The organism is Collinsella aerofaciens (assembly GCF_015554145.1).
GTDB lineage: Bacteria > Actinomycetota > Coriobacteriia > Coriobacteriales > Coriobacteriaceae > Collinsella > Collinsella aerofaciens_AA.
The window spans coordinates 114,039-169,697 of sequence record NZ_JADNHZ010000002.1 but is presented as its reverse complement, the minus strand read 5'-3'; the positions used below and the strand labels follow the sequence as shown (position 1 = coordinate 169,697).

Here is a 55,659-nt window from a genome sequence, read left to right as displayed (position 1 = left end):
GGGGCTATTTCCGCGTTGCGCTAGCTGCGGAAACGCGGGGTCCGTTCAGGCTGTTGCGCTGAGATTGAAAATCAACCGGCGGGTTTCCCGCCGGTCAAAAGAGCGGGCTAAGCGGGCGAGGCTGCCATTGCTGCCTTGCCCGCTCAGCTAGGACGTTACTCCTTGTTGCGACGGTAGAGGAAGTAACCACCGGCGGAGATGACGGCAACGCCAGCGATGGCGAATGCAGCCACCATGCGGCCATCAAAACGATCACCGGTGGTGGGCAGGCCGCCCTTGGTGTTCGTTTTGTTGGCGGTTACTGTGGTTGTGGTGTCCGACTTGCCAGGCTTCTCAGGCTTGGTGGTGGGCTGCTCGGGCTTAGCGGGCTGCTCGGGGGTGCCGGGCTGCTCGGGGGTGCCGGGCTGCTCGGGGGTGCCGGGCTGATCCGGGGTGACCGGATCGGTGGCAAGAGCATCCTTGGCGTAAGTGATGGACACCTTGAGGCCGTTGGTCTCGGTGTTCAGGTCGCTCGGGGTGAAGGGCTCGTCAAAGTTTCCGGCCTTCTGATAGGCGCGCATCTCCTGGAGCAGGGCCTTGCACTTGACGTAGGTGTTCTCGGTGGCAGCCTTGCCGGCCTTGTTGGCCAGAGCGGTGCGGCCCTCGGTGGTCGTCTCGGCCAGCATGGCGGCGTCGACTTCCTTGTTCTGTTCGATGAGCTCGTTCTGGAGTGCATCGAGGTAGGAGCGGACGCTGATACCAAGGGTATCGGGATTCTCAAAGCAGAGGGAGCTGATGTCCATGAGGACGTAGTTGATGGAGTTCTCGGGCTCCTCGTTGTTCACGATGTCCGTCTCTTTGCAGTGGTCGAAGGAGACGGTCTGGTCGCTGAAATACGGGCTAACCTCGGTAATCAGCGCGGAGTAGAAGGGGATGGCGACGGAGTACGCGGCGCGGGAGAGCATTTCCCACTGGATTGTTGCAACCTGGGGATCAAGACCGTTGCGAACCTGGAAGACGTGAATCTCGGTGTTGCGCTCGGTGCCGATGGCATAGGCACCGTCAGTGTTGGCGTTAAGGCCCGGGGTATTCTCGCCACGGTTACCGAGAGAGCGAATCATCTCAAAGGTAGTCCAGTCTTTCTTTCCAGGCTGGAAGAACAGCGGCTGCATCTCGTGGACCAAGGCGCCGGTCGTGGCGCGAGCCTCTTCGCGCTCGTCCTTGACGATCTCGTAGTCGGTGCCCTCCTGGAGCTCGTTGCCAAAGTAGTTACGGCCCTGGACGTAGCGGGTCCACTGGTGCATACCGGAATTCTGAATGGTCTCGCCATAGGTTGCGGCGACGTCGAACTTGCCGTCGGTGTACTCGGCAAAGCCCTTCTCCTTAGGCATGGACTCGATGCCCTCGGAGTGCAGGCAGTTCTCGGGGTCGTTGAGGTCGACATCGTAGTTGAGGTTGCCGATGTTGGGGTTGATCGAGGCGACGTCGTCGGCGAGCTTCATGCCGATCCACTGGTGACCGGAAAGCACGGCAAATAGCCAGGTCTCGTTGTTGTCGGCGATGATGATCTGGTCGTTGGAGCAGACGCCCTGCTCGTCAATCAGGCTGCCGAGGAGCTCGACGCCCTCGCGGGCCGTGGCGCTCTCGCCCAGGATGACGCTGGCGTAGTTGTACTCGCCGATGCCGGTTTTAGTCAGGGGGTCTGCTGTCTCGGCATCTGCATTCATACTGGTGCTTAGCGTGGCGGAGCAGGATACGCCCTTCTCGTTGATGCCTGCTTCAGAGTAGGCATCCCAGCGTTCATCCCACTGCGAGGGATGGTCGCGTACATAGGTGTAGCGATACGTGGTCTTGGTCGAGGTGTACATGAACGAAGACTCGTCCGAGCTGTACGTATGTCCCGGGCCGTGAGAGGGCTCAATGCCAAAGTGCTTAAGATAGCGCGGGCCATAGTCCTCGGAACGGCCGTAGTACGTGTTGCCGTCGGCCGTAAGGTTTTTGCCCATGTAGACCTGCGTGCAAGCGAGTGCAGAGGTCGGCATGGACATGATGGTTGCAGCTCCAAATGCAAGGCCTATGCCAAGCTTCTTGAGCGCGTTGACGGGGCGAGTTTTCCTCATTTTCCCTCCCAGCGTGCGAAAGCCCTCTGTCGCCAGAGGGCTTCAGCCAATAAAGACACCTCATTAGCGTAACGAACTGGAAACAATATTCATCTATGAAAGAAACTTACTCGATAAGCGTGATGAAATATGCGATGAGCGGTTAATCGTACTCAGTTTGCAACTTTACTTTAATAAAGACGCCCTGTAATTACTGTAGCCGAATAAAGTAGCTGGGAATGCCCGAAATGAAAATCCCCCGCTATTTGACGAATGCATAAACAGCGGGAGAGGCGATAACTGGATGAATATCATACCAATGTGGATTTACTTCTTTCGGCGGTGAATCACGTTGATGGCGTAACCGACGAGCATGGCCAAGACGATGACAATAAAGCCGATCAGGGGATTGTCGTTCATAGGGTCCTCCTATTTTCCGAGCGGGGAGAATTCGTCGACGATGAGGTCGAGGCATTGCGGAAGCGCGCGGGCTCCAAAGACGCCCGAATTGCTGGAGATAATCTCGCCATCGAACTGCATGCCCAGTGACGGGGTGCAGGTGATCTTGGCTTCCTTGGTCTGGATGATCTTGAACTGTGGGCGCCCGAGTACCTTACCGGCGGGGTCAAGCGCAGCGGTGATCACAGTAGGCAGCAGCTGAACGGTGCGCACGGGTTCGATGACCGCAATATCGACCATGCCATCGTTCATGCGGCAGTCGGGGAACAGGTTGATGTCGTTTTGAATGACCGAGGTATTGCCCGCCATGCAGCAGATGCCGTCGAGCTCCTCGACAATGCCGTCGTGCTCAATGGTAAAGTGCGCCACCGTGGGGTTGGGCGTGGCGAGAGCGGAGAGGAAGTAGGCGATCTCGCCGATGTCGTTTTTGGTGGGAGCGGCCTTCATCATGATCTCGGCGTCGAAGCCCGAGCCGGCGATGATGATAAAGCCGTGGCGCTTCTCTCTGCCGTTCTCGTCGAGCCAAAAGAGCTCGCCCATGTCCACTTTGACCGTGCGACCGGCGCGGCAAGCCTTGGCAAGCGCCGCCGCCTCAGGGGCATTGCCGATGTTGTTGAAGAACAGGCAGGCCGTGCCGGAGGGGAAGACGAGCGTGGGGACGCCGCATCCGCGCATCTGGTCGAGCACGTTGGAGACGGTGCCGTCGCCGCCCGAAATCACCACGCGATCAAACTCGCGCACGTCTGCCACGGCGTCCTCGGGTTCCATGCCATCGCCGATAAAACGCATCACGACCTCGTCGCCGCCCTGCGCGAGGGCGTGCGTGAATGCGTAGATTTCATCTGAGCTGGGGCCCGATGCCGGGTTGTGGATGATAAGGCAGCGCATACTTACGTTCCCGTTCTGTGACTAACCGAGTATAGTTGTAAGACAATGCCGTTATCCTACCCGTGTTTTTCGGGCCTAACCTTATTCGATGGGTTGATATGTACATTTCCACACATCAGGCTCTACTCGACTTTTGCCAGCGCGCCCGTGAGTTTGACGCGATTGCCGTCGATACCGAGTTTTTGCGCGAGCGCACGTTCCATCCGCGCCTGTGTTTGGTTCAGATTGCCACCCCTGCCGAGAGCGTCGCGGTCGACCCTCTGGTGATCGACGACCTGTCGCCGCTGGCCGAGCTTATGGCCGACGAGAGCGTGACCAAAGTCTTCCACGCCTGCTCGCAGGATATGGAGGTTATGCTCCATACCGTGGGCGTGCTGCCGCGTCCGATTTTTGACACGCAGGTGGCCGCCGCCTTTTTGGGCGAACGCCAGCAGATTTCCTACGGCGCGCTCGTGCAGACGTTTTGCGGCGTCTCGCTGCCCAAGACCGAGTCGCTGACCGACTGGTCGCGTCGCCCGCTGACCGACAAACAGATCGAGTACGCGATCGATGACGTCAAGTACCTGATCGTCGCCTATACCGAGATGATGAGCCGCCTGCGCGAGCTGGGCCGCGTGGACTGGGTGCTCGACGAGCTGCGCCCGCTGGCTGACGAGTCGCACTATCGCGCCGATCGCCACGAGGCGTTCCGTAAGGTCAAACGCATCAATTCGTGCAGCCGTCACCAGTTGGGCATCGCGCGCGAGCTCGCCGCCTGGCGCGAGGACCGCGCCGAGCGCCGTAACATCCCGCGCAAGTGGGTCATGTCCGACGACACGCTGCTTGCGCTCGTTAAGCGCAATCCCGTGCGCGTTGAGGAGTTCCGTAGCATTCGTGGTACCGACCAGTTGGGGGAGCGCGATGTGGACGGCGCGCTCATGGCCATCAAGCGCGGCGCGAGCTGCCCGCACGATCGCCTGCCGCTCATGGTGCGCGGGCACCGTCAGATCTCGCCGGAGCTGGAGAGCGTGACGGACCTGATGTATGCGCTCATCCGCCTGGTTGCCGAACGCTCGGGAGTGGCGACCTCGGTTATTGCCTCGCGCGATGACCTGGCCGACTACATTGAGCATCCCGAGCAGAGCCCCCTGCGTGAAGGCTGGCGTTTTGAGCTTGTGGGCTCGCGTCTGGACGATCTGCTTTCCGGCAATATGGGACTCACCGTGAAGGACGGAAAGATTGAGTTGTTATAGGTATATAGTTACGCGGTTTTACCAAACCGCGTAACAGCTCGACGCTGCAAACGGCCGAGAGCGAGCAATCTGACGTTCAATCGTCGCTCGCGTACCAAAGTACGCGTCGCTTCTCTTTCACGTCACCTTGCTCGCTCTCGGCCGTTTTCGCTGACATTGCCAAAACATCGATGTTGATTTGCCTGCTGGGCGAGTGGGTAGAATGCCTCCAACGTGTAACTCGATTTGGAGGAATTCGCATGCCCTATTACTATGGATATGGCTTTGGCATCGACCCGCTGTACCTGCTGGTTGTTCTTGTTTGTACGGTGCTTGGCCTTGCTGCGCAGAGCTATATCAACTCGACGTACAAGACGTGGTCCAAGGTTCGCTCGGACGGCGACACGGGTGCCACGGTCGCTCGCCGCATGCTCGACGCCAACGGCTGCAATGCCGTGGGTATCAAGGGCGTCGCTGGTGAGCTTACCGACCACTACAACCCGCAGGACAACAATCTGTATCTGTCGGATTCCAACCGTTCGGGCGGCTCGGTCGCAAGCGTTGCTGTCGCTTGTCACGAGGCAGGCCATGCCGCGCAGCGTCAAAGCGGCTATGCCATGATGAAGGTACGCACCGCCCTCGTGCCGGTCGTCAACTTTACCCAGAACACTTGGACCATCGTGCTGCTCATGGGCCTGTTTATGAACATCGCGGGACTCACGACCCTCGCACTGATCTTCTTCTCGTTTAGCGTGCTGTTCCAACTGGTTACGCTACCGGTCGAGATTGATGCTAGCCGGCGCGCCGTGGCGTATATTGAGCAGTCGGGTATGAGCTCCAAGCAGGTCAACGGTGCCAAGAAGGTGCTGACGGCCGCCGCGCTTACCTATGTGGCTGCGGCGCTCACCTCGATTATTCAGCTGCTCTATCTTATGGCTCGCTACAACAGAAACTCCAACCGATAACAAATTGGGTCGCTGGGCGCCGCGGGAATTTGTGTCCCCGCGGCGCTGTACTATGTGTTGGACTTGAATTTGCGCAGGGCCGGAGCCCTTGTGCACGATGACGAAAGGAGGCTGCGTGGCAGGCTGGAATCTAACCGGCAATGCCGTTTCCGCCGAGTTCGACGGTTCGGATGAGCAGGAGCGCAAGGAGCTCAGCGTGAGCCAGGCGGTAGAGATCGCCGCCGGTGCGCTCGATGCCATTCCGCAGCTGAGCGTTCTGGGCGAGGTCACGGGTTTTCGTGGCCCAAACGCCCGAAGCGGCCACTGCTATTTCCAGATCAAGGACGATTCGGCCGCCGTTGACTGCATCATCTGGAAGGGCGCCTACCTTAAGCGCACCTTCGACTTGCGTGACGGCATGCAGGTGAGCTTTAAGGGCAGCTTCAATCTCTATAAGGCCACGGGCCGCATGAGCTTTGTCGCTCGCTCGTTTTCGCTGGCGGGGGAGGGTCTGCTGCGTCAACAGGTGGCGCAGTTGGCCGAAAAGCTACGCCGCGAGGGACTGATGGACGAGTCCCGCAAACGCCGCATCCCGGTGTTTTGCTCACGCGTGGCGGTCGTCACCTCGCTTTCCGGTGCGGTAATCGACGACGTCAAGCGTACGCTGCGCCGTCGCAACCCGCTCGTCGAGCTTGTCTGCGTGGGCGCCAAGGTTCAAGGCGAGGGTGCGCCGGCCGAGCTCATTGATGGCTTGCGCCGCGCCGCTTCCATTACGCCGGCGCCCGACTGTATTTTGCTGGTGCGCGGCGGCGGCTCCTTTGAGGACCTCATGACCTTTAATGACGAGGAGCTTGCCCGCGCGGTGGCGGCTTGTCCTGTGCCCGTGGTGACCGGCATTGGCCATGAGCCCGATACCTCGATTTGCGACATGGTGAGCGACCGACGCGCCTCCACGCCCACGGCGGCGGCAGAATCGGTGGCGCCGGCTATGACGGAGTTGGCCGATGTGCTCGAGGCGCGCCATCAGCGTCTGGGTGCCGCGATGGCATCGATGATTGGGTCGGCCCAGGTCGACCTGGAGATGCTCGATCAGCGCGGTCGCCGTGCCTGGGATACCTATACGGCTCGCTTGGGTGATGCGCTCGATGCCGCTGCGTGTCGCCCGTGCCTCAACGACCCCACATTTATGGTCGAGCGTCGCGAATCGGAGCTTGCGCTGACTGCCGATCGCCTGTCGGGCGCCATAGTACGCTCGGTCGGGACATTCCGCTCCAACTTTGAGCGCTTGCCCGAGCGTCTGATTACAAGCACCTCGGGGCTCGATGGTAAGCGCCATGCGCTCACGCTTGCGAGTTCCCGCCTAGAGCATCAAGGGCGCACGATGCTCAGCAAGCCAGCGTCCGACCTGAGCCGTGCGGCAGCGTCGCTCGATGCCCTGTCGCCGCTCAAAGTGCTTGCTCGCGGCTATTCCATCGCGTACAGCGATGATGGTGTGGCTACGAGTGCCAAGACCTTTAAGCCTGGCGACGCCATTCGCGTGCGCATGGCAGACGGCAACGTGGCAGCAACGGTCGATACGGTCGAGTAGACCGCGTTTCGCAGTGATAGACCCTTAGGAAAGGAAACAGATATGGCAGAGAAGACCCCGGTCGAGCAGCTTACGTACAAGCAGGCCTCGCAGGAGCTGGAGCTCATCATCCGCAGCCTGGAGTCGGGCGATATGGAGCTTGAGGAGTCGCTCGAGAGCTACACCCGCGGCGTCGAGCTCCTCAAAAGCCTGCGCACCCGCCTGTCCGATGCCGAGCAGAAGGTCTCGGTGCTCCTTAAGGACGTCGACGGCAACGACGTGCTCGCCGACGGCGAGGCCGCCAACACCGATGATAACCTTTCGTTCTAAGCATCTCGACCAAATATAATTACCTTGGTCTGTAAGAAAGGAACCAGCTATGTGCGATTGCATCTTCTGTAAAATTGCCAACCACGAGATCCCCTCGACCGTTGTCTATGAGGACGACCAGGTCATCGCCTTCGACGACCTCAACCCGCAGGCGCCGGTCCACACGCTCGTGATCCCCAAGAAGCACTACAGCGACATCGCCGACAACGTGCCTGCCGAGACCATGGGCGCCATGGCTCACGCCATCCAGGAGGTCGCCAAGGCCAAGGGACTGGAGGACGGTTTCCGCGTCATTTCCAACAAGGGTGTCAACGCCGGCCAGACCGTCATGCACTTCCATATGCACGTCCTCGGCGGCAAAAACCTGGGCGAGAACCTCATCTGAGGGCGCGTAGCCCGTCGACTTGGCTGCCTTTGGAGTAATCTATGCAGCTTTCTCAACTCGAATACCTTCAAGCGGTAGCGAACTATGGCGGCGTGCGCAAAGCAGCTCGCGCCGTTCATGTGAGTCCGCAGGCTGTTTCGTCGGCAATCAAAAAGTTGGAATCTGAGTATCAGATTGTTTTGCTCAACCGATCGGCGGGGGAGGCTGTTTTGTCTTCGGCGGGCAGAGAATTTGCGCGTCGTGCACGCGTGATCCTGGCACAAGTCGACGATCTCAAAAAGTACGCTCAATCGGGGAGCGACGGCGTTTCGCCCGATGGCCACTTTCGTCTTTACGCCCCCTGCCTTCATGGGCGGGGGCGCCTTTTTGCCGAAAACTGGTATGACTCGTTTGAACGCTCGCATCCTCAGATTCACCTTGATGTGTGGCATCAGCCAACGGCTACATGCTTTGAATCACTTGTGCTTGGTATTTCGGATGCGGCCATCTCATTTGAGGAACCAAGGGACAGTGTCCTTTCTTCGAAATACTTGGGTGAAAAGGAGCTCAAGGTTCTTTCATGCCCAGCGGGTCATCAATCTGTGGGCGCCATGACCATTCGCGAGTTACTGGGCGGCAGGCTCGCTGTTCCCATTAATTTGTCACCCTGTCTCAATGCAATCAATCAATGTCCCGAAGCCCAGCTCGTCAATTTTCGCTTCCGTGATGTTGAATACGGAAACAGGGCGCAGACTGAGTTTCTTCAAGCCGGGGGATTGATATTGAGTTTTTCTGGCTCTTCTCTCGCATCAGATGTATTGGAAGTGAGCGAGTGCTCCATTGAAGGTTCGCGTGACGTAGCCTTGCCCATCTACTTTTGCTATCGACAAAATGCCTGGACTGATCGACGCCAGACGGTTTTTCTGCACCTATTGCGTCATCTTGCTTCGTGAGATTAATTGGCTTCGAGGCATCAAGTGATTATTGACGCCTTGTAACACATAGCTGACAGCTTTGCCCTCATGTTTTTCCAAGATTCCGATTTAGATTGCTGACTCTTGGAGGGTGGAGCATGAAAAACCGTACGGTTTTGCTTTATATGACGTTCGTTTTTCTGTCGAACTTCAGCACCATCTTGTATTTTCTAACTGTCTACCTTGAGTTCGTCGGACTTTCGATGGTATCGATTTCTAGCATGATGATTGCATATCAAGTGAGCAAGTTCATCCTTGAAGTTCCCACTGGCTATATTGCTGATAGGTTTGGACGAAAGACAAGCGGTCTCGTTGGCGTCGTGGGAATGCTTGGATACTACGCCGCCCTGCTTCTCGTCCGTTCTCCCCTGCTTTTAATCGGTGCGTTCGCTCTCAAGGGTTTTGCCGTTGCGTGTGTGAGCGGATCCATCGAAGCGATTTACATTGACAGCGTCTCTCAGGACCAGCTCGTAAGACTTAATGTCGTTGAGCGATTTGTTTTCTGTGCCTCTTATGCCATCTCCGCTTGCGTGGGCGGTTTCATTTCGTCCGCCGGTGCATATCTCATTGGTCTTTCGGCAGATATCATCGCAATGGTGTTGACGTTGGTTGTCGTTGTCTGCATTCCTGAGATGCGAAGAGGGGACACTGCGGCGACACCTGAACATGGGATTAGCCCGAAGATGATCGGTGCCGCTATTGCGGGTAATGGCATTCTTCGTTCAGCGTTCATCATGGACTGTTCTCAGGCATTTGCTTTTGTCGCCCTGGAAGACTTTTTCTCACTGCTGCTTGCGGGTCGCGGAATGAATACCGTCGCTTCGGGTGTGACCATTGCGGTCCAGCTTCTTACCTCCGCCTCCATGGGACTTATTGTGCCCTGTGCGATTGCTCATGTCGACAAGGGCCGCTTTGCGCGTATTTGCGGCATCGTGCGCCTTTTCCTGACAGCTTTGTTTTTGATTCCCCTTACTCCGGCTAATTTGCTGCCCGTGTTCTATGTGCTGCAGACGGTTGCGTACTCGTTATTTGCTCCAATTAAATACTCAATTTTTCAAAAAGCAGCCGATTCTTCGATGCGCTGTTCACTGATTTCGGTTCAAAGCCAGATGGTGGCGGTGGGTGCCGTTCTTTTCTATCTGCTCAACGCTGTGTTGAGTAGCGTTGCGGGCATTCGAGTCGTATTGCTTGTCGCGCTCGGGATTTCTTCCCTTGTGTATATCCCCGCGCTATTTCATCTTACAAGTCAAAGGACATGAGTATTTAGGCACCGATAACTTATATATCAACGCAATAAACCCGAGCGCGAGGGCGTTTGGGTTTATTATTGAAACGTATGTAACCTGGCGGCGCCACACCGCCTGTTAGTAGGGAGACACATGAACGTTCTGGTCGTCAACGCAGGATCTTCGACCCTTAAGTATCAGGTCATCGATACCAAGTCCCATAAGGTGTCCGCAAAGGGCTCCTGCGAGCGCGTCTGCTTTACCGGCGGTACCTTCACCCACGCTGCCAACGGCTCCAAGAAAGTGACCGAGAACATCGAGTTCCCCGACCACAAGGTCGCCATCGAGGTCGTCCTGAAGGACCTCGAGGCCAACGGCGTCAAGATCGAGGGTATCGGCCATCGTATCGTTCAGGGCGGTTGGTACTTCGGCGATTCCTCCCTCGTCGACGAGGACGTCCTCGCCAAGATCCGCGAGGTCGCCCCGCTGGCGCCGCTGCACAACAACCCCGAGGCCAACGTTATCGAGTACTGCCTCGAGCAGTATCCCGACCTGCCCAACGTTACGGTCTATGACACCGCCTTCCACTTCAACATGCCCGAGGTCGCCAAGACTTACGCTCTGCCCAAGGATGTTTGCGACAAGCTGCACATCCGTAAGTACGGCGCCCACGGCACCAGCTACCGTTATATCTCCAAGAAGGTCGCTGAGATGACCAACGGCGAGGCCCGCAAGGTCGTCGTGTGCCATATCGGCTCCGGCGCTTCCCTGTGCGCCATCGAGGACGGCAAGTGCATGGACACCACCATGGGCTTGACCCCGCTCGACGGCGTCATGATGGGCACCCGCTGCGGTTCCATCGACCCGGCTACCGTGTGCTACCTGCAGCGCGAGGGCGGCTACACCTTCGACGAGGTCGACGAGATGATGAACAAGAAGTCCGGCCTTTTGGCTGTGACCGGCGGCAAGACCAACGACTGCCGCAACGTCGAGGAGCTCGCCGCTGCTGGTGACCCCGAGGCTCAGCTCGCCTTCGACATGTTTGTCTACAAGATTGCCGCCAAGGCTGCCGAGATGGCCACTTCTATGTGCGGTATGGACACCCTGGTCTTTACCGCCGGCATCGGCGAGCACGCTCCGGCTGTCCGCGCCGGCGTTGCCGACCGCTTGGCCTTTATGGGCGTCAAGATGGATCATGCCCGCAACGCCCTGCGTGGTGACGGCGCTTGGTGCCTGTCTGCCAAGGATTCCAAGGTCAAGATTTTCGTCATCCCCACGGACGAGGAGTTCATGATCGCTTCCGACGTCGAGCGCATCGTCAACGGCAAGTAATTCCAAGAGGGGAGGGGCTGGACGACCGAGCGCCGTTCAGCCCCTCTTTTGTGCTCGTTGGGCGATATGCCTGATAGCTATTTATCAAGTTGTGATAACTTCTTATTAACATGCGGCCGCCTTAAGGGGTCTGCGCCGACCGTATCGCACTGCAAAGGAGTCTCATGAACGTACTTGTTGTCAACGCCGGTAGCTCAAGCCTTAAATATCAGCTTTTGGATACCGATACCCGCGAGGTTTTCGCCAAGGGCAACTGCGAACGTATCGGTTCGGACATGGGCATCTTTGGCCACTCCGAGAACGGTGGCGCCAAGCAAACCGAGGAGGTCCCCTTCCCGGACCACCGTTCGGCTATCGCACGTGTGCTCGAGGAGCTTGAGAAGACCGACTTTACGATCGATGGCATTGGGCATCGTATTGTTCAGGGTGGCTGGTACTTTGACGATTCCGCGGTCGTCGACGATGAGGTCATGGCTAAGATCCTCGAGGTGGCACCGCTTGCCCCGCTGCACAACTACGGCGAGGCGGCGGCAATCGAGTATTGTCGCGAGAAGTATCCGGAGCTGCCCAACGTGGCCGTCTTCGACACCTCGTTCCACATGACTATGCCCGAGGTCGCCTACACCTACGCCCTGCCCAAGGACGTGTGTGACAAGTATCACGTGCGCAAGTACGGCGCCCACGGCACAAGCCACCGCTATGAGTGGATGATGGCCAAGGAGATCCTGGGTTCGCGCTGCCACCGTCTGCTTTCGTGTCATCTGGGCAACGGCGCTTCGCTCGCCGCCATTGAGGACGGTGTATGCCGCGATACCACGATGGGCCTCACGCCGCTCGACGGCCTGATGATGGGCACCCGTTGTGGTTCCATTGACCCGGCTACCGTGTGCTACCTGCAGCGCGAGGGCGGCTACAGCTACCAGGAAGTCGATGACATGATGAACAAGCAGTCTGGTCTGCTTGCCATCTCGGGCATCTCCAACGACGCCCGTGACATCCGTACGCGCGCCTCCGAGGGCGACGAGCGCTGCCTGCTCGCCTTCGATATGTTCGCCTACAAGGCCATGCAGCAGGCCGGCTCCATGATCGCTTCAATGGCGGGCGTGGACACCATTACCTTTACCGCCGGCATTGGCGAGAATGACTGGTCGATCCGCAAGGCCTTCTGCGACTGCTTCGAGTGGCTGGGCGTGCGCATCGACAACAACAAGAACCGCGAGGCCGTGGGTAACGGCCCGCAGGTCATCAGCGCCGCCGGCTCTTCCGTCACGGTCATGGTCATCCCCACCGACGAGGAATACATGATCGCCCACGACGTCGAGCGTCTGACCAAGAACAACTAACGCATTCGTCTGTAATTGACAAAAAGGCCTCCAGAGCAACAGCCCGGAGGCCTTTTTACTAGCAGGCGGAAATTCCAGTTCCAAAGTGATCATCGCCGGCAACGCCTGCGCTCCCAGCAACGTCACCCATTCGTTCAGATCCTCAGCCCCAGCTCGTAGCCAAGCCGCCGCCCACTCCAGATTCCCTGACTGCTGCGTGACGGCAGGGACCCTGCAGGGCAAAGCTCTGAAAACATTCCGCAGGACGCAAAGAGGCTCCGCCGCGCGAAGCGCGCAGCGGAGCCTCTTTGCATGTCCGAGGACGTTTTCAGAGCTTTGCCCTGCAGGGTCCCGAGGGGATATGTAAGCTATTCAGCCATCTGAGCCTGGACGGCGGTGATGGCCACGACACCCACGATGTCGTCGGCAGAGCAGCCGCGCGACAGGTCGTTGACCGGCTTGGCGATGCCCTGCAGGATGGGGCCGTAGGCGTCGGCACCGGCGAAGCGCTGGACCAGCTTGTAGCCGATGTTGCCGGCCTCGAGGTCGGGGAACACGAGCACGTTGGCCTTGCCGGCGACAGAGGAACCGGGAGCCTTGAGCTGGGCGACGGTGGGGACGATAGCGGCGTCGAGCTGCAGGTCGCCGTCGATGGCGAGCTCGGGAGCCTTCTCCTTGCAGAACTTCACGGCCTCTTGGACCTTCTTGGCGACCTCGCCGCCAGCGGAACCCATGGTGGAGTAGGAGAGCATGGCCACGTGCGGCTCAACGTTGCCCATGAAGGTGGACCAGGAGTGGGCGGAGGCGATGGCGATCTCGGAGAGCTCGTCGGAGGACGGGTTGATGTTGAGGCCACAGTCGGCGAAGATCAGCGTGCCGTCGGTGCCGAACTGCGGGGTGTCGGTGCACATCACGAAGAAGGCCGAGACCAGCTTGGTGCCCGGGGCGGTCTTGAGGATCTGAAGCGCAGGGCGCAGGGTGTCGGCGGTGGAGTGGCAGGCGCCGGAGACCAGGCCGTCGGCGTCGCCCATCTTGACCATCATGGTGCCAAAGTAGGTGGCGTCCATCACCTGGGCGCGAGCCTGCTCGATGGTAACGCCCTTCTTGGCGCGGAGCTCGGCAAACTTCTGCGCGTACTCCTCGTGCTTCTCGGCATTGCGCGGGTCGATGACGGTAGCGCCGGGAACGTTGATCTCGTCGGGGTTGCCCAGGATGACGATCTTTGCCAGGCCCTCCTCGATGATCTTGGTGGCCGCGACGATGGTACGCGGATCCTCGCCCTCGGGCAGGACGATCGTCTTAAGGTCGGCCTTGGCGGCAGACTTCATACGGTTTAGGAAATCGCTCATGTTACTCCTTACAAGCGTTTCGCTAAGCTCCAGGCGCCCGGCTGTTCACGAATAAACCCGCTGCTAGCGGGTTTACCTTTCAATTATGTACGCCGCGGTGCTTGAGCTTTCCTTGTGTGGCAAGCTCATTATAGGACGCATTAGCGCTATAATCGCTCTGATAAATATGTCTCGAAGAATGTTCGAGAAAAGCCCAGCTAACGAGCCCGTGGCTTTTGACAAGGAGTATCGATGCAGATTACCTCAGGCCTGCCTGAAGGCTTTAACGCCGGCGCGTACGACATGATTGTCGTCGGTGCTGGATATGCCGGTGCCGTTTGCGCCCGCCGTCTTGCCGAGACCATCGGCTATCGTGTTGCCGTTTTGGAGCGCCGTAGCCACATTGCGGGCAATGCCTATGACTGCACTGACGAGGCCGGAATCCTGATCCACGAGTACGGTCCGCATATCTATCACACCTTTAACGAGCGCGTGCACAATTTCCTGTCGCGCTTTACCAAGTGGACGGATTATCAGCACAAGGTGCTCGCCAACATCAACGGTACCCTTATGCCCGTGCCCTTCAACCATGCGAGTCTCAAGCTCGCCTTTGGTGACGAGCGCGGCGAGGAGCTGTATCAGAAGCTCGTGGAGACCTTTGGCAAGGATGTCAAGGTGCCCATTATGGAGCTGCGTAAGAAGAACGACCCCGACTTGGCCGAGGTCGCCGATTACGTCTACGAGAACGTCTTTTTGCATTACACCATGAAGCAGTGGGGCCAGACGCCCGATCAGATCGACCCCTCGATCACCGGCCGCGTTCCCGTCTTTGTGGGTGATGATGACCGCTACTTCCCGCAAGCTCCCTTCCAGGGCATGCCGCAGGAGGGCTACACGGCGCTCTTTGAGCACATGCTCGACCACGATCTGATCGACGTGTTCTGCGACGTGGACGCCCGCGATCTCTTTGAGATCGACGAGACCACCGTCAAGATCGATGGCAAGGTCTACGGCGGCGAGATTGTCTATACCGGTCCTCTCGATGAGCTGTTCAGCCTCGACTTGGGTGCGTTGCCGTACCGCACGCTCGATATGAAGTTCGAGACGCTCGATATGGACCAGTTCCAGCCCGTGGGCACCGTCAACTACACCACGAGCGAGGACTACACGCGTATCACCGAGTTCAAGAACATGACCGGTCAGGTCCTGCCCGGCAAGACCACCATCATGAAAGAGTACTCCAAGGCCTATACGCCCGGCTCGGGCGAGACGCCGTACTACGCCATTCTTGAGCCCGAGAACCGTGAGCTCTATGAGCGCTATCTTGAGCGCGTCCAGAACCTGACGAACTTCCACCCGGTGGGTCGTCTGGCCGAGTATCGTTACTACGATATGGACGCCGTGACCAATTCCGCCCTCGATCTTTCGGATGAGATTATCGCCTGCCATGCATAAAGTCATAACATTCGGTATTCCCTCGTATAACGCCGCCAAGGACATGGACCATTGCATCACCTCTATCTTGGAGGGGAGCAATTACGCCACCGATATCGAGATTATCGTGGTGGACGACGGCTCCAAGGACGAGACGGCCGCAAAGGCCCGCGAGTGGGAGGCCCGTTACCCTGGAATCATCCGCGCGGTGCACCAGGAGAATGGCGGTCACGGTATTGCCGTCCTTTCGGGTCTGCGCGAGGCGCAGGGCACCTACTACAAGGTTGTCGACTCGGACGACTGGCTTGACGGCGCTGCCCTTTCGACCATGCTGTCGATTCTGCGTGGCTTTGAGGAGCGCGACCAGCGCGTTGACCTGTTTATCTCGAACTACGTGTACGAGAAGGTTTACGAGGGGACGCATACCGCTATTGGCTACAAATTTGCCCTGCCGCGCAAAAAGATCTTTTCTTGGGATCAGATCGGTCATTTCCGCCTGGACCAGAACCTACTCATGCACAGCCTGTGCTATCGCACGGATGTGCTGCGCGAGTCCAACCTTCCCATGCCGCCGCACACGTTCTATGTGGACAACATCTACGCCTACGTGCCGCTGCCGCGTTGCAAGACCATGTACTACGCCGACATCGACCTCTACCGCTACTTTATCGGTCGCGAAGGCCAGAGCGTCAACGAGGCAACGATGGTCAAGCGTCTGGACCAGCAGTTCCGTGTTACGCGTATCATGATGGAGTCGTACCACCTGTACAGCGATGTCGAGTCGTCGCGTCTGCGTTCGTACATGATGGGCTACTTCACCATGATGATGGCGATCTGCTCGGTGCTTACCAAGCTTTCCGAGGAAGATTGCGCCGACGAGCGCCTAAAGACGCTGTGGAATGATTTGAAGGCCTACGACGAGCGCATGTATCGTCGTGCCCGCTACGGCGTGGTCGGGTTCTTCACCAATCTGCGCGGACGGGCCGGAGACAAAACCACACTCGGCCTATACCGTCTTGCCTCAAAGATCTTCAAATTCAACTAGCTGCTGAGTAATCGCTGCTGATAGGTTGACTGGGCCCCTTGGCCTTTAGTTTGATACTGCGAACAGTCCTGCTCGCACGGAAAGCACATTAAGTGCTTTCCGGCTCGTGCGGAACTTGTATCAAACTAAAGGCCAAGGGGCCTCTGCTATAAGAATCGATTGTCAGATAGGTGAATTTGAAGATCTTCGACGCGCGGTACACAGGGGCCTGGGCTGAAAAAATATTAGTTGGTAGTCGGTCGGAGACGGGCGGGCATTACGTTTGTCGCGAGTTCCGCATGCAAAGAAGGCCACTTAATGTGGCCTTCGTCTTGCATAGGACTGTAGAGCAGCAAACGTAATGCCCGCCCGCCTCCGACCGACGGTCGAGTGGGGTTACTTCGCGGCGCCGGGGATGCCGTGGGAGGTTTTGGCGGTTTTGGCTCCGTTTACGATGGCGGTCTGTAGGGCCCTTACGGCGAGCATGCCCAGTAGGTCTAGGGGAACGGCGGCGCTTGTCTGAGCGTCTAGTTTGCCGCTGGCGAGGGTGTAGATAGTGTCGCCGTCGTTGGTGGTGTGCGTGGGACGGATGGCGTGTGCGTAGGCGTCTGCGGCCATCTGGGAGACCTTGGTGGCTTGTGCCTTAGTGAGTTCCACGTTGGTGACGATGCAGCTGATGGTGGTGTTGGTGCGGTCGAGCGGCATCTGCATGGATCCGGCGGCGGCAAAGGCTGCGAGTTCCATGTCGACGATTTGGTCGCTATCGGCTGCGGCGCGCATACCGGCGACCCACTCGCCGGTGAAGGGGTCGACAACGTTGCCGCAGGCGTTGACCGAGACCACGGCGCCCACCTTGATGGGGCCGAGCGCCACGGCGGCAGCGCCAAGGCCGGCCTTCATGCAGGTAGCGGGGCCCATGAGCTTACCCACGGTAGCGCCCGTGCCGGCGCCTACGTTGCCCTGTTCGAGCTTGGTGGGGGTGTTGTCGAGTGCTTCGCGCACGGCGGCGATGCCGGCCTCAATGTCGGGGCGAACGGTGGGGTTACCAAAGGCGAGGTCGAAGATACAGCTCGAGCACACGATAGGCACCTGCGTGGGGCCGACGGGAAGGCCGATGCCGCGGCTCTCAAGCTCGCGAGCGACGCCGCTTGCAGCCTCGAGGCCAAAGGCCGATCCGCCCGAAAGGCAGACGGCATGGACCTTGTCCACGGTGTTCTCGGGACGCAGCAGGTCGGTCTCGCGCGATGCTGGAGCACCGCCGCGAACGTCAACACCGCCGGTGGCGCCCTCGGGTGCCACGATTACGGTGCAACCGGTGCCGGCCTCCTCGTCCGTATAGTTGCCATAGCAAAAGCCATCGACATCGCAGACGTCAATGGCCTCGAGCAGTGTATCCATGTTTAACTCCTATCGGTTTTCCGCCGCGCCTTGTGCCCGGTCGGGATCCGTACGGTACGCCAAAATTGTAGGCGCTGGGGGACACCCGGCGCCAGATGCAATTACGAGAGTTTTTGAATGGCACGTGCGACGCGGGCGATGGGTAGGCCCACCACGTTATAGAAGTCGCCCGAAATATCGTTCACGAGCATGCGGCCGCCTGTGCCCTGGATGCCGTAGGCGCCTGCCTTATCCATGGGCTCACCCGAGGCAACGTAGTGCTCGATCTGCTCGTCGGTGAGCTCGTAGAACGTCACGTTGGTCACATCGACAAAGGACAGGCTCTCGGCGGCATGCGGGGCGGCCGTATCGCCTGCCTTAACGATGCAGACGCCGGTTGCGACCTGGTGCGTGCGGCCCGAAAGCTCACGGAGCATGGTGCGCGCCTCGTCCTCGGTTGCTGGCTTGCCCAGAATCTTGCCGTCAAAGGTGACGATGGTGTCGGCCGCGACCGTCAGCTCATTGGGTTCGGCATACTCGGCAGCAACGGCAGCCGCCTTGGCGCGTGCCAAGCGCTCGACAAGCGTGAGCGGGGCCTCGCCATCAAAGGGCGTTTCGTCGATATCCGCGGGAATCACGCGAATGTTGTAGCCTGCCTCGCGCATCAACTCGATGCGGCGCGGCGATTGCGAAGCCAAAATCATAGTTGGATGCCCTCGGCGACCTTCTCGACGGCCTTGTCGCCGGCGAGCGTGCGCAGCAGCTCAAGCGCAAAGGGGAGCGACTGGGCCATGCCGCTGGCGGTGATGATGTTGCCGTCTTGCGTAACCTTCTCGCCGGTATAGGCGCCTTCGGGGAAGCTTTTCTCAAAGCCAGGGAAGCACGTGGCATGGCGTCCCTCGAGCAGGTCGAGCTCGCCCAGGATAAACGGGGCGGCGCAGATGGCGGCGACGTACTTGGTCGCGGCGAACTCGCAGACCACGTCGCAGACGCGCTGATCGGCGCGCAGGTTGGTGGCACCGGGCAGGCCGCCGGGCAGCACGACGCAGTCGTACTCGTCAAAGTCGATCTCATCAAAGAGCGCATCGCAGGTCACGGGGATCTGCAGCGAGCTTACGACCTCACGCGTGGGCATGATCGAGGCGAGCGTGGCGCGCACGCCGCCGCGACGCATGACATCGACCATGGTCAAGCATTCAATAGTTTCAAAGCCATCGGCGGCGAGAACGGCAACGCTGGGCATGAGGGTTCCTTTCATAGACGGCATACAATTAGCCGTCTTATACCCCGAAGACCTCCGCTTGCCACGCTCGATTTCCCAATGTTTAAAAAGGGACGGGGATTAAATAATCATTCGGTGCAAATTGATTATTTAAGGCTCTGTTAGACCAGGATTGACATGCCGACCTGCCGGCTATCTCGCCGTCTCCCCGTCGGGCGCCGGCGTCTTGACCCTCATCTCGAACGGCATCCCGCCCTCTCGGACGAGCGCCCTGAGGAACGCGTTGACGGCGGTGGACATGGACAGGCCGAGCTCGTCCAGGATGGCCGTGGCCTCCTTCTTGACCTCCGGGTCGATGCGGATCGTCGTGGCCGGTATGTTCGACGGCATGGCCTCACCCCTCCTCGTGTATCGCGGTGCGACCATTCTACCGCCTCTATGCGGCGGGCGCGGCCCAGTAGTCCATGTAGGGCGGCTCCACGTTGAACATGTCGCGGACGCGGCTCCTGCAGACGCCGTGCGCGAGCTGCCGCGCGACCGTGCGCTCGGCGGCGCCGGAATCGGTCGCCATGAAGGTTCGGCACCACCTGAACCAGGCGAGGTAGGCATCGAGGTGCTTCGTCGACACGCCCTTGAACGGCTCCATGAAGGCGCCGAGGAGCGAGTGGACGGCGTTGATCCGGTTGATGGTTCCCCCGGAGCGGTCCTTGGGGTCGTAGGCCGCGTGCGCGGCGACCTCGAGCTCGGCGAGGACGCCGACGTAGGCGGCCGCCCTGTCGGTCGCGACGACCGAGCCGGCCGCGATGCGGCCCCTCAGCGCGTCCATGGCGCGCTCCCTCGAAAGGGCGCCTCGCCCCGTGACCTCGAGGAACGTCTCGTTCGAGTCGTTCACGCCGGTCATGACGCAGATCCGCTCGCGCGACAGCCCGCGCCTGTGCACCTGCTTGCCGCGTTGCCGGGAAGGGCGCGGCATCGTGAACGACCCCTTCGCGTGGTTGCCCTTGAACGACTCGGGGAAATAGGTCTCGTCGAGCTCGCAGCCGCAGCCCCGCTCGACCCTGAACGAGGGGGAGTAGGCCGAGAGGCACTCGATCAGCCTGTGGCGCATGGTGCAGGCGGTCTTGAGGCAGACGCGGCAGCGCCTCGCGCACTCGCGCAGGGGCAGCATGAGCACGAAGCACTCGGCGTAGGCCATCCAGGTCTCCTTCGGGAGCTTGCTCGTCCCCAGGATGCGCTCGCTGCCCATGCCGAAGGTCCTGCCGCAGCCCCGGCAGAGATAGCGCTGCTCGCCGTTCCCGCCCTTCCCCTTCTTCACGACCGCGGTGGACCCGCAGCGCGGGCAGCATTCGACTTCGTAGGCGGAGTCGGCCGCGTCGTCGAACGCCGCCGCGCGGATCACGTCCCTGACGGATTCAATTGCGCGGCGGCGCTCCGCCCCGCTCAGCTTCGCCATGTTCCGCTTGAAGGTGATTACCAGGTCTTCGGCGTTCATGCTGCCCCCATCGCCGCGCGTCTACAAGGCTAACGATATGGCACCGTGGGGACACATGTATGTCAATCCTGGTCTAACAGAGCCTTATTTAATCCCCGTCCCAGAAAAATCATCGGGCGTGGTCTTGGGCAAACAGTCTAGTTGCGCTTGAGGTGGACGACGGTTTCGCAGTGGAAGGTTTGTGGGAACAGGTCGACTGGCGTGATTTTTACGGGGGAGAAGGTGCCTTCCTCGACAAAGCGTTTGAGATCTCGCGCCAGGGTGGCCGGGTCGCAGCTCACGTAGGCGACGTCGCGGGCACTCGTGCTGGCGATAAGGTCGATCGCCTCGGGGGCGAGGCCTGCGCGCGGCGGGTCGACCACCAAGACGTCGGCATCCTGGTCGGGGAACTCGCGTACCGCGTCTCCGCCAATGACGTCGACGTTATCAAGCTTGTTGATCTCCAGGTTACGGCGCAGGTCGCGCACGGCGGGGCCGTAGGCCTCGACGGCGGCGACAAAGTCGCAGCGGCGGGCGAGCGGCAGGGTAAAGGTGCCGGCACCGCAGTACAGGTCCACGGCAAGCTCGTCTTCCTGCGGGTCGAGCGCTTCCATGACAAGCTCGATCAAAATCTCGGCACCCTTGGTGTTGACCTGGAAAAAAGACGGGGCAGACAAGCGCATCTGACCCTCGGCGATATTCTCGGTCCATGAGCCCTCTCCGGCGAGCATTTCGACCTTGGAGACACGGCGGGCCTTCTTTTCGCCCTTGCTCATCACGCGCACGACACTTGTGGGGTGCGCGGCGTCTGCCAACACGCGCGAGACTTGCGAGCGCGGGAAAGAGCCCGTAGGCGTCCAGAGCGCCACCTCGAGTGCCTTGGTGCGACGCGAGGCGCGAATGCCCACGCGCTCAAGGCCCAGGTCGTGGCTGCCGCTCAGATAATTGAGCGCGCCGACGACCGATTTGAGTGCCTTGGGGAAGCGTTTGTCGAACAACGGGCACGAATCGACGGTCACGATCTTGCGAGGATCGACACCGTGCATGCCAAGGCGCACGCGACCGTTGACGACGGTCGGTTCGAGCTCGATTTTATTGCGGTAGCCCCAGTCGTCCTTGGTGTGGCAGATGGGCTGTACCAACTCATCGACCTGCTCAGGAGCGAACTTGCCGATGCGCTCGAGCGTGGAGCGCAGGTTTTGCTCCTTGGCGGCGAGCTGTGCCGTGCGTGAGAGATTGCCCCACGAGCAGCCGCCGCAGATGCCCACGAAGGGGCAGGGAGGCTGAATGCGATCGGGGCTTGGCTCCAGAATCTCGGTGGTGCGGCCACGCATGAACGACTTGCCGTCCTGTACGACCTCGGCCTCGACGGTGTCGCCTGCCACGGCGCCCTGCACAAAGACGGCCTTGCCGTTGTCGGCGTGTGCCAGCCCGTCGGCGCCGTAGGTCATCGATTCTATAGTGAGCTTCATATTCCTGCCTGTCATTCGCGTTGTTGTTCGCACCATGGTAGCAGGGAAAAGCGCCCCGCATCCGAGGCTTTCCTCAAATGCGGGGCGCTTCTACAAACTGCTTCTACAAACGACTATTTCGTCTTGCCGGTAATGAGCGTCTTAAGACGCAGGCCGATTAGACCCAGGCCCATGCGCACGCGGCCGGGGCGATGGCGCTCGATGGCCTTGGTCTTGCCGGCGGGCTTATCGCGACGGGCGCTCGTCTCGGGTGCGGGCTTGGTGACCTGCGGATCGGGCTGAGGTGCAGGTGCAGGCTCGGGCTCAATGACGGTCGCCTGGACCTCTTGGACCTTGGGTGCTACTGGCTGCGGCTCGGCCTCGGGGGCAGGTTCCGCCTCAATGACGGGCTCGGGCGCGGCCTCGGCGTTGCGATAGGCGCGCTCCAGCAGAGCCTCCTGCGAGTTGAAGGGTTTCTCACCCTCTGCACGCTCCACGGGGACCCAGGTGCCGTCACTTGTCAGGCTGCGGGCTTTCACGTTGTCGCGCAGCTGCATGCCCATGTACTCGTGCACCAGGGCGCGGCAGGTGGGGTCGAGCACGGGGAAGGCGATCTCCACGCGGTGCTCGGTGTTGCGCGTCATCATGTCGGCCGAGCTCAGGTAGATCATGTCCGAGTCCACGCCAAAGGCGTAAACGCGCGCATGCTCCAAAAAGCGTCCGACGATAGAACGGACATGCACGTTTTCGGTCTTGCCAGGAACGCCCGGCTTGAGGCACGAGATGCCGCGGATGATCATGTCCACGCGGACTCCTGCGCACGATGCCTCGGCGATCTTGTCGATGACCTCGCGGTCGGTGAGCGAGTTGAGTTTAAAGAACACGCGGGCGGGCTCGCCAGCGAGAGCGCGCTGAATCTCGCGATCCAGACCGCGCATGATGAGCGGCTTGAGGCCTACGGGCGCCACACCCAGGAAGCGGTAATCGCCGCGCAGATTGCCCAGCGACAGGTTGCGGAAGAACAGGTTGGCGTCCTCGCCGATGCCGGGGTGGGCGGTCATGAGCATAAAGTCGCTGTAGAGTTTGGCCGTCTTCTCGTTAAAGTTGCCGGTGCCCAGCAGCGTCAGACGCGTTAGCGCCATGCCTTCGCGATAGGTGAGCTGGCAGATCTTGGAGTGGCACTTAAAGCCCTCGGAGCCGTAGATGACGGTGCAGCCGGCCTCTTCCAGGCGCTCGGCCCACTCGATGTTGTTCTGCTCGTCAAAGCGCGCGCGGAGCTCCATGAGCACCGTGACTTCTTTGCCGTTCTCGGCGGCATCGATCAGTGACTCGCACAGGCGGCTCTGCTTGGCCACGCGGTAGAGCGTGATGCGCAGCGAGATGCACTCGGGGTCGTAGGCGGCCTCGTGCACCAGGTCCAAGAACGGATTCATGGCCTCGTAAGGGTAAAAGGGCAGCTTGTCGTGCTGCAGCACCTGCTCGCGGATGGAGCGGGTCATATCGATGGTGGGGTTGGGCTGCGGCTTAAACGGCGTAAAGAGCAGCTCGTTGCGCAGGTGCTCGGGAATCTTGCCCTCAATGCCGAAGACGTAGCCCAGGTCGAGCGGGATATCGCAGGTAAAGACCGAGCGGCGAGAAAGCTCGAGCGCCTTGCGGATGGTCTTGAGCGTCGCCTTCTCGAGCGACCCCGAGACCGCGAGCACTACCGGCTGCAGACGCAGGCGCTTCTTGAGGATGCGCTTCATGTGCTGGCGGTAGTCCTCTTCCTCCTCGACGCCCTCGCCATCCGGATCGATGTCGGCGTTGCGGGTGACGCGGATGAGCGCGCGGTCGAGCGGCTTATAGGAGCCAAAGCAGCTGTCCAGGCAGGCGAGGATGACGTCCTCGAGCAGAATGTAGGAGTAGGTGCCGGTGGGCGAGGGGATCTCGACCACGCGGTTCATCGAGGCGGGGATCTCGATAAGGCCCAGCAGGCTCTCCTCGTCGGTGACGCCGTCCAGGCCACAAGCCAGATAGAGTGCACCGTTGCGCAGGTTGGGGAAGGGATGGCGCGGGTCAATGACCAACGGCGAGATGACCGGCGACACGTAGGCCTGGAAGTAGCGGGTTACAAAGGTGCGCTCCTCGGGCGTAAGCGAATCAACACGCGCGCGGTGAACGCCCAGGGTGTCGAGCTTGCCCTCGATGCTCTTAAAGATGGACTCCCATCGGGTAAGGAGCCCGGGCATTTCGGCCATGACAGCATCGACCTGTTCGGAGGCGGTCATATTGCTCTTGTTGTCGACAGGTTGTTTTTTGAGCTCCGCCAGATCGGACAGGCCGCCCACGCGCACCATGAGAAACTCGTCGAGGTTAGACTCGAAAATCGATACGAACTTTAGACGCTCGAACAGCGGAACAGTCTCATCGAAGGCTTCGTCAAGCACGCGGTTGTCAAAGCGCAACCAGCTAAGCTCTCGGTTCTGCGTGTACGAGAAGTCGCGAGGCGGTTTGCGCAGCTTTGCGGCGGCTTGCTTCTTTTCGATTTTGCTCGGCATATGCATCTGTCCGTTCAGTCCCCACAGGGGACGGTAGCCTAACACTATTCACTATTGTCTCAATTTAGTCGACCTGTGGCACGGACGTATCGCGTGAACGGTATCTTTACCTACTTCTTACGCTGCCAAGTCATGCAACTAACTGCCCAACTCGTTTAGAAACAATCTATATCCATACTCAATTGGTGAGGATGTATGAATAAGAATGATTGCGAGCTGAATATAATCGAATCCAAATTGAATCATGAACAAACGACATATATATGCAGAAAACCGTTTTAGCTATGCAATTCCTAAACATGAAAATATTTGTGCAATCTAGCTTAATTCCTTAGAAAAAAGAACATTTACCTTTGAAAACCTGCTTTAGAGAACCGAAGTGCATCATGGGGGAATCATATGAGATATACCGTTCATCGCACTTTGCTGACCGTTCGGGGGCGAGGTGGAATTGCAGGTGGTTTTTGGATATAACTAGAGCTGTCAGCAAGCAGCGTCCCATACGGAGGGGCGCTAACGAATCGGCCCTGACAAGGGCCCGAAAGAAAGGTAGGAGGCCATGACGAAAGGTCTGCACGTGCCTTCCGAGATCGGCAAGCTCAGGAAGGTCTGCCTGCACCGTCCCGGCGACGAGCTCCTCAACCTGCCGCCCGACGAGCTCGAGCGACTCCTGTTCGACGACGTCCCGTTCCTAGAGGTCGCGCAGCAGGAGCACGACACCTTCGCCCAGATCCTGAGGGACCAGGGCGTGGAGGTCCTCTATCTCGAGAACCTCGTCGCCGAGGTGTTCGACCAGGTCCCCGGCGCCCGCGCCGAGTTCACCGACCAGTACATCGCCGAGGCAGGCATCCGCGGCCAGCACATGCCGCAGATCGTCCGCGAGAAGCTGGACTCCATCGAGGACAACCTCGAGTTCGTCAAGAAGACCATGGCCGGCATGACCAAGGCCGAGATCGACATGCCCCTCACGGCGTCCACGACCCTCGACTCCCTGGTCAACTCCGAGTCCGAGTCCGACCTGATCATCGACCCGATGCCCAACCTCTACTTCACCCGCGACCCGTTCGCGGTCGTCGGCGAGGGCGTCAACCTCAACCGCATGTACTCGGTCACCCGCAACCGCGAGACCCTGTACGGCAAGTACGTCTTCAAGTACCACCCCGACTACAAGGACGTCTCGCTGTACTTCCGCCGCGACTGCCAGTTCCACACCGAGGGCGGCGACGTGCTGAACATCAACGAGAAGACCCTCGCCGTCGGCATCTCCCAGCGCACCCAGGCCGCCGCGATCGACATCATGGCCCAGAACATCTTCTGGAACTCCGACTCCAAGGTCGAGCGCATCCTGGCCTTCGACATCCCGGTCTCGCGCGCCTTCATGCACCTCGACACGGTCTTCACCCAGATCGACGTCGATAAGTTCACGATCCACCCCGCCATCATGGGCACCCTGCGCGTCTACGAGCTGACCGCCGGCAAGAACCCGGGCGACGTGAACATCCGCCTGATCGAGGACACCCTCGAGCACGTCCTGGAGGACGCCACCGGCGTCGACCAGGTCAAGCTGATCCCCTGCGGCGGCGGCGACCCGATCGCGGCCTCCCGCGAGCAGTGGAACGACGGCTCCAACACCCTGTGCGTCGAGCCCGGCAAGATCTGCGTCTACGCCCGCAACACCGTCACCAACGACGTGCTGTACAAGGAGGGCCTGGACCTTCTCGTCGTGCCCTCCGCCGAGCTCTCCCGCGGCCGCGGCGGCCCGCGCTGCATGAGCATGCCCTTCTGGCGCGAGGACCTCTAAGTCTTTCCGTTTCCGGTGCGGTCTCCCTACAACCGCACCGGTTTCGCCCGTCAAACGGGCAACACTGATACTTATGTAATTCATTTCTTCGAAAGGATTCGAACCATGGGTGTTAACCTCTCCGGCCGTAGCTTCCTCAAGCTCCTCGACCTCACCACCGAGGAGATCGAGTACCTGCTCAAGCTTTCCAAGAACTTCAAGGACATGAAGCGCGCTGGCGTTCCGCACCGCTATCTCGAGGGCAAGAACATCGTTCTGCTCTTCCAGAAGACCTCCACTCGTACCCGCTGCGCCTTCGAGGTCGGCGGCATGGATCTGGGCATGGGCGTCACCTACCTCGATCCCGGTTCGTCGCAGATGGGCAAGAAGGAGTCCATCGAGGACACCGCCCGCGTTCTCGGCCGTATGTATGACGGCATCGAGTTCCGTGGCTTTGCCCAGGACGACGTCGAGGAGCTCGCTGCCAAGTCCGGCGTGCCCGTGTGGAACGGCCTGACCACCGAGTGGCACCCCACCCAGATGCTCGCCGACATCCTGACCGTCCAGGAGAACTTCAACTACGACATCAAGGGCAAGACCCTCGTCTTCATGGGCGACTGCAAGAACAATGTCGCTCGCTCCCTCATGGTTGTCTGCTCCAAGCTCGGCATGAACTTCGTGGCCTGCGGCCCCGAGGAGTGCATGCCCGCCGACGACGTCATCGAGGCCTGCAAGCCCATCGCCGAGGCCAACGGCTGCACCATCAAGCTGACCACCGACGTCAAGGACGGCGTCACCGGTGCCGACGTTATCTACACCGATGTGTGGGTCTCCATGGGCGAGCCCGACGAGGTCTGGGCCGAGCGCATCGCTCAGCTCACCCCGTATCGCGTTACCTCCGAGGTCATGGCTATGGCCAACCCGGGTGCCATCTTCCTGCACTGCCTGCCCAGCTTCCACGACACCAACACCACGATTGGCGCCGAGAAGTGCGAGCAGTTCGGCATCACCGAGCAGGAGGTCACCGACGAGGTCTTCGAGAGCCCCGCTTCCAAGGTCTTCGACGAGGCCGAGAACCGCATGCACACCATTAAGGCTGTCATGTACGCCACGCTCAAGTAAGAGCATCTAGCATCTCGCTCGGGGTGTATTACTGCGCACCCCGAGCGGTTTTATCTGGTAATAATCTCGCATCAAGCGGCAGGCACGGCACGGAAGAGCCGCTTCTGGCGAGATCAGTAAATGATTTATGAAGGGGGGATGACTATGACTGAGACCGCTAAGAAAAAGCGCGGTATGCCTTCATCGTTCACCATTCTTCTTGCTCTGCTGGCAATTGTCGCAGTGATTACCGTTATCGTCTCCGGCACGTCCGGTGGCGCGGTTACTGCCGCCCGTCTGAGCGATTTCTGCACCGCCCCGATCCTGGGCTTCGCTGACGCTCTGCCCGTCTGCCTCTTCGTTATGATCCTGGGCGGCTTCCTCGGCATGATGACCGAGACCGGCGCCCTGGACAACGGCATCGCCGTCCTGGTGCAGAAGCTTAAGGGCAACGAGATTATGCTCATTCCCGTGCTGATGCTCATCTTCTCCCTCGGTGGTACCACCTATGGTATGTGCGAGGAGACCGTTCCCTTCTACGCCCTGCTCGCCGCTACCATGATGGCCGCTGGCTTCGACCCCATGGTCGGTGCCGCTACCGTCCTGCTCGGCGCTGGCTGCGGCTGCCTGGGCTCCACGGTTAACCCGTTCGCCGTCGGCGCTGCCGTCGACGCTCTGACCGGCGTTGGCATTGAGGTCAACCAGTCCATCATCATCGGCCTCGGTGCCGTCCTGTGGATTGTCACTACCGCTATGTCCATCTTCTTCGTGATGAGCTACGCCAAGAAGGTCAAGGCTGACAAGGGTTCCACCATCCTGTCGATGCAGGAGCTCAAGGACGCCGAAGAGGCTCACGGCAAGGCTGCTTCCGAGGTCCACAAGGAGGTCAAGCTCACCGGTCGTCAGAAGGGTGTTCTGATCGCCTTCGCCTTCACCTTCGTCGTCATGATCGTCGGCTTCATTCCGCTGGCCGACCTCAACGAGGGCGTCGCCAACTTCTTCGACGCCGGCGCTGTCTACGACGCCGACGGTAACGCCGTCGTCCAGGGCTGGTCTGCCCTGATCACCGGCCTGCCCATTGGCCAGTGGTACTTCGACGAGGCTTCCACCTGGTTCTTCCTCATGGCCGTCCTGATCGGTATCATCGGTGGCCTGTCCGAGAAGCAGATCGTCAACACCTTCATCACCGGCGCTGCCGACATGATGTCCGTTGTTCTCGTCATCGCCCTCGCCCGTGGTATCTCCGTCCTCATGGCTAACACCGGCCTCGATGTCTTCGTCCTCGACGCTGCCGCCAATGCCCTGGCTGGCCTGTCCGGCGTGATCTTCGCTCCCATGAGCTTCCTGGTCTACTTCGGCCTGTCCTTCCTGATCCCTTCGACCTCTGGTATGGCCACCGTCTCCATGCCCATCATGGGACCGCTGGCTGTTAAGCTCGGCTTCTCGCCCGAGGTCATGGTCATGATCTTCTCCGCCGCCATCGGTGTCGTGAACCTGTTCACCCCGACCTCCGGCGCCATCATGGGCGGTCTCGCCCTGGCCAAGATCGAGTGGACGACCTGGCTCAAGTTTGCCCTTAAGCTCATCGTCGCTCTCTCCGTCGTCTGCGCCGTCATCCTGACCGTCGCCTGCGTGCTGCTCTAAGTACCCAACGGGTACCCCACGGAAACCTTGACGATCCTGTAGAGGATCACCTGGTCATCGTCTGTCCGGTGGGGTCAACCCACCGGTAGACTCCTACCTTTAGCCCCCTCCCGTTCCGTGCGCGGGAGGGGGCGCTCTTGTGTTCCGGCGTTTTACCAAACGCCGGAACCGCTCGACGCTGCAAGCCCGCCAGAGCGGCAATCTGACGTTCAATCGTCGGGCATGGCCAAAAGGCCTATGCCCTCCTCTTTCACGTCACCTTGCTCGCTCTGGCGGGCTTTCGCTGACTTATGCTCCACCTGCGACGTTTCCATTATTGATACAAAGGCCAGGTTTGTTTGAACCAAAAAGGGGAAGTTGCGGTGGAATCGTTCCTGTTTGGCCGTCTTGAGGGGTTAAACGGGAACTATTCCACCGCAACTTATCGATGACGTGTTTGGTTGGTGCCAGTTGATTGCTTGGGCGTTGGGGAGGGTCTGCTCCGTTATAATCGCCTAGAACATTAATTGGAAACGGGACGGGAGCCATACATGCGCCAGGGTTTCGACAACGCGAAGTATATCGAGCTGCAGGCTGCTCACATTAAGGAGCGCATCTCGCAGTTTGGCGGCAAGCTGTATTTGGAGTTTGGCGGCAAGCTGTTCGATGACTATCATGCCAGCCGCGTGCTACCGGGTTTTGAGCCGGACAGCAAGTTCCGCATGCTCAAAAGCATCGCCGACGATGTCGAGGTTATCATCGCGATCAACGCGAACCACATCGAGAAAAACAAGGCTCGTGGTGACCTTGGCATTACCTATGACGAGGATGTGCTGCGCCTGGTTGACCTGTTCCGCGGCAACGGCTTTGCTGTCGCGGCCGTGGTCATCACCCAGTACGCTGGACAGCCCGCTGCCGATGTGTTCCGCAACCGCCTGAACGCGCTCGGTATTCCCGCCAAGCTGCACTATCCCATCGAGGGGTATCCGCACGATGTCGATCTGATCGTGTCCGACGACGGCTATGGCAAGAACGAGTTTGTCGAGACCACCCGACCGCTCGTTGTCGTGACGGCGCCCGGCCCTGGCTCGGGCAAGCTCGCCACTTGCCTGTCTCAGCTCTATCACGAGCACAAGCATGGCACGGCCGCCGGCTATGCCAAATTCGAGACCTTCCCGGTTTGGAATCTGCCCCTTACGCATCCGGTCAATATTGCCTACGAGGCCGCCACGGCAGACCTCGATGACGCCAACATCATCGACTCCTTCCACCTGGAGGCCTACAACAAGACCACGGTCAACTACAACCGCGACGTCGAGGCCTTCCCGGTAGTCCGTGCCCTGATGGAAAAGATCCTGGGCAAGAGCCCCTACCAGAGCCCTACGGACATGGGCGTCAATATGGTCGGTTTTGCCATCACCGATGACGATGCCTGCCGCGACGCTTCCAAGATGGAGATCGTCCGCCGCTACTTTACCGCGGTCGAAAATGTGCGCCGTACCGGCGTGGGCGATGAGCAAGTCGACCGTCTCAAGATTATTATGAAGAAAGCCGGCATCGATAAGAACTACTCACCGGCGCGCTCGGCGGCCCTCACCAGGGAGCAGCTGACGGGTGGTCCCGTGGGTGCCATGGTCATGCCCGATGGCTCCGTGGTGACCGGTAAGACCTCCACGCGCCTGGGCGCCGCAAGTTCGCTCATTATGAACGCCCTCAAGCATGTCTCGGGCGTCGACCTTGAGCTCGAGGTCATTAGCGATGAGGCGATCGAGCCCATCAGCAAGCTCAAGACGCATTTCCTGGGCAGCAAAAACCCGCGCCTCCACACCGACGAGACGCTTATGGCGCTGTCGATCACCTCGGCCACGAGTGAGACGGCCGCTCGCGTCCTTTCGGGCCTGGAGCAGCTGCGCGGTTGCGATGCCTTCTTTAGCGTGATTATCTCGCCGACGGACGAGACGGTACTGCGCAAGTTGGGCATCAACGTGTGCTGCGAGCCCAAGTTTGAGCGCCGCGGTTTCTTCCATCGCTAAGTTTGAAGCACCGCGGTAATTGCATTACATTTTGGCCGTATCGGGTTAGCGCCCGGTACGGCTTTTTGATCAATAAAGCGTCTATTTCGGCGAAAAATAGCTGTTTACCTGCCTAGAAACAATTTGAGCGGTATACAATAACCGTAACTGTTTCATCCTTAGCGGGATGCCGCATGATGGATATTACCTGCCATCGTGAGGTGTGTCGGTCGCGCACGGCGCGTTAGATGCTCGTGCTCGGTTTGAGGAGGCTGCTATGGCGGGCAAGGGTCGTGCGAGTGTCAACGATATGAAGCGTGTCGAGGTGCTGGTGTTGATGGAGATCGACCAGCAAACCGAAGACAATGGCGGGCCGTATGGTTTCTCGCGCAAAACGCTTGCCGAGCGCGTGGGGGTTTCGCCGTATCGTGCCCGCGCCGCAATCGATCGCTTGGATTCCGAAGGTATGATTGATGTCGTCTCGCGTTATAGCGACGACGGCGGTCAGCTTGCAAATGGCATTTGCCTCACCGAACGTGGTGAGTGGTATCTTGAGGGCGTCCGTACCGGCATGCTCGTTCAAGAAATGCTTGAGGACGAGGTTGCTGATCGATAGCAGCATGTAACCCTTGCCATAGTGACGCCGCCTGGGAAACCGGGCGGCGTTTTGTTTCAAGATTGAGAAATGCTATTGCGCGTAAGAAAAATTGCGTGCGGCGTGCGTCGCGAGTATTACAATGAAGACCCGTAAGATGTGTATGGACAACTTCTACGGGAAGCGCAGGTAACTCAATATGACCAAGCATGTGTTCGTGACCGGCGGCGTGGTTTCGTCTCTGGGCAAGGGTATTACCGCGGCCTCGCTGGGCCGTCTGCTCAAGTCGCGTGGCTACAAAGTAACGATGCAGAAGGCCGACCCGTATCTGAACGTCGACCCCGGTACCATGAGCCCGTTCCAGCATGGTGAGGTCTTTGTAACCGAGGATGGTTACGAGTCCGACCTGGACCTGGGTCATTACGAGCGCTTTATTGATGAGAACCTGACCCGCGATTCCAACTTTACGACCGGTGCCATCTACAAAAGCCTAATCGCCCGCGAGCGTCGCGGCGACTTTTTGGGCGGTACCGTGCAGGTGATTCCTCACGTCACCAATGCCATTAAGGACAAGTTTCGCCGCATCGAGGAGCAGACCGGCTCCGATGTAGTCATCACCGAGCTGGGCGGCACGATCGGCGACATCGAGTCCCAACCGTTTGTCGAGGCCATCCGTCAGTACCGCAAGGAGGCCGGCTCCGAGAACGTCTGCTACATCCACGTGTCGCTCGTTCCCTATATTGCCGCCGCCCACGAGGTCAAGACCAAGCCCACGCAGCATTCCGTCAAGGAGCTCCGCAGCTTTGGCATCCAGCCCGATATCATCGTGCTGCGCTCCGACCACCATATCGATGACGCTATCCGCGGAAAGATCGCAAGCTTCTGCGACGTCGACACCGATTGCGTCTTTACCAATGAGGACTGCGCGAGCATCTACGACGTGCCGCAGCTGCTTGCCGAGCAGGACTTTGACCTGCGTATTTGCGAGCGCCTGGGCCTGGACCCGCGTGAGCGCGACATGAGCGAGTGGAATGAGTTCCTGCGTAAGCAGAACCATGCCAACCATCACGCCGATAAGGTTAAGATTGCCGTCGTGGGTAAGTACACGCAGCTGCCCGATGCGTACCTGTCGGTTATCGAGGCCCTGCACCATGCGGGCGTCTTCTACGATCGCCATGTGGACGTCCAGCTGGTCGACGGCGAGAGCCTCGACGAGCAGAATGTCTCCGAGGTTCTGGGCGACGCCTCGGGCATCCTGGTCCCCGGCGGCTTTGGCAAGCGCGCCCTGGAGGGCAAGATCCTCGCGGCCGAGTTTGCCCGTGAGCACAAGATTCCGTATCTGGGCATTTGCCTGGGTATGCAGGTCGCCGTGTGCGAGTTCGCCCGCAACGTCGTCGGCCTTGCCGGCGCCAGCTCCTCTGAGTTCGATCCGGACGGCCCGTTTAGCGTCATCGATCTGATGAGCTCGCAGGAGGACGTGACCGAGAAGGGCGGCACCATGCGCCTGGGCGCCTATCCGTGCAAGCTCGCCGCCGATACCCTTGCTCGCGAGGCATATGGCGAGGAACTCGTCTACGAGCGTCACCGTCACCGCTTTGAGTTCAACAACGCCTTCCGCGACCAGCTCGAGGATGCCGGCTTGGTTATCTCTGGCCTCTCGCCCGACGAGCGCCTGGTCGAGATGGTCGAGCTGCCGCGCGACGTGCATCCGTGGTATGTGGCAACCCAGGCTCACCCCGAGTTCAAGAGCCGTCCGACCAACCCGCAGCCGCTGTTCCGAGAGTTCGTGCGTGCCTCGATCGGTCAGCACGAGGGTGTCGATCGCCTACAGGTGACGCCCATGAACCTCGCTACGGACTAAGGGTGCCGGCGAACAAAGAACATACCGAAGCTACTCCCTCGTCGCTCGCCGTGGCGGCGGGGGAGTATCTCGATTACCTCGCGGTCGAGCGGGGTTTGGCGCGCAACACGATTGCGGCCTACCGTCGTGACCTGACGACGTACTGCGCCTATCTGGAGCGGGCGGGCATCATGTCTTTTGATGAGGCGACTCGTCAGGTCGTGGAGGGCTTTGTCGCCGACCGTCGCGATGGGGGCTATTCCGATGCCTCGGTGGAGCGTGCGCTTGCGGCCGTGAAGGGCCTGCATGCCTTTTTGGTGCGCGATGGGATTGTGGCCCAAAATCCAACGGCGGCGTTGCGCCTGCCTAAAAAGGCTGAGCGTTTGCCGGAGTATCTATCGGTGGAGGATGTCTCGGCGCTGCTCGATCAAGACTTCCCCGAGGGCGAGATGGGCTTGCGCGACCATGCCATCTTGGAAGTGCTCTACGGATGCGGCTTGCGTGTGAGCGAGTTGGTGGGGCTCGATGTGGGCGATATCCATATCGACGATGGCTTTGTGCTCGTTCGCGGTAAGGGCTCAAAGGAACGCCTGTCCCCGCTGGTGGGAAGCGCGGCGCGAGCTCTGACGCTCTATTTAACTGAGGGGCGTTCTCGCTTGGCGGCCCATGCCCACGGAACCGAGACCTCGGCGGTCTTTTTAAATAAGAACGGCCGCCGTCTGTCGCGCCAGGGCATCCATGCCATCTGTGAGCGCTACGGGCGCCAGGTGGGGCTGGTGGGACTCCATCCCCATACGCTGCGTCACTCCTTTGCCACCCATATGCTTGCGGGCGGTGCAGACCTCCGTGTGCTACAGGAGATCTTGGGACATGCCGATATATCGACCACGCAGGTCTACACGCATGTCGATCGTACGCAACTGACCGAGGTCTATCTGGCGGCGCACCCGCTGGCACATCGTTAACACATCGCTGGCCTGCATATCTATAGGTATTTGGGGACGGGCCCCAGATTGCCGCGGCGTGCTTTTGCGCGCGCATGGGCAATCTGGGGTCCGTCCCATTTTTTGCCACTTGTCGTCGCGGTGGCGGGCCGCATGTGCCTTGGGTGGGGGAGTTTGGGGGCGATGTGAACGGCATGTAAAGGGACGCAAAAATCGCCTCAAGGTCAACTTGAAGGTTGAGGTTGAAAGGCGGGGTGCCACAGGTGGCATCCCGCCGTTGCTGTAAACACAACATATTGTGTTTTCGAACATATGATTGGGGGTGTTTTGCAATATATGGTGGGTGGAGTGGTGGGGCGGGGTGGGGAAAGGTGTTGAAAAATGGGGCGGTTCCCCATATTATTAATGACGTCGACAGGCGGGGTGGTTCCCCGCGTACGTGCCATCTGAGTAACCGAGGGGAGGGCGCACATGGGAATGACTGGTGCATACGAGCGCAATCTCGATGCAAAAGGTCGTCTGTCCCTGCCTGCACCCCTTCGCGAGGAGCTTGGAGAGCACGTTCGCGTGTTCAAAGCCCTGGATGTCGATGCTCTGTACGTGTTCTCTGCCGAGGCCTTCGATAAGTGGGTCGAAGGACTCTTCGCGGGTCGTGAGGGCCACGAGGGTTTTAACCCGCGTGACATTAATGACCAGAAGCTCATGAGGGCGATCAACAAGCGCACCACGTCGATGGACGTGGACAGCGCCGGTCGTATCGGTCTTTCCGAGTCTCTCCGCAAGCAGGCGAACCTCGACCGCGAGGTCACGGTTGTGGGCAACTACGACCACCTTGAGGTTTGGGATCGCGCCGCGGCCGATGAGGACGATGACGATGAGGCCCTGCTGGACCTCTTCTTCTCGTAAGGGCAAGGCACGGGTAACGGATGGAGCGTGGGATCTTGACACAAGAATATCGGCATGAACCTGTCATGCTCGGCGAAGTGCTTGAGTCGCTGCGGCTAAAGAGCGGCTCCGTTGTCTGCGATTGCACCCTTGGCGGTGCCGGCCATTCGGTAAAGATGGCTGCGCAGGTGGGGGAGACGGGTCTTTTGCTCGGCGTCGATCAGGACGACATGGCCCTCGAGGCCGCTGGCGCCCGTCTGGACCGCGAGGTTCCCGGCGTTCCGCACCAGCTGCTGAAGGGCAACTTCGGCGACTTGGACGAGCTGCTTTGCTCGGCCGAGGTGCCCGGGGTCGATGGCTTCCTGTTCGATTTGGGCGTTTCGTCACCGCAACTCGATATCCCTGGAAGGGGCTTTTCGTATAACGAGGACGCCCCATTGGACATGCGGATGGATCCGGGTAATAACACCTTAAACGCAGCTGAGGTCATCAACACCTATAACGAACACGACCTCGCTCGGATTCTACGCGTCTACGGCGAAGAGAAGTTCGCCTCGCAGATCGCGCGCGAGATCGTGCGCCGCCGCGAGCAAGAACCGATCGAAACCACCGGCCAATTTGTCGAGATCATCAAGGCGGGTATCCCGGCTGCCGCTCGTCGGCATGGCGGACACCCGGCCAAGAAAAGTTTCCAGGCCATTCGCATCGAGGTCAATCACGAGCTCGATGTGCTCGAACGAGGGCTTGATGCCGCCACCAGGTGGCTCAACCCGGGCGGACGTATCTGCGTCATCTCATATCACTCGCTCGAGGACCGTATCGTAAAGAACCACTTTAAGGAGATGAGCCAGGGGTGCACGTGTCCGCCGGAGATTCCGGTGTGCGTGTGCGGCAACGTGCCGATACTCAAGGTCATCACCCGCAAACCCTTGGTTGCACAGCCTGATGAGGTTGAGCGCAACCCTCGGGCGAGATCAGCCAAAATCCGCGTGGCGCAGCGTCTGTAGGCGCGACCGCGTGATATTGGACCTCCCGCTCGCACCATAAACGAAGCTTAAACACACTACCAACGTACTCGGGATGGGAGGCGGCATATCATGGGCTACAACACTTCAAGCGCAGCACTCGCCTATGATATGAACGCCATGCCCGCCTATCGTGAGACGCCGCAGGCCCCCGTTGCTCCCCGTGAGCAGCGCACGCCGCGCTTTGATGTCTACACGGGCGCGGGCCGTCAGGCAAACCAGGCGGTAAGCCCGGTTTTCATGAGCGTTCTTAAAACGTTTTGCATCATTGCGGCTATCTTCATGACGATCGGCGTCGCCCGCGTGGCGCTCGCCGGTGTTACGGCCCAGGTGCTCAACAGCAACGCCGAGCTTACCAATACGCTCGAAAAGGCGACCGATGAGAGCTCCGACCTGGAGGTCATGCATTCGGTCTATGGCGCCGACACGCGCATTCGCGACCTTGCGGGCGCTTATGGCATGGTGGAGCCCAGCGAGAGCGTTACACTTGACTTTTCGCAGGATGCAGCCGCGGGCGCCAACGCGACCGCGACCGCTCAGTAGCAAGACGGTAGCTGAGTATGACAAATGACTATCGCCGCGGTTCCGATGGGGGCCGCGGTTCTGGACGTCCCTCGTCGCGGGGACGTTCTGGTTATCAAGGAACGGGTCGGCAATCTTACAACGCCGGGCGGTCCCGTGGCAACGACCCGGCGTCGCGACTTCGCGGCTCGGGTGGCCCTCAAGTGCATAACACCAGGTCGCGCAAGAGTTCGTCGACCGAATGGCTCACGGGCACGCCGCTGCCTCGCCGCAAAGCCGTCATGGGATTCATCGGGCTTGGCTTGGGCTTGGGCGTCTTTCGCCTTGCCGACTATCAAATTGTCGAAGCCGATAAACTGCGCGAGCGTGCCGATGCGCGTCGCCTGCTTGCGCAGACCCTCTATGCCAAACGCGGCACCATCTACGACCGCAACGGTAACGTGCTGGCGTCGTCGGTCGAATGTCGCAACATCGCCGTGAACCCGCAGCTTGTCGAGGACGTTGACAAGACGGTGTCGGCGCTGGTCAAGGCAACTGGAATCGATAAAAAGACCTGCCGCAAGCTCGTCGAGTCCGATGGAACCTGGGTGTATATCAAGCGCCAGGTGGACGAAGACGATGCTGTGGCGCTGGAGAAGAAGAGCCTGCCCGGCGTGCATTTTGAGCAGGCCATGAAGCGCGTATATCCATACGGCAATCTGGCATCGCAGGTGCTGGGTGTAGTGAATGTAGACAACGACGGCTTGACTGGTCTCGAAAAGCAATACAACAAGCTTCTGACCGGCACGAACGGTTCTCTCGTACGCGAGCGCGCGAGGGACGGCAGCTATATCGCGGGCGGTGCCTATAAAAAGGTGGCTGCGGTCGACGGCGTTGATATCGTGACGACGCTCGACGTCAATATCCAGCGTGCGGCCGAGGATGCCCTGGCAGAGGCAGTTGAGAAGACTAAGGCCAAGAACGGCTCGGCGCTGGTCACCGATCCTACGACAGGAGAGATCTTGGCAGCCTGCTCGTATCCGACCTACGACCAGACCGATTTGGAAAATGCCAAGACCGAGGATATGAACCTGCGCCTGGTTACCGACGCCTACGAGCCCGGCTCGGTCTTTAAGACACTCGTGGCGGGCGCCGGCTTCGACTTGGGCGTCGTGCGATCGAGTACGTCGTTTGAGGTGCCGGCGAGCATCAAGGTGGGCGACGATACCGTCACCGATGCCGACAAGCGCGACTATGCCATGACCATGGATGTGCGCGAGATGATGCGCCGTTCGTCCAACGTGGGCTTTGTCCTGGTGGGGCGCAAGATCGGTGCCGACGACTTTGCCGCCTATGTGGACAAGTGGGGCATCGGTCACAGCTCTGGTGTAGATTTTCCGGGCGAGAGCCTGGGCATCGTCAAGGAGCGTGACCAGTATGACGGCGCCACGCTGGGCTCAATGAGCTTTGGACAGGCGCTGTCTGTCTCGCCGATTGAGATCGCACGTGCCGTGGGCGGCATCGCTAACGGCGGCGTGATGATGACCCCGCACTTCTATAAGTCCAGCAAAGGCGACGAGAAGGACTGGGGCGAAGGCGAGCGTGCGATTTCTGAGGATGCAGCATCCCAGGTGACATCGTGCATGCAGACGGTCGTGTCTGAAGGCACGGGCGTTGGCGGCGCAGTTGACGGCTATGACGTGGCGGGCAAGACCGGCACGGCCGAACGTGCCGACGAGAACGGCGGCTACCTCAAGGAGAACTACATGTCGTCCTTTATGGGCTTTGCGCCGGCACAATCACCCAAGGTGCTGTGCTATATCACGCTCGACGGAACGCCGAGCGGCTCAGATGCCGCTGCGGTGCCGTTCCAGTCCATTATGGCCAACGCGCTCGACGTGCTGGGCATCCCGCGCACGAAGTAGGGGGTTACAATCTTTGGGGCGTGGTTTGTTGTCCCATATGAGGGGTGTTCACATGCCCTGCACCACGCATGCGCGGCGCTGGGATACAATACGCCGATAGCATTATTAGGTTTACAGGGGAGCTGCAATGATAGAGATCGCCGTCAACAACCTCGCGGCCGCAACAGGGGCCCGAACCGTGACGGGAGAAGTCGATCGGGTATGCCGCGGGTGCGTTATCGACTCGCGCCAGGTCGAGGAAGGGACGATTTTCGTCGCCTTTCCCGGTGAAAACGTCGACGGCAATGATTTTGCTTCCCGTGCCGTCCAGTCGGGTGCCGGCGCCGTCGTGATGACGCGTGAGCCCGATGCCGAGTTGGTCTCGCTGGCGCAGGACAAGGGATGCGCCATCCTGCTGACCGATGATCCCGAGGAGTTTCTGCTTCGTTTGGCGCACGCGTATCGCCTGGAGCTTGGCTGCCTGGTCGTTGGCATTACCGGTTCCATCGGCAAGACGACGACCAAGGACGTGCTCGCCGCTGTACTCGCCAAGCGCTATCGTGTCTGGGCCACCAAGGGCAATTTCAATAACCTGATCGGCATGCCGCTCACGGTGCTTTCCGCCCCGGCCGGTACCGAGGTCCTGGTGCTCGAGATGGGCATGAACCATTTCCACGAGATCGAGCGCCTGTCCCAGTCCGCCAATCCCAACCTTGCCATCGTGAGCAAGATCGGCACCTCTCACATCGGCATTTTGGGCAGCCGCGAGAACATCGCCCGCGCTAAGGCCGAGATTGTCCAGGGTATGTGCGCCGCCGGCGACTTCTTGCCGCTGCTGGTTTTGGGCGGTGAGGACGACTTCACGCCGTTCATTCGCGATACGTTCGCCCAGCCTGCTGGTATCGATGTGATGCTGGCCGGCGTCTCGGACGATGATGAGGTCCGCGCCCGCGAAGTTCGTGTTGATGACGAGGGCCGTCCGGTCTTTACGCTCGATTTTGGTCAGGGCGAGACAATCGATACCATGCTTGCTATCCCCGGCGTGCAGTCCGTTCCAAATGCCGTTAAGGCCGCCGCGGTTGCCTATCGCCTGGGCGTGACGCCCGAGCAGATCGATGCTGCCTTTAGGGGCCTCACAATCACCGGTCACCGCCAGGAGATCAAGCGCGCCAAGAGCGGTGCACGCATCATCGATGACTCCTATAACGCCAGCGCCGAATCGATGGCAGCCGGTCTCGATCTGCTGTGCTCGCTTTCGTGCACGGGGTCTCGCATGGCGATCCTGGGCGAGATGGGCGAGATGGGCGATGAGGCTCCTCGCATGCATGAGCTCGTGGGCGCCTATGCCGCCGCCAAGAAGCTCGACATGCTGGCGTGCGTGGGTGGTGAGCTGGCCCAGCTTATGGCCGATGCCGCGCGCATGATGGGCATGGACGAGGACCGCATCCAGGTGTTCTCCGATTATCAGCAGGTGCTCGACCGCATGGGCGGCGCGCTTGAAAAACATGATGTTGTACTGGTCAAGGGTTCCCGCTTTGTTGAGCTCGACCGCTTTGTGGAAGGTGTGTGCTAGCCCATGTTCGGCAATCCCTCGTATCCAACGTATCAGGCTTTTTTGGGGCTTGGCATCGCCGCCGCCATTGCGCTGCTGCTCATGCCGTGGTGGATCAAGCTGCTCAAGGTCGAGGGTATCGGCCAGCAGGTTCGTGCCGACGGCCCCAAGCGTCATTTGGTTAAGCAGGGAACGCCCACCATGGGTGGCGTTGTCATCCTCATCGCGATCTCGCTGACCTGCCTGCTGATGGGCAAGCTCACCACCGAGCTCGTGCTCGTGCTGCTCGCCACGCTGGCGACCGGCGTGCTGGGTCTGATCGACGACCTGACCTCCGTTACGCATGGGCGCTCGCTCGGTCTGACGCCTCATGCCAAGATGATCGGCCTAACCATTATCTGTGTCACCTTTACGGTGCTTGCCGTCAACTGGTGCGGCGTCGCCCCCGAGATTCGTTTTCCCGGCGGCCTGACGATCGACCTTGGCGTGCTTTCGACCACCATCTGCGGCCTTTCGTTCCCGTGGCTCTACATTGTCTTTTGCTGGCTGATGATCGCCGGTCTTTCTAATGCCGTGAACCTGACCGATGGCCTTGACGGTCTTGCTGGTGGCACCTCCATGATCGCCATGCTCGCCATGGCTGCCATGGCGTTTTTGCACGGAGACGTGAACCTGTCCATCTTCTGCACCGCGTGTGCCGGTGCCTGCTTGGGCTTTCTGTGGTTCAACTGCTATCCGGCGAGCATCTTTATGGGCGATACCGGCTCGCTTGCCCTGGGCGCCGCGTTTGCCTGCACGTCCATCATGACCAACACCGAGGTCGTCTCCCTTATCATCGGCGGCCTGTTTATCGTTGAGACCCTTTCGGTCATGATTCAGGTTGTCTACTTCCACTTTACGCACAAGCGCGTCTTCCTTATGGCGCCCATCCATCATCATTTCGAAAAGAAGGGTTGGGCCGAGACCAAGGTCGTCATCCGTTTTTGGATTATCGCTGCGGCCTTTGGTGCCGTTGGCCTTGCCCTGTTCTTCCAGTTGGGATAGTGGTCTTTCATGCCTCTTGCTGATGTCTTTAGCCTGCTCGTTTTGGGTCAGGGCAAATCCGGTCTCGATGTCGCCCGCTGGGCGCTGGCACATCCCGAGCGCGTAAGTGCCGTTACCGTGTATGGCGGCGGCACCTCTGAGCCCAATGACGCCACGCGTGCGCTCGAGGCTGCTGGTGCGTCGTTTGTCTATGGGACCGAACAGGTCGAGGGCGCCTATGACGTATGCGTGACGTGCCCGGGCATCTCGGAGTTCTCGGGCTTCTTTAAGGCCGGGCGCGAGCATGCCGCCCAGATTATGGGTGAGCCCGAGTTTGCCTATCGCCTGTCGCCCGATAACTGGATTGCCATCACGGGCACCAACGGCAAAACGACCACCACGTCGCTGACTGATTATCTGCTCAAGGCTGCCGGCGAGGCCAGCGTTGCTGTCGGCAACATCGGCGAGCCGCCGGTCAACGAGATTGACGGCCGAGCCCACAACGAGTGGTTTGTGGCTGAGCTCTCGAGCTATCAGATTGCTACGACCACCGAGCTCCACCCGCGCGTGGCGGTGCTGCTCAACATCACTCCCGACCACTTGGGCTGGCATAAGAGCCATAAGAACTACGCGCTTGCCAAGGTCAAACTGTTTGACAATATGGTCGATGACGATCTGGCGGTTGTCGACGTCGAAGACGCCGGCATTCACGAGTTCGATGAGTACATCTACACGCCGGGTCGTCGCATCTGCAAGGTCGCTTTTGACGAGCCCGAGGGCGAGGATGCCGCCTTTGTGCGCGACGGCAAGATGGTCGTGCGCCTGAAGGGCGTCGAGACCCCGCTCATCGCTGCATCCGAGCTCAAGATCTCGGGCCATCACAATGTTATCAATGCCCTGTGCGCTGCCACGGCTGCCCTGGCAGTCGGTGCCGATGTCGATGGCGTCTGCCGCGGTCTGGCCTCGTTCCAGCCGCTCGAGCACCGCGTGGAGCCGTGTGGCGAGATTGACGGCGTGCGCTACGTCAACGATTCCAAGGCGACCAACACCGATGCGGTCGAGAAGGCACTGACGGCATTTCCCGATGACGATGTGATCTTGCTGCTCGGCGGCCACGATAAGGGCACGCCGCTCACGGACTTCGCGCGCTTCGTTATGGACAACGTGCGCTCGGTCGTCTGCTTTGGCGATGCGCGTGAGCGCTTCACCGCCGCTATGGACGAGGCCGATGTCGATGGCGATGTGGATATCGCCCAGGCGGATGACCTACGCGACGCCGTGGACGTCGCCCGTTCGCTGTCGAGCCGTGGTGACGTGATCTTACTTTCTCCTGCCTGCTCTTCGTTCGATGAGTTCTCGGGCTATGAGGAGCGCGGCCGCGTGTTTAAGGACTACGTGGCCCAGCTTGCCGCTGCAGCGAAATCACAAATGGAATAGGGGTTGCGGTGAGAGAGGAGAGCCCCCGACAAGGTATGAGGAGGCCCGACTCGGACCGTGCTTCCTCGCGGCGCATAACACCGCGTTCTGGCCGCGGCGGGCAGTCGTTTAGCGAACGCTATATTGCCGGCGTTCCCGCCCGTATCATGCGCCCCCGTTTGATATTCATGGCCTGCCTGTTTACTTTGGTGTGCTTTGGCCTGCTGATGGTGTACTCGGCGTCTTCGGTCGAGGCGCTGCACGAGAATGGCTCGGCGACGTTTTTTCTGGGTCGACAGGCCGCGTTTGCCGTGGTCGGTGTTCTGGCGCTGATTGCCATCGTGCGCGTTTTGCCGGACAGCTGGTTTGGGGAGGATGTGCTCAGGATCTTCCTTATCGGCATGATAGGGCTACTGCTTCTGGTGTTCTTGGTGGGCAGCGGCAGCCGTGGCGCCACGCGCTGGCTCAACATCGCCGGTATTCAGTTCCAGCCTTCCGAGTTTTTAAAGCCATTTGCCATTGCGTATTCGGCCATCATGCTTGATCGCTTCTTTTCGCCCGGTGGCAACATCAACGAATTCCTTCGCAAGATGGGCATCTACCTGGGTATTTCGCTCTTTCTGATCTTTATCCAGCCCGATTTCGGTACTGTCCTGATCATCCTGTTGACCCTTATGTGCATGGCGTTGTTTGCGGGTCTCGACCCCAGATTTATCATCGGCGTGCTAATCTTCGGCATTCTCGTGATCGTGATTGCACTTGTCGCAGAGCCGTACCGTATGGTGCGTATTCAGGTTGCCTTGAACCCTTGGGCCGACGAGTATGGTGACGGCTATCAGGCCACGCTTGCCATCATGGCCTTTGCCTCGGGCGGTCTGTTCGGCCGTGGCATCGGCAACTCAACCATGAAGTACTCGTATCTGCCCGAGGCGCACAATGACTACATCCTGGCCATCATTGGCGAGGAAGTCGGTTTTGTCGGAACCGTGCTGTTCTTCTTGGTGTTTGCGATGCTGATCTACTCGGCGTTTCGCATTGCCGAGCAGGCGACCGATCGCCGGGGCGCGCTTATGGCGTCTGGCTCCGCGGTCATTCTCGCGGTGCAGTTTTTGATCAATGCGCTGGGCATCCTCAACGTGTTTCCCATGACGGGCAAACCGTTGCCGTTTATTAGCTACGGCGGTTCGTCGATTATTGTGTCGCTTATGCTTGCCGGTCTGATCCTGCGCGTTTCGTACGAGAGCGCCCGTCGCGATGAGTACGACCGTCGCCGCGAGAGCTTTGCCGTTATGGATGAGAGTACCGCCGGCGTGCCCCACGTACGCGGCGAGCGATCTTCGCGTAACGGCTTTACCGTTCTGGATGGCTCTGCGACCGAGCCGGCAGCCCGTCCGCGTCAGCGAACGGCGCCGCAAGGTCGTCCGCAGCGCCCCAGCCCTCGCAGCGCGGGCGGCGGATATAATCGAATCGATTTGAACTCGGACCCGTCGGCGCGTTTGCACACCGACGACCAGGGACCGCGTGTACGAAGGGACTATCATGACCGATAAGATGACCGTTGCTATTGCAGCCGGCGGCACGGCAGGGCATATCAACCCCGCGCTCGCCTTGGCCGAAGAGCTGCGTGACCGTGGCCACCACGTTGTGTTCGTGGGCCAGTCGCGCAAGCTCGAGGGTCGTCTGGTCCCCGAGGCTGGGTTTGATTTTGTGCCCATTACGGTCACGGGCTTCGACCGCTCCCGTCCCTGGACGGCGCTGACCTCGCTGTGGCGTGTCAACAAGGCCAAGCGTGCGCTCGCCAGTCATTTCTCAAAGGTCGGCAAGCCCGATGCTGCCATCGGTTTTGGTGCCTATGTCGAGGTTCCGCTGCTGGGGTGGTGCAAGGGCGCAGGCGTTCCGTATCTGCTACATGAGCAGAACTCTGTTCCGGGCCTGGCCAACAAGATGATGAACTCCCACGCCGCTCGCGTGTGCATCTCGGTGCCGGCAGCGCGCTCGGTCTTTGAGCGCGAAGGTGACCCTGACCACGTGCTCATGACCGGCAACCCCGTACGTCGCTCGGTGATCGAGGGCGATCGCGCTCGCGGCCGCAAGGCACTTGGCGTTCCCGAGGACGCTACGCTGCTGCTCGTCTTTGGCGGTTCACTTGGCGCCCAGCACCTCAACGAGCGCGCGGTTTCGCTCAAAAACGAGCTGCTTTCGCGCAAGAACCTCTATGTGTTGCATTCGACGGGTGCCGACGGCTTTGAGGAGACCGAGCGCGCTTTGGCGCTGACGCCCGAGGAGGCGAAGCGTTACCGCGTCCAGCCTTACATCGACAACATGGGCGATATGCTGGCTGCTGCCGATTTGGTGCTCTCGCGTTCGGGTGCATCGAGCGTGGCCGAGATCGCTGCGCTCGCCGTGCCCTCGATACTCGTGCCGTATCCGCATGCGACGGCCGACCACCAAACCACCAATGCCCGTTATCTGGTCGACGCCGGGGCCGGCGTGCTCTGTGCCGATGCCGATATCGACGGTTCTGCCTTTGCCGATGAGCTGCTGCACCTGGTCGATGACGCGGCAGAGCGCGACGTCATGCGTCAGGCGGCGCGCGGTCTGGCTCAGGATAGGGCCGCCGCTCTTCTGGCCGATGCGGTAGAGGGTTTGCGTTAGTTAGACGGGATATCGTCGGTCGCCCTCGCGCTGATGCGGTAGGTGCGGTACAGTTAACGGGTTACAGGCAGTGTCTACGCAAGGAGTACACGAGCACATGGCTGATTCCCAGACTGCAACCTCCGCGCCCGAGTTTAAGAGCGCCCACTTTATCGGTATCGGCGGCGCCGGCATGAGCGGCATCGCCCTCGTTCTGCACGAGCGCGGTTATGCCGTTACCGGCTCCGACCTTAAGACGTCACGTTATATCCGCCAGCTTACCCGCGCTGGTGTGAAGGTGCATGTGGGCCATGAGGCAGCCACGATCGACGAGGTCAAGCCCGACGTGGTTGTTGTCTCTACCGCTATTCCGGAGTCCAACCCTGAACTCGTGCGCGCTCGCGAGCTTGGTATTCCCGTGTGGCCCCGTGCCAAGATGCTCTCTGCTTTGGGCCACGGCTACACCACCGTCGCTGTTGCCGGCACGCATGGCAAGACCACCACGTCTTCGATGTGCGCCACCATGCTCGACCGCATGGGTCTGGATCCGAGCTTCCTGATCGGTGGCATCGTCGAGGGCTATGACACGAACGGCAAGAACGGCTCGGGCGACTACTTTGTCGCCGAGGCTGACGAGTCCGACAGCTCCTTCCTGTTCCTGAACCCCAACGTAGTCATTGTGACCAACGTCGAGGCCGACCACCTCGATCACTACTCGGGTATCGAGGAGATCGAGGCAACTTTCGCCAAATTCATGAGCCTGGTGGGCGAGGAGGGCACCGTCATCGTCTGTGGTGAGGACCCGCATCTGGTCGAGCTCGCCAAGTCGACGGGCCGTCACGTGCTTTCCTACGGCTTTGCCGAGAGCAACGACATCGTCTGCATGCACCCGGATGTCAAGGGCATCCAGAGTGACTTTATCGTTCGCTTTGAGGACGGCACTGAGCATGCTGTGGAGATCAAGAGCAATCCCGGTCGCCACAACATGCTCAACGCCACGGCGGTGCTCACCGTCGCCCATGTCCTGGGCCTTGACATCGACGCCGCCGCCAAGGCGCTCTCGAGCTTTGAGGGCGTCCGCCGTCGCTTTACCCACGTGGGCGATATCGATGGCATCACCGTGGTCGATGATTACGGCCATCACCCCACCGAGATCAAGGCGACGCTTGCTGCCGCTTCGTCGCTGGGCTACAAGCACGTCGACGTCGTGTTCCAGCCGCACCGCTATTCGCGCCTGCAGGCCCTGTGCGATGACTTTGCCGATGCATTTGCCAATGCCGATAAACTGCTGCTGATTGATGTGTTCTCGGCTGGCGAGATGCCCATTCCGGGTGTCACCTCTAAGATGCTCGCCGATACCGTGCGCGCCAAGCATCCTGGCAAGGAGGTCGTGTACTGCTCCAGCCGTCTTGAGCTCAATCAGGAGCTCGAGCAGATGGTGGGCGAGGGCGACCTGCTGCTCACCATGGGTGCCGGCGACGTTACGACCGTCGGTCCCGAGTTCATTGAGTATCTGACTGCCAAGAAAGACGCTTAAGTCTAATGGGTCTGTTTAACGCCGTCATGGCGCTCTCGGGCATGATCGACACGGATGTGATCGAGGACGAGCGCCTTGCGCGTCATACGAGCTATCGTATCGGCGGCAAGGCCGACCTCTTTGTGACGTGCCATAGCTATCATGCCCTCCGCCGCGCCGTGGCGGTGCTCGATCGCGAGCAGGTGCCGTGGGTCATCATCGGCAAGGGCTCCAATCTGCTGGTTGCCGATGGCGGTTATCGCGGTGCCGTCATTTCGCTCGGACGTGAGTTCCAGCGCACGGTTGTTGCCGATGACGGTTGTACGCTGACGGTCGGTGCGGGCGTGATGTTTGCGCGCCTGGTCAACGATGCCCTGTCGCGTAGCCTCTCGGGCCTTGAGTTTGCCGTTGGCATTCCTGGTTCGGTCGGCGGTGCGATATCTATGAATGCCGGCACGCGGACCGAGTGGATTGGCTCGCTGGTTGAGGATGTCGTAACGTTTGACCCGGCATCCGGTATCAAGCATTATGCGGGGTCCGAGATCTCTTGGGGCTACCGCGAATGTAGCCTTCCCCGCAATGAGATCATCCTCGAGTGCGTGCTCAAGCTTAAACCGGCGCCCAAGGCCGACATTCGCGAGCGCATGGAGCGGTACCTTACAAGGCGCAAGCGTACGCAGCCCATGGGTCGCGCATCCTGCGGGTCTGTCTTTCGCAACCCGCCCGATGCGAGTGTGGGCAAGCTTATCGAGGATTGTGGATTAAAGGGTTTTTCGATTGGCGGCGCGGAAGTTTCGCCCGTTCACGCTAATTTTATCGTTAATAACGGAACTGCCTCGGCCGATGACGTTGCCGCGGTTATCAGACATGTGCACGGAAAGGTGAGGGAGGCGTATGGCATCGAGCTCAGACCGGAAGTTAAATTCCTCGGCTTCTAGAGCATCGAAACCCACCTTCCGCCGCGCCGGAGGGCGTTCCGGCGCGCCTGCCAAACCTCAACGCAATACCGTCGCGCACTCTAAGTCTGTCGGGCATGCTCGACAGACCAGTCGTCCGGTCGTCGGCTCGCAGCTCGGTAATCGTCCGGCCGCAAAAAAGTCCTCGCGTCCCTCGACGACGTCAAAGCCTGTTATGGGCGCCAAGCCTGCCCGTCCCATGGCGGCTCCCAAGCCCTCGACGGGAACTAAAGCGGCGCGTCCAGGTCGCACGCTGGGCGCATCGAAACCGCGCTCGCTGACATCGGTGCCGGCTACCGCCAAGAAGCCTTCGAGTAAAAAAGGTTTCAACCCGTTATCTTCACTTGGAGCGATGGCAAATAAAACATCAGACGCCGCTTCTGTCGTTACAGGCAAAGGCAAAATCGTGGGCGGCGTTCTGGCCGTCTTGGCCGTGCTCGTCGTCGTTGCCACCGTGGTGATCAACTCTGGACTGTTTACTGCCACTGATATTCAGATTCAAGGCAGCGAGCATGTGACGAAGCACGATGCTATCCAGCTGATCGACTTGCCCGAGGGAACGTCGCTTTTTAACGTCGATCCCGACCAGATTACCGAGGATCTCAAGCAGAACCCGTGGGTTTCGGGCGTGGATGTCCAGCGCCAGTTTCCCCATACGCTTATCATCACGCCGACGGAGCGTAAAGTTATCGCCATTGCGTATATCAGCTCCGACGACCTTGCCTGGGCTATCGGAGACGATGACACCTGGATCGCCCCGCTGTCGACGTCGGTCGAAGTGGACGACCAGGGCAACGTCATCACGACAGGGCAGGGCTCAAATACCTTGACCGGAATCGATGCCGCGCTGGCGCTCGCCAAGCATTATGGCGCGGTGTTGTTGACTGATGTCTCGGCGGATGTCGCTCCGGTTTCCGGCCAGGCGGTGAACTCCAAGGCCGTTAAGGCCGGCCTGGATTATGTGCGTGGTTTTTCGAGCGAGTTCTTGGGACAAGTCAAGGATATTTCCACGCCTTCGGTCGAAGCCATCTCGGCAAACCTCAATAACGGCATTGAGGTGTCGCTGGGCGATTCGGACGATATCGCCAAGAAGGAACGCGTAGTCACCAAGTTGCTTTCGCAGGTAGAGGGCGTAACGTATATCAATGTGCGCTCTCCGGGCAACTACACATTTAGGAATGCTCCGACTTCGTAGCGCTGGTTGATGCTTTGTTGAGGGGCCATACCACGCCGTTTATCTGGTTTGTTTGGTTTTCACGGTCAATTATTTGACTGATACGTTCATAATGTGCAAACATAATACGGTTTACCTTTGCATTTACTTTCAACCTGAAGGTTAATGTGCGCAGGGGTCGACCCATGCTATGGCTATAACCTTTGTTCGGAGGACCGACATGCACGAGACAGAGATCAACAACTACCTTGCCGTCATTAAGGTGGTCGGCGTCGGCGGCGGTGGTACCAACGCGGTCAATCGAATGATCGAAGAGGGCATCCGCGGCGTCGAGTTTGTTGCCATCAACACCGATGCTCAGGCACTCGCGATCTCTGATGCCGATATCAAGGTGCACATCGGCACCGACCTTACCCGCGGCCTGGGCGCCGGCGCCAACCCCGAGGTTGGCCGCAAGGCTGCCGATGAGTCCCGCGATGACATTGCCGAGGCGCTCGCTGGCGCCGACATGGTGTTCATCACCTGCGGCGAGGGCGGTGGCACCGGTACCGGTGCTGCTCCCATCGTTGCCGATATCGCGATGAACGAGGTCGGCGCACTGACCGTCGCCGTTGTGACCAAGCCCTTCACCTTCGAGGGCCGCAAGCGCAAGAAGAGCGCCGAAGAGGGCATCAAGACCCTCTCCGATTGCGTCGACACCATGATCGTCATCCCTAACGATAAGCTGCTCGACATCGCCGAGAAGAAGACCACCATGCTCGAGGCCTTCGCGATTGCCGATGGCGTTCTTTCTCAGGGCACCCAGGGCATTACCGACCTCATCACCGTCCCCGGTATCATCAACCTGGACTTCGCCGATGTTAAGACCATCATGAAGCAGGCCGGTACCGCCATGATGGGTATCGGTACCTCTTCTGGGGATACTCGTGCCGTCGACGCTGCCCAGCAGGCCATCTCCAGCCCGCTGCTCGAGAGCTCCATCGATGGTGCCACGCGCGTGCTGCTCTCCATCGCCGGTTCCAAGGACCTGGGCATCCAGGAGATCAGCGACGCCGCCGACGTTGTCGCCAACGCTGTCGACCCCGAGGCCAACATCATCTTCGGTACCGTTGTCGACGAGTCCCTGGGCGATCAGGTGCGTATCACCGTCATCGCTACGGGCTTCTCCGACTCCAACGTCAACCGTCAGGACGAGCTCTTTGCTGCTCAGCAGTCTCAGAGCAAGGCCGCTGCCTCCGCTGAGCCGCAGCGCACCGCTCCGGCTGCCAGCCCGGCTCAGGCCGCTCCGACCCGCAACGTCGGTGGTACCGAGCTGCCCAACTTTGGCAACGACCAGTTCGAGCTTCCCGACTTCCTGAAGCGCGGTAGCTTCTAGTTCGTTTTTCTCAACGACCTGCACGGGGTGTGTCCATTTGGATGCACCCCGTTTTGTTACTCATTTGTAAACGAAAGCCTCCAATCTCCTTACGTTCCCTTTACGTTTGGTCCCTACCGCTGCGGGTATCCTTTTAAGGAAGTATGACAGCCGTATAAACGCGGGCTGTAGCGGCGATGCCGCGGTACTTGTGTTATTAGGAGGCTTTAGTATGGCAGCACGTGCGGACAACGTTTCGCGTGTCGACCATGATGGAGTTACGTTGGTGGAGGGCGCGACATCCGATGTCCGCTTTGCCTTTACCGAGCGCACCGGTGGCGTTTCTGAAGATGCGTACTCCTCGCTCAACCTGGGCTCGCATGTAGGCGATGACCCCTTTGCTGTTCAAGAAAATCGTCGTCGAGCGCTCGAAGCGATGGGCGCCACTGAGTGCGAGCATAATCTGCTCGTGCCCAATCAGGTACATGGTGACCATATCGTTACGGTGACTTCGAACGGCGCCGACGATCTTGAGGCTGTTCGCGAGCAGATTGCCGAGGGCTGCGATGCCATCGTCTGTACGGCCCATGACGTGCCCGTGCTGCTCTGCTTTGCCGACTGCGTTCCCGTGGTGCTGGTGGCCCCTGGCGGATTTGCCGTGGTGCACTCCGGTTGGAAGGGCACGATTGCACGTATTTCTGCCAAGGCGTGCCAGGCGCTTTGCGATGCTGCCGGCTGCGATGCGAGCGACGTTTCCGCCTATATCGGCCCCCATATCTTGGCTGACGAATATGAGGTATCCCAGGAACTCATGGATCGCTTTGCCGTCGAGTTCTCTTGCATCGATGCGAGTGCCTCTCGCATGCTCGATCTTTCCGCTGCCATTTGTGAGGCGCTGGTAGATGCCGGTGTGGACGCGGATAATATCGTGGATACCCAGCTTTCGACTGTGCGTCAGAACGACCGCTTTTATTCCTACCGTAACGAGGACGGCACCTGTGGGCGCCATGCTGCGATCGGCGTGATGCTATGAGAAAGATCGTATCGGTCCTGAGCGCCGCTGTGCTTACGCTTACGCTGTGCGCCTGTTCTTCGGGATCTTCTACCTCTTCCATTACCGTGGCCGGCTCCACGACCTGCCTTCCTATCGCCGAAATTGCGGCAGAGGGCTTTAAGGAGGAGACCGGCATCGACGTGCTCGTTTCCGGTTTGGGCTCTTCCGCTGGCATCGAAGCCGTCAGCGCTGGCACGGCCGATATCGCCAGCTCCTCCCGTGGACTCAATGCCGACGAACAGGATCTGGGCCTGACTCCCATCGTCATTGCCCACGACGGTATCGCGGTCATCGTGAACGAAGACAACCCCGTCGATAACCTCTCGACCGAGCAGCTCCGCGATATCTATGCCGGCAAGATCACCAACTGGAAAGAAGTCGGTGGCGAGGACCTGAGGATTCAGGTTATCAACCGAGATGAGGCGTCTGGCACGCGTGAAGCCTTCCGCACCATCGTGATGGACGGCACCCCGTTCGATCGCCGCTCCGCCGTTCTTTCGGGCACGGGCCAGGTGCGCGACGTGGTATCTCGTTCGCGCGGGGCTATCGGCTACATTTCGCTGGGCTTCGTCGATAGCCTCAACGCCAAGACCTCGGTCAAGGCCGTCTCGGTCAATCATGTTGAGGCGTCCGAGAAGACGGTCGCGAGTGGCGGCTATCCCATCTCGCGCGACCTTTACTTCTTTGTGAAGGGTGCGCCTTCGCAGCGGGCGCAGGATTACATCGACTACGTGACGTCCGAAAAGATGGACAAGCAGATTCGCGAGGCGGGCTTTATTCCCGTCACTAACGACGAGAAGGGGAGTGAGTAGCATGGAAGCACAGGAAAACTCCCAGACTGAGCAGAATGCTCAGGCGCCCAAGAAGCGCGAGTTGGCGCTCGTATCGCGCAGCACCTATATCAAGGAGAAGGCGCTGCAGTGGATTTTCTTTGCCTGCGCGTTCTTGGCGGTTGTTACCGTCATCCTGATTTTTGTCTTTACCACGTACTCGGCGTTGCCCGTCTTTACCGACATTGGTCTGGCGGACTTCTTTAGCTTTACGTGGGCGCCCTCTGAGGGCCACTACGGCATCGTGTCGCTGCTGGCCGGCTCGGGCCTGGTGACCGTCGGCGCGCTCGCCATGGGTGTGCCCCTGGGCGTGGGTACGGCCGTGTACCTGGTCGAGATCGCCAGCAAGCGCGTGCGCAAGCTTATCAGCCCCGCCGTCGATCTGCTGGCGGGCATCCCCTCCATCATCTACGGCTTCTTTGGCATGGTCATCATCCGCCCGTTTATCGCGCAGCTGACCGGTGGTCTTGGCTTTGGCGCGCTGACGGCGTGGTTCGTGCTCGCCATTATGATCGTGCCCACCATCACGACGCTTACCATCGATGCTCTCAATTCCATTCCCATGGGCATTCGCGAGGCATCGTATGCCATGGGCGCCACCAAGTGGCAGACTATCTATAAGGTCGTGTTACCTGCCGCCAAGCTGGGTATCGTGGATGCCATCGTGCTGGGTATGGGCCGTGCCATCGGCGAGACCATGGCCGTGCTCATGGTCGTGGGTAACGCCCCGGTTATTCCCGACAGCATTGCGAGCCCCATCTCGACGCTCACGAGCCAGATTGCGCTCGACATGAGCTATTCCTCGGGTCTGCATCGCTCGGCGCTGTTCGGCATGGGCGTGGTCCTGTTTATCATTTCCGCCACGCTGGTGGGCATCGTCCGCCTGGTTTCCAAGAAGAAGAGGGGGTAGGCTATGTCCGATTCCGTTGACACGACGGTCGATACGACCTCGTCGCGCGAGCGCATCAAGCGTGCCCTTTCCCACGGCAAGAAGGGCCGCATCAACAAGGACCTGTCCAACAAGATCATGCTTGGCGTGTTCCGTGCCGCGGCATACATCACCACGCTGGTGCTGGTCGCTATCATCGCCTACGTGGTCATCAACGGCCTGCCACACATCTCGCTCGACTTTATCTTCGGTTGGCCCCAGGGCGTCAACGCCGAGGGCGGTATTTGGCCCACGATCGTCTCGACCGTCTATGTGACGGCGCTCGCCATGCTTATCTGCACGCCGATCGCTGTGCTGGCAGCCGTCTATCTGGCCGAGTACGCCAAGCAGGGCAAGATCGTCGAGCTCATTCGCTACGCTGCTGACGCTTTGGCCTCGGTGCCCTCCATCGTTATGGGCCTGTTTGGCTACGCCTTGTTTGTCGAGGCTATGGGTCTGGGCCTTTCGATGGTCTCGGCCGCTCTGGCGCTCGCGCTCTTGATGCTTCCCATCGTCATGCGCACCACCGAAGAGGCCATTCGCGCCGTTCCGCGCTATATCCGTTGGGGCGCGTATGGCCTGGGCGCCACCAAGTGGCAGGTTGTCTCCAAGATCGTGCTTCCTTCTGCCTTTGGCCGTATTGCCACGGGCATTGTCCTTGCCATCGGCCGTGCCATTGGCGAGACCGCCGTGGTGCTCTACACCATGGGCCAGGCCATCAATCTACCTATCTCGCCGCTCGATTCCGGCCGCCCCATGACCGTTCACCTGTACCTGCTTGCCAACGACGGCATCAACATGAACGCAGCCTACGGCACCGCGCTCTTGCTGATGGTGATCATTCTGGCCTTCAACCTGTTTGCGCGCTTCCTGTCGCGCAAGCGTCGCTAGTTAAGGAGTCCCATGTCCGTTTATCAGTCCGCTCCCACGCTGGAGCAAGCGGCCATTACGGCCAAGGATTTCAACTTTTGGTACGGTGACTTTCATGCGCTGACGGGGCTCGACCTCAACATCGCCAAAAACGCCATCACCTCCTTCATTGGCCCTTCGGGCTGCGGTAAGTCGACGTTTTTGCGCTGCATCAACCGCATGAATGACCTGATCGAGGGTACGCGCGTCGAGGGCACCATGACGCTCGACGGCAACGATATCTATGCCGAGGGCGTCGACCCGGTCGACCTCCGTCGCCGCGTGGGCATGATTTTTCAGCAGCCCAACCCGTTTCCCAAATCCATCTACGAGAATGTCGCCTTTGGCCCTCGTCTGCAGGGCGTGACTAGCAAAAGCGACCTCGATGACATCGTGGAAGAATCGCTCAAGCGCGCCAACCTCTGGAAAGAGGTATCCAATCAGCTCAACAAGGATGGTTTGGCGCTCTCGGGCGGTCAGCAGCAGCGTCTGTGCATCGCGCGCGTGCTTGCGGTGCAACCCGATGTCCTTCTGATGGACGAGCCCTGCTCCGCCATCGACCCCACGTCCGTCTCTAAGGTCGAGGATCTGATGGCCGAGCTGGCGCCCGAGATGACGATCATCATCGTCACGCATTCAATGCAGCAGGCAGCTCGTATCAGCGACTACACCGCATTCTTCTTGCAGGAAGTTGCCGGCGAGCCCGCCACGCTCATCGAGTATGGTCAAACCGACGCGATCTTCACCAGCCCGGTGGACTCGCGGACGGAAGACTATATCACCGGCCGCTTTGGCTGATCGGTGCGACTAGTCCCAAGCCGATCGGACCTGGTCCGGTGCGTATTCACTGTGCGGGCTGCATGACCGCACCCAACTGATTGGAGTGAACCATGCGCAAACTGTTTTCCCGTCAGCTCGTCGAGGCCCGTCACGAGATGCTGAGCATCTATGAGGCCGTCGATCTGGCTCTCCACGATGCCGTGAAGGCCTATGTGACCGACGACCGCAAGCTCGCCACCAAGACCAAGAAACGTACGCTTTCGATTGACGCGCGCTGCGCCAACCTGGAGGCCGTCTGCTACAACCTGATCGCCACGCAGTCACCGGTCGCCTCCGACTTCCGCCTGCTTCAGACGATCATCTACGTCGACTTTAACCTGCAGCGCATGACCGATAAGGTCCGTCAGATCTGCCGTGCCACGCGTCATATGATCAAGGCCGACATCTCGCTGCCCCAGGAGCTCGTCGGTACGGTTGAGGCCGAGGCCGAAGCTGTTTACCAGGTGCTGGGCTCTTCGCTTTCTGCGCTCGTCACCAATGACATGTCCATCATCTGCAACCTGGCCGTCGAGGACGAGCCAGTGCACGCCGCCTACGAGAAGTTCTTCCGCACCTTTAACCGTATGGATACAGGCGACTTTATGGACGACGACAGCAACTATGACGACCTGCGCCGCGCCATCATGGTTTCGCGCTACCTCGATCGCATCGCTTCCATTTCCATCGATGCCGCTTGCCGTCTGACCTTCCTGTTGACTGGTCAGCGTATGAACGCCGGCGATAT

Annotated in this window: 47 protein-coding genes (1 of these 47 cut by a window edge); 37 read left to right on the top strand and 10 right to left on the bottom strand. The window is 59.9% G+C overall.

Translation table 11 applies throughout. The features are described from left to right. Window positions 1–155 precede the first annotated feature (155 nt). Window positions 156–2,099: a C69 family dipeptidase gene (locus tag I2E13_RS01630; protein ID WP_195403987.1), complete on the bottom strand. Its 1,944-nt coding sequence runs from the start codon at window positions 2,097–2,099 to the stop codon at window positions 156–158. A gap of 408 nt (window positions 2,100–2,507) precedes the next feature. Next, window positions 2,508–3,425: a diacylglycerol/lipid kinase family protein gene (locus I2E13_RS01625; RefSeq protein WP_117773928.1), complete on the bottom strand. Its 918-nt coding sequence runs from the start codon at window positions 3,423–3,425 to the stop codon at window positions 2,508–2,510. A gap of 98 nt (window positions 3,426–3,523) precedes the next feature. Between I2E13_RS01625 and rnd the strand changes: the two genes are divergently transcribed. The 9 genes from rnd to I2E13_RS01580 all read left to right on the top strand — a co-directional run bounded on the left by rnd (window position 3,524) and on the right by I2E13_RS01580 (window position 12,716). Further along, on the top strand, window positions 3,524–4,657 hold the full coding sequence (gene rnd / locus I2E13_RS01620) for a ribonuclease D (protein WP_006234315.1): 1,134 nt from the start codon (window positions 3,524–3,526) through the stop codon (window positions 4,655–4,657). Window positions 4,658–4,896: 239 nt separating this feature from the next. After that, window positions 4,897–5,601, top strand: a complete 705-nt coding sequence (locus I2E13_RS01615; protein WP_117655317.1) for a zinc metallopeptidase — start codon at window positions 4,897–4,899, stop codon at window positions 5,599–5,601. A 115-nt stretch (window positions 5,602–5,716) separates the two neighbouring features. Beyond that, window positions 5,717–7,168 carry an exodeoxyribonuclease VII large subunit gene (xseA, locus tag I2E13_RS01610; RefSeq protein ID WP_324249364.1) on the top strand — a complete coding sequence of 484 codons (1,452 nt, stop codon included), beginning with the start codon at window positions 5,717–5,719 and terminating at the stop codon, window positions 7,166–7,168. Between the two features lie 42 nt (window positions 7,169–7,210). After that, entirely contained in the window at window positions 7,211–7,477 is a 267-nt protein-coding gene (gene xseB, locus I2E13_RS01605; protein ID WP_006234311.1) for an exodeoxyribonuclease VII small subunit, read from the top strand. Between the two features lie 49 nt (window positions 7,478–7,526). Then, window positions 7,527–7,862 (top strand): histidine triad nucleotide-binding protein, encoded by a 336-nt coding sequence (locus tag I2E13_RS01600; RefSeq protein ID WP_035137921.1) that lies wholly within the window; start codon window positions 7,527–7,529, stop codon window positions 7,860–7,862. Between the two features lie 41 nt (window positions 7,863–7,903). Then, entirely contained in the window at window positions 7,904–8,794 is an 891-nt protein-coding gene (locus tag I2E13_RS01595) for a LysR family transcriptional regulator (RefSeq protein ID WP_117786875.1), read from the top strand. Between the two features lie 119 nt (window positions 8,795–8,913). Further along, window positions 8,914–10,074: an MFS transporter gene (locus I2E13_RS01590; RefSeq protein WP_195403986.1), complete on the top strand. Its 1,161-nt coding sequence runs from the start codon at window positions 8,914–8,916 to the stop codon at window positions 10,072–10,074. A gap of 120 nt (window positions 10,075–10,194) precedes the next feature. Further along, on the top strand, window positions 10,195–11,373 hold the full coding sequence (locus I2E13_RS01585) for an acetate/propionate family kinase (protein WP_006234305.1): 1,179 nt from the start codon (window positions 10,195–10,197) through the stop codon (window positions 11,371–11,373). 164 nt (window positions 11,374–11,537) lie between these two features. Then, window positions 11,538–12,716, top strand: coding sequence for an acetate/propionate family kinase (locus tag I2E13_RS01580; protein WP_117779455.1), 1,179 nt, complete (start codon window positions 11,538–11,540; stop codon window positions 12,714–12,716). A gap of 347 nt (window positions 12,717–13,063) precedes the next feature. On the opposite strand, the gene pta is transcribed toward I2E13_RS01580, so the two are convergent. After that, window positions 13,064–14,044 (bottom strand): phosphate acetyltransferase, encoded by a 981-nt coding sequence (pta, locus tag I2E13_RS01575; protein WP_006234296.1) that lies wholly within the window; start codon window positions 14,042–14,044, stop codon window positions 13,064–13,066. A 231-nt stretch (window positions 14,045–14,275) separates the two neighbouring features. On the opposite strand from pta, the gene glf reads away from it, so the two are divergent. Together glf and I2E13_RS01565 are read left to right on the top strand one after the other, a co-directional pair. Next, window positions 14,276–15,478, top strand: a complete 1,203-nt coding sequence (glf, locus tag I2E13_RS01570; RefSeq protein ID WP_118094540.1) for a UDP-galactopyranose mutase — start codon at window positions 14,276–14,278, stop codon at window positions 15,476–15,478. After that, the gene (locus I2E13_RS01565) at window positions 15,471–16,502 is read left to right on the top strand and encodes a glycosyltransferase family 2 protein (RefSeq protein ID WP_195403985.1); all 1,032 of its coding nucleotides are present in this window, start codon (window positions 15,471–15,473) and stop codon (window positions 16,500–16,502) included. The genes glf and I2E13_RS01565 overlap by 8 nt, the downstream gene beginning before the upstream one ends. Window positions 16,503–16,877: 375 nt before the next feature. Here I2E13_RS01565 and I2E13_RS01560 read toward each other — a convergent pair whose 3' ends face one another. From I2E13_RS01560 to ppk1, 7 genes are all read right to left on the bottom strand, one after another. Beyond that, window positions 16,878–17,879: a P1 family peptidase gene (locus I2E13_RS01560; protein WP_006234293.1), complete on the bottom strand. Its 1,002-nt coding sequence runs from the start codon at window positions 17,877–17,879 to the stop codon at window positions 16,878–16,880. A 101-nt stretch (window positions 17,880–17,980) separates the two neighbouring features. Continuing rightward, window positions 17,981–18,562: a Maf family protein gene (locus I2E13_RS01555; RefSeq protein ID WP_195361189.1), complete on the bottom strand. Its 582-nt coding sequence runs from the start codon at window positions 18,560–18,562 to the stop codon at window positions 17,981–17,983. Beyond that, on the bottom strand, window positions 18,559–19,101 hold the full coding sequence (locus I2E13_RS01550; protein ID WP_195403984.1) for a DJ-1 family glyoxalase III: 543 nt from the start codon (window positions 19,099–19,101) through the stop codon (window positions 18,559–18,561). Before I2E13_RS01550 ends, I2E13_RS01555 begins: the two co-directional genes overlap by 4 nt. 171 nt (window positions 19,102–19,272) lie before the next feature. Further along, on the bottom strand, window positions 19,273–19,470 hold the full coding sequence (locus tag I2E13_RS01545; RefSeq protein ID WP_195403983.1) for a type II toxin-antitoxin system RelB/DinJ family antitoxin: 198 nt from the start codon (window positions 19,468–19,470) through the stop codon (window positions 19,273–19,275). Window positions 19,471–19,516: 46 nt separating this feature from the next. Then, window positions 19,517–20,572, bottom strand: coding sequence for an IS1595 family transposase (locus I2E13_RS01540; protein ID WP_229057770.1), 1,056 nt, complete (start codon window positions 20,570–20,572; stop codon window positions 19,517–19,519). 137 nt (window positions 20,573–20,709) lie between these two features. Then, complete coding sequence (rlmD, locus tag I2E13_RS01535) at window positions 20,710–22,038, bottom strand: 23S rRNA (uracil(1939)-C(5))-methyltransferase RlmD (protein WP_195403982.1); 1,329 nt, start codon at window positions 22,036–22,038, stop codon at window positions 20,710–20,712. A 98-nt stretch (window positions 22,039–22,136) separates the two neighbouring features. After that, the gene (ppk1, locus tag I2E13_RS01530; protein WP_229057768.1) at window positions 22,137–24,539 is read right to left on the bottom strand and encodes a polyphosphate kinase 1; all 2,403 of its coding nucleotides are present in this window, start codon (window positions 24,537–24,539) and stop codon (window positions 22,137–22,139) included. A 559-nt stretch (window positions 24,540–25,098) separates the two neighbouring features. Here ppk1 and arcA point away from each other — a divergent pair. From arcA to I2E13_RS01400, 26 genes are all read left to right on the top strand, one after another. Further along, window positions 25,099–26,340, top strand: coding sequence for an arginine deiminase (gene arcA / locus I2E13_RS01525; RefSeq protein ID WP_195403980.1), 1,242 nt, complete (start codon window positions 25,099–25,101; stop codon window positions 26,338–26,340). Between the two features lie 105 nt (window positions 26,341–26,445). After that, a complete protein-coding gene (argF, locus tag I2E13_RS01520) occupies window positions 26,446–27,441 on the top strand; it encodes an ornithine carbamoyltransferase (RefSeq protein WP_006234279.1) in 996 nt (331 codons plus the stop codon). Between the two features lie 144 nt (window positions 27,442–27,585). After that, window positions 27,586–29,064 (top strand): YfcC family protein, encoded by a 1,479-nt coding sequence (locus I2E13_RS01515; RefSeq protein ID WP_195403979.1) that lies wholly within the window; start codon window positions 27,586–27,588, stop codon window positions 29,062–29,064. 530 nt (window positions 29,065–29,594) lie between these two features. Continuing rightward, window positions 29,595–31,076: a DUF1846 domain-containing protein gene (locus tag I2E13_RS01510; protein ID WP_006234276.1), complete on the top strand. Its 1,482-nt coding sequence runs from the start codon at window positions 29,595–29,597 to the stop codon at window positions 31,074–31,076. Between the two features lie 256 nt (window positions 31,077–31,332). After that, window positions 31,333–31,671, top strand: a complete 339-nt coding sequence (locus I2E13_RS01505) for a helix-turn-helix domain-containing protein (RefSeq protein ID WP_040358312.1) — start codon at window positions 31,333–31,335, stop codon at window positions 31,669–31,671. A 178-nt stretch (window positions 31,672–31,849) separates the two neighbouring features. Beyond that, window positions 31,850–33,511 carry a CTP synthase gene (locus I2E13_RS01500; protein WP_117635384.1) on the top strand — a complete coding sequence of 554 codons (1,662 nt, stop codon included), beginning with the start codon at window positions 31,850–31,852 and terminating at the stop codon, window positions 33,509–33,511. A 2-nt stretch (window positions 33,512–33,513) separates the two neighbouring features. Continuing rightward, window positions 33,514–34,455, top strand: a complete 942-nt coding sequence (gene xerD, locus I2E13_RS01495; protein WP_172674638.1) for a site-specific tyrosine recombinase XerD — start codon at window positions 33,514–33,516, stop codon at window positions 34,453–34,455. Window positions 34,456–34,905: 450 nt separating this feature from the next. Further along, a complete protein-coding gene (locus I2E13_RS01490; RefSeq protein WP_006234269.1) occupies window positions 34,906–35,340 on the top strand; it encodes a division/cell wall cluster transcriptional repressor MraZ in 435 nt (144 codons plus the stop codon). Between the two features lie 20 nt (window positions 35,341–35,360). Then, a complete protein-coding gene (gene rsmH, locus I2E13_RS01485) occupies window positions 35,361–36,326 on the top strand; it encodes a 16S rRNA (cytosine(1402)-N(4))-methyltransferase RsmH (RefSeq protein WP_006234266.1) in 966 nt (321 codons plus the stop codon). 90 nt (window positions 36,327–36,416) lie between these two features. Next, window positions 36,417–36,887, top strand: coding sequence for a hypothetical protein (locus I2E13_RS01480; protein WP_022094483.1), 471 nt, complete (start codon window positions 36,417–36,419; stop codon window positions 36,885–36,887). Window positions 36,888–37,069: 182 nt separating this feature from the next. Beyond that, window positions 37,070–38,770 carry a peptidoglycan D,D-transpeptidase FtsI family protein gene (locus tag I2E13_RS01475; protein ID WP_324249363.1) on the top strand — a complete coding sequence of 567 codons (1,701 nt, stop codon included), beginning with the start codon at window positions 37,070–37,072 and terminating at the stop codon, window positions 38,768–38,770. 127 nt (window positions 38,771–38,897) lie between these two features. Further along, window positions 38,898–40,322: a UDP-N-acetylmuramoyl-tripeptide--D-alanyl-D-alanine ligase gene (locus I2E13_RS01470; RefSeq protein ID WP_117806416.1), complete on the top strand. Its 1,425-nt coding sequence runs from the start codon at window positions 38,898–38,900 to the stop codon at window positions 40,320–40,322. 3 nt (window positions 40,323–40,325) lie between these two features. After that, window positions 40,326–41,345 carry a phospho-N-acetylmuramoyl-pentapeptide-transferase gene (gene mraY / locus I2E13_RS01465; protein WP_117806417.1) on the top strand — a complete coding sequence of 340 codons (1,020 nt, stop codon included), beginning with the start codon at window positions 40,326–40,328 and terminating at the stop codon, window positions 41,343–41,345. 9 nt (window positions 41,346–41,354) lie between these two features. Then, complete coding sequence (murD, locus tag I2E13_RS01460; protein WP_195403978.1) at window positions 41,355–42,761, top strand: UDP-N-acetylmuramoyl-L-alanine--D-glutamate ligase; 1,407 nt, start codon at window positions 41,355–41,357, stop codon at window positions 42,759–42,761. 35 nt (window positions 42,762–42,796) lie between these two features. Then, window positions 42,797–44,290 carry a putative lipid II flippase FtsW gene (gene ftsW / locus I2E13_RS01455; protein WP_195403977.1) on the top strand — a complete coding sequence of 498 codons (1,494 nt, stop codon included), beginning with the start codon at window positions 42,797–42,799 and terminating at the stop codon, window positions 44,288–44,290. Further along, window positions 44,280–45,395 carry an undecaprenyldiphospho-muramoylpentapeptide beta-N-acetylglucosaminyltransferase gene (gene murG, locus I2E13_RS01450; protein ID WP_117757002.1) on the top strand — a complete coding sequence of 372 codons (1,116 nt, stop codon included), beginning with the start codon at window positions 44,280–44,282 and terminating at the stop codon, window positions 45,393–45,395. The genes ftsW and murG overlap by 11 nt, the downstream gene beginning before the upstream one ends. A 97-nt stretch (window positions 45,396–45,492) precedes the next feature. Continuing rightward, the gene (gene murC / locus I2E13_RS01445; RefSeq protein WP_195403976.1) at window positions 45,493–46,911 is read left to right on the top strand and encodes a UDP-N-acetylmuramate--L-alanine ligase; all 1,419 of its coding nucleotides are present in this window, start codon (window positions 45,493–45,495) and stop codon (window positions 46,909–46,911) included. Between the two features lie 5 nt (window positions 46,912–46,916). After that, window positions 46,917–47,828: a UDP-N-acetylmuramate dehydrogenase gene (gene murB, locus I2E13_RS01440; RefSeq protein ID WP_117636007.1), complete on the top strand. Its 912-nt coding sequence runs from the start codon at window positions 46,917–46,919 to the stop codon at window positions 47,826–47,828. A gap of 424 nt (window positions 47,829–48,252) precedes the next feature. Then, window positions 48,253–49,041, top strand: coding sequence for a cell division protein FtsQ/DivIB (locus I2E13_RS01435; RefSeq protein WP_271746194.1), 789 nt, complete (start codon window positions 48,253–48,255; stop codon window positions 49,039–49,041). Between the two features lie 199 nt (window positions 49,042–49,240). Beyond that, window positions 49,241–50,395 carry a cell division protein FtsZ gene (ftsZ, locus tag I2E13_RS01430; protein ID WP_055251674.1) on the top strand — a complete coding sequence of 385 codons (1,155 nt, stop codon included), beginning with the start codon at window positions 49,241–49,243 and terminating at the stop codon, window positions 50,393–50,395. Window positions 50,396–50,606: 211 nt separating this feature from the next. After that, entirely contained in the window at window positions 50,607–51,407 is an 801-nt protein-coding gene (locus I2E13_RS01425; RefSeq protein WP_089571585.1) for a polyphenol oxidase family protein, read from the top strand. Further along, window positions 51,404–52,240, top strand: a complete 837-nt coding sequence (locus I2E13_RS01420) for a phosphate ABC transporter substrate-binding protein (RefSeq protein ID WP_117637522.1) — start codon at window positions 51,404–51,406, stop codon at window positions 52,238–52,240. Before I2E13_RS01425 ends, I2E13_RS01420 begins: the two co-directional genes overlap by 4 nt. A 1-nt stretch (window position 52,241) precedes the next feature. Further along, the gene (gene pstC / locus I2E13_RS01415) at window positions 52,242–53,168 is read left to right on the top strand and encodes a phosphate ABC transporter permease subunit PstC (RefSeq protein ID WP_195403975.1); all 927 of its coding nucleotides are present in this window, start codon (window positions 52,242–52,244) and stop codon (window positions 53,166–53,168) included. 3 nt (window positions 53,169–53,171) lie between these two features. Further along, entirely contained in the window at window positions 53,172–54,077 is a 906-nt protein-coding gene (gene pstA / locus I2E13_RS01410) for a phosphate ABC transporter permease PstA (protein ID WP_055251684.1), read from the top strand. A gap of 12 nt (window positions 54,078–54,089) precedes the next feature. Continuing rightward, window positions 54,090–54,893 carry a phosphate ABC transporter ATP-binding protein PstB gene (pstB, locus tag I2E13_RS01405; RefSeq protein WP_089571588.1) on the top strand — a complete coding sequence of 268 codons (804 nt, stop codon included), beginning with the start codon at window positions 54,090–54,092 and terminating at the stop codon, window positions 54,891–54,893. A 92-nt stretch (window positions 54,894–54,985) separates the two neighbouring features. After that, window positions 54,986–55,659: the 5' portion of a phosphate signaling complex PhoU family protein gene (locus I2E13_RS01400; protein WP_195403974.1), read on the top strand. 184 nt of this gene lie beyond the right edge of the window; the window shows 674 of its 858 coding nt (coding positions 1–674); it begins with the start codon at window positions 54,986–54,988; its stop codon lies off the right edge, out of view.

Coding starts and splice junctions, on each gene's coding strand:
- I2E13_RS01615 (WP_117655317.1), top strand. CDS start 4,897: ATGCCCTATTACTATGGATATGGCTTTGGCATCGACCCGCTGTACCTG.
- murD (WP_195403978.1), top strand. CDS start 41,355: ATGCCTCTTGCTGATGTCTTTAGCCTGCTCGTTTTGGGTCAGGGCAAA.
- ftsZ (WP_055251674.1), top strand. CDS start 49,241: ATGCACGAGACAGAGATCAACAACTACCTTGCCGTCATTAAGGTGGTC.
- mraY (WP_117806417.1), top strand. CDS start 40,326: ATGTTCGGCAATCCCTCGTATCCAACGTATCAGGCTTTTTTGGGGCTT.
- murC (WP_195403976.1), top strand. CDS start 45,493: ATGGCTGATTCCCAGACTGCAACCTCCGCGCCCGAGTTTAAGAGCGCC.
- ftsW (WP_195403977.1), top strand. CDS start 42,797: ATGAGGAGGCCCGACTCGGACCGTGCTTCCTCGCGGCGCATAACACCG.
- arcA (WP_195403980.1), top strand. CDS start 25,099: ATGACGAAAGGTCTGCACGTGCCTTCCGAGATCGGCAAGCTCAGGAAG.
- I2E13_RS01565 (WP_195403985.1), top strand. CDS start 15,471: ATGCATAAAGTCATAACATTCGGTATTCCCTCGTATAACGCCGCCAAG.
- I2E13_RS01555 (WP_195361189.1), bottom strand. CDS start 18,562: ATGATTTTGGCTTCGCAATCGCCGCGCCGCATCGAGTTGATGCGCGAG.
- pstB (WP_089571588.1), top strand. CDS start 54,090: ATGTCCGTTTATCAGTCCGCTCCCACGCTGGAGCAAGCGGCCATTACG.
- I2E13_RS01550 (WP_195403984.1), bottom strand. CDS start 19,101: ATGCCCAGCGTTGCCGTTCTCGCCGCCGATGGCTTTGAAACTATTGAA.
- I2E13_RS01500 (WP_117635384.1), top strand. CDS start 31,850: ATGACCAAGCATGTGTTCGTGACCGGCGGCGTGGTTTCGTCTCTGGGC.
- I2E13_RS01505 (WP_040358312.1), top strand. CDS start 31,333: ATGGCGGGCAAGGGTCGTGCGAGTGTCAACGATATGAAGCGTGTCGAG.
- I2E13_RS01600 (WP_035137921.1), top strand. CDS start 7,527: ATGTGCGATTGCATCTTCTGTAAAATTGCCAACCACGAGATCCCCTCG.
- rlmD (WP_195403982.1), bottom strand. CDS start 22,038: ATGACAGGCAGGAATATGAAGCTCACTATAGAATCGATGACCTACGGC.
- I2E13_RS01515 (WP_195403979.1), top strand. CDS start 27,586: ATGACTGAGACCGCTAAGAAAAAGCGCGGTATGCCTTCATCGTTCACC.
- I2E13_RS01630 (WP_195403987.1), bottom strand. CDS start 2,099: ATGAGGAAAACTCGCCCCGTCAACGCGCTCAAGAAGCTTGGCATAGGC.
- murG (WP_117757002.1), top strand. CDS start 44,280: ATGACCGATAAGATGACCGTTGCTATTGCAGCCGGCGGCACGGCAGGG.
- I2E13_RS01540 (WP_229057770.1), bottom strand. CDS start 20,572: ATGAACGCCGAAGACCTGGTAATCACCTTCAAGCGGAACATGGCGAAG.
- ppk1 (WP_229057768.1), bottom strand. CDS start 24,539: ATGCCGAGCAAAATCGAAAAGAAGCAAGCCGCCGCAAAGCTGCGCAAA.
- I2E13_RS01590 (WP_195403986.1), top strand. CDS start 8,914: ATGAAAAACCGTACGGTTTTGCTTTATATGACGTTCGTTTTTCTGTCG.
- argF (WP_006234279.1), top strand. CDS start 26,446: ATGGGTGTTAACCTCTCCGGCCGTAGCTTCCTCAAGCTCCTCGACCTC.
- I2E13_RS01545 (WP_195403983.1), bottom strand. CDS start 19,470: ATGCCGTCGAACATACCGGCCACGACGATCCGCATCGACCCGGAGGTC.
- rsmH (WP_006234266.1), top strand. CDS start 35,361: ATGGAGCGTGGGATCTTGACACAAGAATATCGGCATGAACCTGTCATG.
- I2E13_RS01425 (WP_089571585.1), top strand. CDS start 50,607: ATGGCAGCACGTGCGGACAACGTTTCGCGTGTCGACCATGATGGAGTT.
- I2E13_RS01625 (WP_117773928.1), bottom strand. CDS start 3,425: ATGCGCTGCCTTATCATCCACAACCCGGCATCGGGCCCCAGCTCAGAT.
- glf (WP_118094540.1), top strand. CDS start 14,276: ATGCAGATTACCTCAGGCCTGCCTGAAGGCTTTAACGCCGGCGCGTAC.
- I2E13_RS01470 (WP_117806416.1), top strand. CDS start 38,898: ATGATAGAGATCGCCGTCAACAACCTCGCGGCCGCAACAGGGGCCCGA.
- I2E13_RS01490 (WP_006234269.1), top strand. CDS start 34,906: ATGGGAATGACTGGTGCATACGAGCGCAATCTCGATGCAAAAGGTCGT.
- I2E13_RS01595 (WP_117786875.1), top strand. CDS start 7,904: ATGCAGCTTTCTCAACTCGAATACCTTCAAGCGGTAGCGAACTATGGC.
- I2E13_RS01580 (WP_117779455.1), top strand. CDS start 11,538: ATGAACGTACTTGTTGTCAACGCCGGTAGCTCAAGCCTTAAATATCAG.
- xseB (WP_006234311.1), top strand. CDS start 7,211: ATGGCAGAGAAGACCCCGGTCGAGCAGCTTACGTACAAGCAGGCCTCG.
- pstC (WP_195403975.1), top strand. CDS start 52,242: ATGGAAGCACAGGAAAACTCCCAGACTGAGCAGAATGCTCAGGCGCCC.
- I2E13_RS01420 (WP_117637522.1), top strand. CDS start 51,404: ATGAGAAAGATCGTATCGGTCCTGAGCGCCGCTGTGCTTACGCTTACG.
- pstA (WP_055251684.1), top strand. CDS start 53,172: ATGTCCGATTCCGTTGACACGACGGTCGATACGACCTCGTCGCGCGAG.
- I2E13_RS01480 (WP_022094483.1), top strand. CDS start 36,417: ATGGGCTACAACACTTCAAGCGCAGCACTCGCCTATGATATGAACGCC.
- I2E13_RS01585 (WP_006234305.1), top strand. CDS start 10,195: ATGAACGTTCTGGTCGTCAACGCAGGATCTTCGACCCTTAAGTATCAG.
- rnd (WP_006234315.1), top strand. CDS start 3,524: ATGTACATTTCCACACATCAGGCTCTACTCGACTTTTGCCAGCGCGCC.
- I2E13_RS01560 (WP_006234293.1), bottom strand. CDS start 17,879: ATGGATACACTGCTCGAGGCCATTGACGTCTGCGATGTCGATGGCTTT.
- I2E13_RS01510 (WP_006234276.1), top strand. CDS start 29,595: ATGCGCCAGGGTTTCGACAACGCGAAGTATATCGAGCTGCAGGCTGCT.
- pta (WP_006234296.1), bottom strand. CDS start 14,044: ATGAGCGATTTCCTAAACCGTATGAAGTCTGCCGCCAAGGCCGACCTT.
- murB (WP_117636007.1), top strand. CDS start 46,917: ATGGGTCTGTTTAACGCCGTCATGGCGCTCTCGGGCATGATCGACACG.